Raw genomic sequence first — 46,931 nt, forward strand, 5'->3', positions numbered from 1 at the left:
CACCGGTGAACGATCTCACCACCGGGCTGCCTTTGCTGCAGTTGCCTGCAGGCTTCAGCTACAAGAGCTATGGCTGGACGGGCGATCCGATGGCCAATGGTAAGGCCACGCCCGGCTCGCATGACGGCATGGCTGTCATCACCACGCGCAAAGTGGGCCGCAGCACCGAGATGGTGCTGGTTCGCAACCATGAGCGCAGCACGGGCAGCGATGCCACCTTCTTTGGCGCGCCAGGTGTGTACGACAACGGCGCCAGCGTGGTGGGAGGCAGCAGCTATTCGGCTGGCGGCACGACCAATCTGACCTTCCGAGACGGCCAGTGGATCAAGACAGAACCCAGCTTGGGCGGCACCCGCACCAACTGCGCCGGCGGCCTCACACCCTGGGGTACCTGGCTGACTTGCGAAGAAGTCGGCTCCGACGCGGTCAGTGCGGCGGGCAAGAAGCACGGCTATGTCTTCGAAGTCACGGCCGACCCGCTGCAGACCACCGGCCAGCCCATCATCGGCATGGGCCGCTTTGCCCATGAAGCCGCAGGTGTGGACCCTGTCACCGGCATCGTCTATCTGACCGAGGACTCGGGAGGCAAGTCCGGCTTCTACCGTTACGTGCCGACGAACACCTCGGGCACGCCTGGCTCTCTGGCCTTGGGCGGCACCTTGCAGATGGCCAAGGTCGTGGGGCAGAACAACGTGAGCGTGATCGGCGCCCAACTGGGCGACACCCATGCGCTGGAGTGGGTCACCATCGCCAACCCGGACCAGAACCGTGGCAATGCCACGGGCCTGAATGGCCAGACCATCACCAATGCGGCAGGTCCCTTTGTGCAAGGCTGGCAACAAGGTGCCTTGCGCATGAACCGTGGGGAGGGTGTGTGGTATTTCGAGGGCAAGCTGTACGTGATGGACACCTCGGGTGGTCCCGTGTCGCAGGGCACCATCTGGGAGCTGGATCTGGCCACCCAGGTCATGGTCTGCATCTACTCGTCACCCAGCATGAGCGTGGGCACCATGGGTGACAACATCACGGTGAGCCCCCGTGGCGGCCTGCTGATCTGCGAAGACGGCGGCAGCATCACCGACGAGTTCGGCAAGGGCCTGCGCCTGATGTCGCTGCATGACGACGGCAAGGTGTCCATCTTCGCCAAGAACAACATCAACACCACCTCGGCCCAGATGAGTGCCGCCGGCAAGCTGAGCTCGCTGGCAGGCGATCACCGCGACAACGAGTTCTGCGGTGCCTGTTTCGACCCGACGGGCCGTTACCTGTTCGTCAACATCCAGACCCCGGGTGTGACCTTTGCCATCACCGGCCCCTGGGCCAACGGCTCCCTGTAATCCTGTTTCCTGAAAGATGTTCATCATGAAAATCAAGCACATTGCTGGCGCCATGGCCCTGGGCATCGTCCTGGCCGGGCAGGCCTCGGCGGCCACGTTCGAAGGCGCCGCGGGCGCGGCGTCCAACCTCGTGACCAACTACTCGGCGGCGGATCTGCTGTCCTTTGACATCGATCTGGCGCAACTGTCGTCGGTGACCTTGAACTTCCGTGTGGAAGCCTCCGATCTGGTGAGCTCTCAGTTGAGCTTCAGCAGCCTGGTGCGCAATCTGAGTGGCCAGGGCCTGGGCAGCATCCATGTGCTGCTCCATGGCGCCACGTTTGCCTCGCCGCCCAGCAGCATCACCACGGATGGCTTCGTGGCGGTGTCCGGCTCGGGTGCCAGCAGCACCGCAGCCTGGGCCAGCTTCAGCCCGGCATGGACGTCGGAGCTCTACATCGGCAACCCCTTGCAGACGCCCGGCGCCACTGACTGGACCTTGAGTCTGGCGGGCCGCCAGGTGGGCGATGCCTTCTCGGTGACCGTGGCCGTGCCCGAGCCGGAGACCTATGCCATGGTGCTCGGTGGCCTGGGCGTGCTGGGCCTGATGGCGCGTCGCCGTCGTCAAGGCTCCTGATCAAGCGCCTGGACAACGCTTCATCGGTGATGGATTGAGCGGGGGCCCTGCGAAGGGACCCCCGCAGCCGTTCGATCTACGGACCGACACGGAACTGTCGCGGCTTGGCAAACTGCCTGACACATGGCGTCGATAAGGTGATTGGGCTGTTGTCCGCAGCGCATCCCATCACCCGGAGTCAATCCATGAAGCTGTCCCTCATCGCCGTTGCCGTTCTGGCAACCACCTCGTCGGCCTTTGCCGCGTCAACCCAGTTTGATCAATTCACCCCGCTGGCATCCAGCGTGGCTGCAGGGTCTCTGCCCGAGTCTGCTCCCTTCCAGCTGGCCAACCCCAACTGGACCCAGGTGTCCATTGCCGATCGCGCCACCCAACTGGCCAATGGCGAGAGCAATAGCGGCAACTGGGACATGATCACGGCCAACGAATCCGGCCCGGATGCCGGTCGTTACCTGTTTGCCCCTTTTGAAACGGGCACCGGTGGCGTGCAGCGTACCGACCTGCTGACCGGTGTCACCAAGACCATCGTGACCTCGGGCACGCAAGGTTTCGTGTCTGGTGACGCGTCTCGTTGGACCCCCTGGGGCAGCTACCTGACGGCTGAGGAGTCGTGGGGCACGGGCAGCACCAAGGGCCGTCTCTTCGAGGTGACCAACCCGGTGGCCACCACCGATGCCACGACCACGTCCTTCCTGCATCGCAGCATCCTGCCCCGTGTCTCGCATGAGGGGCTGGCTTTCGACAAGAACAACAGCCTGTATTTCATTGATGAACTCAATGGCGGCAGCATCTACAAGTACGTGTCGGCCAACCCCAATGCCAGCAACGGCAATGACTTTTTTGCTGCGGGCCAGACTTTCGTGGCGGCGGTCAATGGTGGTGGCAATGCCAATGCCACCGGTGCCATCACCTGGCGCGCGATTTCGGACGTGAATGGTGGTGCCCTCGCTGGCGTGTCCACCCTGGCGGTGGATGGCTCCATCGACGGCCGCGCCACGGCCAACACCGTGGGTGGCACGGACTACCAGCGCCCCGAAGACCTGGAAGTGCAGGTGCTGGGCAATGGCGATGAGGTGCTCTACATCGCCACCACCACGACCCACGAGGTCTACTCCTTCAACCTGGCCACCAGCGAAGCCAAGCGTTTCCTGAGCCGCAGCACGGTGGACGAGGCCACGGGCCTGGCCGTGGGGGCGGCATTGACCAACCCGGACAACCTGGCCGTCGACGCTGAAGGCAACATCTATGTGATCGAAGATCAGCCCGGTGGTCAGGCCGACATCTGGTTTGCCCGCGATGCCGACAAGGATGGCGTGGCCGAGTCGATGGCTCGTTGGGCCTCCATGTCGACCGTGGGCGCCGAGCCGACGGGTCTGTACTTCGACAAGACCAACCCCAATGTGGCCTATGTGAACGTGCAGCACCCCAACAGTGGTGTGGACCGCCTCATGCGCATCGATGCTGTGGCTGCCGTGCCCGAGCCCGAGAGCTATGCCATGGTCCTGGCCGGGCTGAGCGTGATGGGCTTGTTCGCTCGTCGTCGTCGCCAGGGCTGATTCAGGCCGATCAGCTCAGGACCCGTCCCGGGTTCATCAATCCGGATGGGTCCAGGGCCCGCTTGATGGCGCGCATCATGTGCAGCGCCACTGGAGGCTTGCGCCGGGCCAGTTCGTCCCGGCGCAAGACCCCGATGCCATGTTCGGCCGACAGCGTGCCGCCAAAGTGCGCAACGAGGTCGAAGACGATGTCATTGACCTCGCGCTCGAAGCGGATCAACGCAGTTCCACTGGATGCGTCGGCGGGCGGCTGCACGTTGTAGTGCAGGTTGCCGTCTCCCAGATGACCGAAGCACACGATGCGGGCGTCACGCCAGCGCGCGGCAATCTCTTGTTCGCAGGTCGACACAAACGCCGGGATGGCGGAGGCGGGCAGGCCGATATCGTGTTTGACCATCAGGCCTTCCGCGCGCTCGGACAGCGGAATGGCTTCTCGCAACTGCCACATGGCGCGCTGTTGTGTCTGATTGGATGCCAGTGCGGTGGTGTGGATGAGCCCCTGGGCGAGCGCTTGTTCCAGCAGCGCATGCAGCCGGGTGTGCGCATGCCCGCTCGACTCACTGCTCACGTTCTCGATCAGCACGACCCAGGCAGGCAGACCACGCGCAGATGACTCCGTCAATGCGGCCAGCACCGCCGCGACCTCGGGATGGTGACGCTGCACCAGTTGCAGGGGCAGGGCGGCCATGGCCTCGAAGGCGGTCAGGCCGGCATCGAGTTCCTGACGGGCGAGCTGCAGCAGGGTCACGGCCTCGGCAGCGCTGCCGCAGCCCACGAGGGCCGTGGCCTGGCCACGCGGGCGCGGATACAGGCGCATGGTGGCCGCGGTGATGATGCCCAGCGTGCCTTCGCTGCCGATGAACAGGTCGCGCAGGTCATAACCGGTGTTGTCCTTGCGCAGGCCGGACAGGCCGGACCAGATCTCGCCGTGTGCGGTGACGACTTCCAGGCCCAGGCACAGCTCGCGCGCGGTGCCATAGCGCAGTACCTGGGTGCCCCCGGCATTGCTGGCCAGATTGCCGCCCAGGGTGCAAGTGCCCTGGGAGGCCAGGCTGAGCGGAAAGAGCAGCCCGGCGCTGTCGGCGGCTTGCTGCACCTCATGCAGCGTGCAGCCGGCCTCGGCCGTGAGACTGAGGTTGGCCGCGTCAAGGTGGCGCACCTGGCGCAGGCGCTGCAGGTTCAGTACCAGTTGCTGGCCGCTGTCATCGGGCACCGAGCCACCCACCAGGCTGGTGTTGCCACCCTGCGGCACGATGGGCACGCCCTGAGCTGCACAGGCACGCACGATGTGCGCGACCTGGGCCGTGTCGACTGGCCGTGCAATGGCCAGCGCGCGGCCTTCATAGCGACGGCGCCAATCCTGCAGATGGGGCTGAAGCTGGGCGTCATCGGCCTCGATGCCGGGGCGCCACAGGCCGGCCGGCCCCAGGTCACGCGCCAGAGCGGCGAGCCAGGTGCCGGTGTCGCTCATGCCTCGGGGTCCTGCTTGGGGCGCTGGTCCTTGGGGGGCAGTACTTTCAGGCGCAGGCGCACGTACACGGCGCAGGTCACGAACAGCAGCACGCTCAAGGCCAGCTCCAGCCAGGCCAGTTGCTGCGAGAGTCCCTGGTCGGTGGTGCCGCGCACGATGCCTTCGGTGAAGTACAGCCACACCAGCAGCGACATCCAGCGGTAGGTGTAGAGCTTGTGCTTGAGCAGGCCGGCGATGGCCAGGCTCAGGGGCAGCACCTTGAAGGCCAGGGCACCGGTGCCGCCCTGCAAGGGGGCCAGCTGGAGCTCCCACAGCAGCCCCAGCACGATCAGCGAGACGGTGCACAGCACCGCCACGGCGCGCCAGCGGTGGATCAAGGTCAGGCGCTCGGGCGGGTGGGTGGCCGGGTTGAGCTCGTCGGGCATGGATGGGGCGGCAGTCATGGGATGGCATGATAGCCGCCATGACTTCATACCGGAGATTGATCACGGCCTTGCAGCAGTGGCCCTGGCTGGCCACCTTCAAGACCTTGAGGATGCGTTTTCGCGAGGATCAACTGGGCGTGACGGCGGGCAGCCTGACCTTCACGACCACCATCGCGCTGGTGCCGCTGATGACCGTGATGCTGGCCCTGTTCAGCGCCTTCCCGATGTTCTCGCGCTTTCGCAAGGCGCTGGAGACACAGTTCCTGGCCGGTTTCGTGCCAGATGCCATCGCCAAGCAGGTGATGATCATGCTGACGCGCTTTGCCGACAAGGCCAGTCAGCTCGGGGGGGTGGGCCTGATTGCCCTGGGGGTCACGGCCATGCTGCTGATGCTCACCATCGACCACACGCTCAATGCGATCTGGCGGGTGCGCCGTCGGCGCCCCATCGCCCAGCGGGTGCTGGTGTACTGGGCGGCCCTGACCCTGGGACCCTTGTTGCTGGGCGCGAGCCTGTCGGTGAGTTCCTATCTGGTGTCGGCCTCACGTGGCTGGGTGGGGGCGCTGCCGGGTGGGGTCGGCTTTCTGCTGGGATCGGTCGTCTTCGTGCTGCAAACAGCGGGTTTTGCGGCGCTGTTTCGCTATGTGCCCAATACCCATGTGCGCTGGGAACATGCGCTTTCGGGTGGGCTGTTCGTGTCGGTGGGGCTGGAGCTGGCGCAAAAGGGCCTGGCGGTCTACCTCTCCAAGGTGCCGGTGTACGCCACGATCTACGGCGCCTTTGCGGCCTTGCCGATCTTTCTGGTGTGGATCTACCTGAGCTGGCTGATCGTGCTGCTGGGGGCTGTGGTCGCGGCCTACGCGCCCAGCCTGCTGTCCCAGGTCAAGCGCTGGCCGGACACGCCGGGCTACCAGTTCCAGATGGCACTGGCCATCGTGCGGGCGCTGGCGGGCGTGCAGCACCAGCCTCAGGCGGGCTACACCGCGATGGCCCTGGCCCAGCGGCTGGGCACCGACCCTTTGCAGATCGAGCCCATTGTAGAGACCTTGCAGGAGCTGGACTGGGTGGCCTTGCTTGACGAGCCCGAGGCCGATGAAGGCGGACGCTATGTGCTGCTGTGTGACCCCAATGGCACCAAAGTGGGGCCCCTGGTTCAGCGCTTGTTGCTGCGCAGCGATGCCTGGTCGGCGGGTTTCTGGCGGCATGGCGGGCTCGACCGCATGAGCCTGCAGGAGGCCCTGACCGATGAGGGCGGGGTCGGCAACGGGGACAAATACTGAGGAAACTCGGGCTTGGCGGCCCATTTCCCCATTGGCGAGTCGCCTGATCACGGCTATATTGCAGCAAGGCCATCTTCAACGTGGCTGCGGCTTTGCGGTCGATTGTGTCCGCCGTGTGTCCACCGGGTGGTTTGATCAACCTTTCGCTCAGACCATCGATCCCGACGATAAGGAGACCCGTCCATGAAAGTCAGCGACATCCTGCGTGTCAAAGGCAATACGCTGTTCACCGTCCGACCCGACGACCTGCTCTCCGAGGCAGCCACCACCATGTCGCAACACGATATCGGCTCGCTCGTGGTCATGGAACATGGCGATCTGGTCGGCATGCTGACCTTCCGTGAATTGATCCAGGCCACGGTCAAGAACGGCGGCGCTTTCGGTGACCAGCGGGTCAGCTCCGTGATGGACGACCATCCCCTGACCTGCACCCCTGAAACCGAGATCGATGAAGTGCGCCGCATGATGCTCAGCCGCCATGCGCGCTACATGCCCGCCCTCAACCAGAAGACCCTGGTGGGCGTGATCTCCTTCTACGACGTGGCCAAGGCCGTGGTCGATAGCCAGGACTTCGAGAACCGCATGCTCAAGGCCTACATCCGCGACTGGCCCGTGGACGAGCATCAGGGCGAGCGACAGGCCCTGCTCTGATCACCGGCTTGCCCCTGATGTGAAACCCGGCCGCGTGCCGGGTTTTGCTTTGGGGGACAATACGCCTTTCACGCACGATTGATCCATTCCCATGGCTGGCAGCACCTTCGGACACCTGTTCACCGTCACCAACTTCGGCGAATCGCACGGCCCCGCCATCGGCTGTGTGATCGATGGCTGCCCTCCGGGCATGACCCTGTCCGAGGCCGACATCCAGCCCGATCTGGATCGCCGCCGCCCCGGCACCTCGCGCCACGTCACCCAGCGCAATGAGCCCGATGCTGTCGAAATCCTGTCGGGTGTCTACGAGGGCAAGACCACGGGCGCGCCCATCGCCCTGTTGATCCGCAATACCGACCAGCGCAGCAAGGACTACGGCAACATCCTGCAGACCTTCCGCCCCGGCCATGCCGACTACACCTACTGGCACAAGTACGGCATCCGCGACCCACGGGGTGGTGGGCGCTCGTCCGCGCGCCTCACGGCCCCCATGGTGGCTGCCGGTGCGGTGGCACGGAAGTGGCTGCGCGAGCAGTTCGGCACCGAGGTGCGAGGCTACATGAGCCAGATCGGCGAGGTGGCCATCCAGTTCGAGGGCTGGGAGCATGTGCACCACAACCCCTTCTTTGCCGCCAATGCCAGCCAGATCGAGGCCCTGGAGACCTATATGGACGAGCTGCGCAAGTCGGGCGACTCCTGCGGCGCGCGCCTCTATGTCGAGGCCACAGGCGTGCCGGTGGGCTTGGGCGAGCCCTTGTTCGACAAGCTGGACGCCGACATCGCCTACGCCATGATGGGCATCAATGCGGTCAAGGGTGTGGAGATTGGTGATGGCTTTGCCTGCGTGGCCCAGAAGGGCAGCGAGCATGGCGATGCACTCACTCCGGAGGGCTTTGTCTCCAACCACGCCGGTGGTGTGCTGGGGGGCATCTCCTCCGGGCAGGACATCCGGGTGTCGATGGCCATCAAACCCACCAGCTCGATCCGCCTGCCGCGCCCGTCCATCGATCTGGACGGGCAAGCCGCCACGGTGGAAACCTTTGGCCGGCACGACCCCTGTGTCGGGATCCGCGCGACCCCCATTGCCGAGGCCATGCTGGCGCTGGTGCTGATCGACCACGCCTTGCGCCACCGGGCGCAATGTGGCGACGTGCGTGTGAGCACGCCAGTGATTGCCGCCCTCAAGCCCTGAGGCAAGGCCCTGGCCGGAGTGCGGGGGCCCCTTCAGAGCGTGCCGTGCTGGATCAGTTCGACCTTGTAACCATCGGGGTCGGTGATGAAGGCGATCAGCGTTTTGCCGCCCTTGACGGGGCCGGGCTCGCGCGTGATGCCACCGCCCAGGGCCGCTGCCTTGCTGCGCACGGCCTCGCAGGTGGCGACGATGTCGTCCACGCCGATGGCAATGTGTCCGTAGGCCGTGCCCATCTCGTAGCGCTCGACGCCGTAGTTGTAGGTCAGCTCCAGCTCGGCATGCTCGGGGTTGGCGCCGTAGCCCAGGAACGCCAGGCTGTATTGCTGTTCGGGCCGGTCGGTGGTGCGCAGCAGTTGCATGCCCATCACCTGGGTGTAGAAGTCGATGGAGCGCTGGAGGTTGCCAACGCGCAGCATGGTGTGCAGCAGACGCATGGTGGTCATGAAGTTCATGAAAGCAGGACCGACAGTCTGCCAGGGTTGAGGCGCCGGCGTGAAGCCCGGCCCGCTCAACCCCTCGATGCGCTCAGCTCACTTGAACTGGGGCAGCAGCACGCTGTCGATGATCCACACGGTGCCGTTGGTGGTCTTCACGCCCTTGCAGGCGGCGACAGACTGGTTGACCGAGGCCCCGTCGGCATCAAAACCCACGAACACGCTCTGACCCTGCAGGGTCTTGACCTGGCTGGGCAGCAAGGGGCGGCGTGGATCGACCGTGCCGGGGGTGACGTGATAGGTCAGCACCGAGGTCAGCAGGTCGGTGTTGCTGCCAATCAGGCTGAGCAGGGGGGCAGGGACCTTGGCGAAGGCGTCATTGGTGGGGGCGAACACCGTGAGCGGGCCTTTGCCTGAGAGCGGGCCCACCAGATCAGCGGCCACCACCAGGTTGACAAGGGTGCTCAGTTCGGGCGTGGCGATGGCAGCGTCCACGATGGTGCCGGGGAAGTGGGTGACCGCCGCATTGCGGCACTGGACGTAGGCCGACAGCGAGGCGCCAGATGCGTGCGCCGGGGCTGCGGTGACGCTGAACACGGCGGCGATCAGGGCGCTGCCCAGACCCCAGGAGTTCAGGCGGGACGGCTTGGCTGTGACGGAAGTGCGCATGATGGATCTCCGGAGAGTGGCGTTGATGGATTTACTGATCAGTATTTATTGTGACTGATCGGTATTTATTGTGCACTTTTTGCCCAAGGTGTGGATAAATCCACAAAAAAATCGGGGCTTTGGTGAAGTGCTGCGTCCGAAGACGAGCGGACGGTCAGTGTGTCAGTGTCACGTCGATCCAGCCACGCACGCTGTTGATCAGTGCCAGGCCTTGGGCCCGAGATAGGTCGTCGAGCGTGATCACCGCTTCCCGCAGGCGCCCTTCCGACAGCAGCGTTTCACGCATCACGCCGGGCAGCAGGCCACAGCGGACGGGTGGGGTCAGCCATTGACCCTCGAGACACACGGCCACGTTGCCAATGGTGAATTCGGTGATCTCCCCCCGCGTGTTGAAGAGCAGGGTGTCCAGGCAGCCCGATGGGGGCTTGAACGGCGCATAGGCCGCTCGACGGGTGGTCTTGTGCCAGATGAACTCGTCGGGTTCGGGCATGGGCACCTGGGCCAGCACGACGGTGGGCCCAGGGGGGGTGTCTGGCAGAGGTGCGGCCTCGGCCAGCACGCCCCCCTGGGCGTTCACCAGCAGGCGCACTTTGAACGTGCCCTGCGGGTGTTGGTGCGCCACGGTGGACAGGGCCTCGCGGACGCGTGCGGCCAGCTCAGGCCATGAGGCGGGCGTGGCCACATGGAAGTGATGCGCGCCACGCGCCAGTCGCGACAGGTGGCGCTCCAGGCGGGCGCACTCGCCGTTGTGAAGCCGCAGGGATTCCAGCAGATCGAAGGGATGCTCGGCACGCCGCAGAAAGGCCTGTTTGTGCTGCCACTCGCGGATTTCGCCCTCGGGCGTGGCATCCAGGGTGATGCCGCTGCCGATGCCGCATTGCACGCGCCAGGGCGCGGGTGGCGGGGGCGTGGAGACGCTGACCGTGCGGATGGGCACGTTGAAGGTGACGCGGCCTCCCGGTGCCATGAGGCCCACTGCGCCACAGTACACGCCGCGTGGCGTGCGCTCCAGCCTGGCGATGTGGTGCATGGCCTGGCGCTTGGGCGCGCCGGTGACCGACCCACAGGGAAAGAGCGCGGCGAACACCTCGCTCAAACGGGTCTGTGGTGGCGTGCGGGCCGTGATGGTCGAGGTCATCTGCCACACGGTAGGCAGGGCCTGGACATCGAACAAGGAGGGCACCTGTACGGAGCCGACATCGGCCACGCGCGACAGATCGTTGCGCAGCAAGTCCACGATCATCAGGTTCTCGGCGCGCTCCTTGATGCTGTGCTTCAGGTGCTCGGCGGCAGCCTGGTCCGAGGCCTCGTCGGCACCCCGCGCCGCCGTGCCCTTCATGGGGCGTGTGGTGATGTGGGTGCCGTCCCAGTCAAAGAAGAGTTCGGGCGAGACACTCAGCACGGCACCGGGTTGGCGGCTGACCTGGCGGGCATCCAGCATCAGCCCATAGCCTTGAGGCTGGCTGCGCTGCAGGGCCGCAAACAGGGCGTGCAGTGTTCCGGTATGGGCGGGCGCCTCACCGTGGCTGGCGCCTTGCAAAGGTGCCTCCAGGGGCGCCGTCAGATTGACCTGGTAGACCTCGCCTTGGCGGATCAGCTCGCGGATCTGCTCGATCTGGCGTGCCAGGGTGACATCGTCCCATGCCCGCTGCCAGGGGCCGGCATGCCAATCAGCGGAGGGCGGCTCCGGCCAGCCGGGTTCGGCGTGATCGAAGATGGCCCAGGCCGCATAGACGGCCCCCGGTGCGGTGGCCTTGACTGGCAGATGGGGGTCGAAGGCCGGGGCGGCCTCATAGGCCACCCACCCCAGGCACCACCGGCCTGCCTGTGCCTGTGCATGGGCATCGTCCAGCAGGGCGGGCACCTGGGCCGGGTCATGGGCGACCAGCCAGCGGATGGGCTGCCCGAAATGCCAGCGTTGCCGCCCGCCATCCTGCCCGGGAAAATCCAGCAGGGCGGTGGGCAGGCTGGGGTCAAGATCGAGCATGTCCCGGACGGGCCAGGGCGCTCACCAGAGCGAGCACGCCCACCAGCGCAAACAGGGCCAGTGCCCAGAACTCGTAGGGCACGCCCAGCAGGCTCACGGCGGCGTCCGCGCAACTGGCCTTGACCTCGAAGACATCGGGCCAGCGCAGGTCCAGCCCGGTGGCGGTGATGATGCGATCGGCCAGTGTCAGGGCGCAGGAGTTGAGCTTGGCGGCCACGAAGTGCTGATAGAGGGCCGCAGCCACGCCGCTGCCGGCCAGCAGCACGGCCAGGCCCGCCATGGCCCGACGCAGGCCTGACCACGGCAGGGCGGCGGCCAACAGCAGCCACACGGCCAGCAGCATGAAGATCATGCGCTGCAGGATGCACCAGGGGCAAGGCAGCATGCCGAAGTGATGCTGGCTGACCAGGGCGCCGACCACTGCGGCGGCACAGGCCAGGCCCGAGAGGGCCAGGATCAGACGGGGCGACAAGGTGCTCATGGCGGCAGGCGGCGATCAGCGCACTTCGGCGATCAGTTCGATCTCGACACAGGCACCCAGGGGGATCTGGGCCACGCCAAAGGCGCTGCGGGCGTGGCGACCGGCTTCGCCGAAGACCTCGGCCAGCAGTTCGGAACACCCATTGGTGACCAGATGCTGTTCGGTGAACTCGCTGGTGCTGTTGACGAGGCTCATGACCTTGACGATGCGCACCACGTTGTCCAGACCGCCCGCGGCGGCTTGCAGCGTGCCCAGCAGGTCGATGGCCACCGCACGGGCCGCCTGCTGCCCTTCAGCGGTGCCCATGGTCTTGCCCAGTTGACCGGTCCAGACCTGGCCATCTTTCTTGGCGATGTGACCGGACAGGAACACCAACTGGCCCGTGCGCATGTAGGGCAGGTAGGCAGCGGCAGGTGTGGCCACGGGCGGCAGGGTGATGCCCAGAGATTGCAGGCGGTCGGCGATGGACATGGTTTGGTGTGTGGGTGATGAGGTTCGTCAAACGCTCAGGCACAAGTGGCCCGGCATGGCAAGCCCCGCGAGGAGTGCCCACTTCATGGGGTGCTCGGGGCGGGCTGGCATGGACCACCTGATCCTACACTGAGCCGCAGCCCTGCATGGATCGGGGCGGGCAAAAACACACAAGACAGGCAGGGGGAGGGGCGCCGATGGTCATTCATTGGGCCTGGGCGATGCTGTGCTGGCTGGGGGGCGTGGCCCTGCAGTCGCAGCAGGCGCAGGTGGGCGACGGGCCAGAGGGCTGGATGGTGGGGGCGCTGGGCGTGCTGCTTGGCGCGCTTCTCTCATGTCTGGGACATCGGGGCGCGGCGCGAGGGCGTTTCCTGATCCCTGTAGGCTGGTGTCTCATGACCGCTTGCCTGGGCTGGGGTCAGACGCAATGGCGTGCGGCCCAGGGCGTGCAGGAGGTCTGGCCCGATGCGCTGGCCGATCAGGCGCTCATCCTGACCGCGCACATCGATGCGATGCCGCAGCCGCGCCTGTGGGGCACGGGCCTGGAAGTGCAGGTGCAGGAGGTGTTCTGGCAGGGACGACGCTGGCGGGCCGGTCAAGCCTGGGCCTTGCCGGGGGTACCCGCCAGTGCGGTCTGCCCGGGGCGGGTGTCGCTGAGCTGGCAGCCCGAGCCCGGCCAGCGTCTGCTGCCCGGGCAGACCTGGCGCTGGCAGGCCTCACTCCATGAGGTGCGAGGCCTGCGCAACCCGGGGGGATTCGACAGCGAGCTGTGGATGTTCGAGCGGGGGCTGCGAGCCCAGGGCAAGGTGTTGAGCAAAGGGGTGGACGAGTCCCTGCCCCGGGCCGCCTTGCTCCAGGAGGCGCAAGGGCGTCGTGGCCTGATCGACCGCTGGCGCACCCGCCTGCGTGACCGCGTGCTGGCGCATGTGAGCGATGCACGCGTGGCGGGGCTGGTGATCGGTCTGACCGTGGGCGATCAGTCGGCCATCCATGACGACGACTGGCAGGTGCTGCGGGCGAGTGGCACGGCCCACCTGGCCTCGATCAGCGGGCTCCACATCACCATGATGGGCTGGCTGGTGTCGGCAGGGGTGGCCCGCCTGTGGCGCCGCTCGGTGCGCCTGATGCACTGGCTGCCGGCGCCCGCGGCCAGCCGCTGGGCCGGGGTCCTGGGGGCCTGGTTCTATGCCTTGATGGCCGGCTGGGGCATCCCGGCCCAGCGCACGGTGCTCATGCTGGCGATGGTGGCGCTCCTGCACAGCGGTGGGCGCCGTTGGCCCTGGCCTCTGGTGCTGCTGGCGGCGGCCGTGGCTGTCACGTTGCGTGATCCGTGGGCCCTGACGCAAGCGGGCTTCTGGCTTTCCTTTGCCGCCGTGGGCTTGCTCATGCTGGCAGGCGGGGAGTCCGTACTGCTGCCTGCCATGCCGTGGTGGATGAAGCTGCGTCTGGCCGCCAAGGGCCTGTGGCGCACCCAGGCGGTGGCTTCTGCCGGGCTGGCTCCCTTGTCGCTGGTGTTCTTTCAGGCGGTGTCACTGGTGGGGCTGCTGGCCAATCTGGTGTGCATTCCGCTGTTCTCCTTCATCATCACTCCCCTGGCCATGCTGGGCTATGTGCAGCCGCGTCTGTGGGATGCCCTGACGCCGGTGGTGCAAGGCAGCATGGCCGGGCTGCGTGTTCTGGCCGAGAGTCCCTGGGCTGTGGTTCAGGGGCCGGCGGTGGCCTTCTGGGCCGCGGCGTTGGGCCTGATGGCCGGGGCCTGGATGCTGGCACCCGTGCCCTGGCGTTGGCGGGTGCTGGCCTGGCCCGCCCTCTTGCCGCTGCTGTGGCCGACCTCTCTGAGCCAGATCCAGCCGGCGCCGCCCCATGGGGAGGTGCAGGTCACGGTGGTGGACATCGGGCAGGGCACGGCCGTGCTGGTGCGCACGGCCGCTCATGCCTTGCTCTATGACACGGGCCCCCGCTTGTCGCCCGAGAACGATGCCGGGCGACGTGTCCTGGTGGGGCTGCTGCGGGCCGTGAACGTGCGCCAGCTTGACGAGTTGCAGATCAGCCATGGCGATGCCGACCACGTGGGCGGAGCGGTCTCCGTGCTGCGCGCGGTGCCGACACGGCAATTGCGGACCTCTCTGGCCGCTGACCACGAACTGAGGCAGTGGTCCGACCGATCGGGTGAGCGCCCGCCTCATGTCATGTGCGAGGCGGGCCAGCGCTGGTCCTGGGACGGGGTGAATTTCGAGGTCCTGCACCCCTCGGCGTCCGAGTTGGCCAGCCGGGATGAACTGGGCGACAACGCCTTGTCCTGTGTGCTGCGGGTGGAAGCCCATGGTCGACGCATCTTGCTGACCGGCGACATCGAGGCCGAGCAGGAAGCCGCCTTGCTGGCACGCGATCCGCAGGCACTGAAGGCGGAGGTTCTGGTGGTGCCGCACCACGGCAGCAAGACTTCATCGACGGATGCGTTTGTGGAGGCGGTGTCACCCCAGATGGCGGTGATCCAGTCAGGCGTGCGCAACCGGTATGGGCATCCGCATCGCAGCGTGGTGGATCGGTATCGGGTCAAGGGGATCAGCGTGCGCCGCACGACGGAGTGCGGGGCCTGGCTCTGGCGCTCGGACGAGGCGACATCCGGGTATTGCTGGCGCGAACTTCAACGGCGATATTGGCACGCTTCGACGGATGCTGTCGAATCGACCCCAAAACCTCACTGAGGGCTTGGGTTTGGATGCACACCAGCCCGCTTGGATCTACCATTGTTGCACTGCAACATAGGAGGTGTGCCATGGCTCACTCCATCCTTCCCCCGGGGCGCAGGCTCCATCCGTCTGACTCTGAAAGACCGGATTCAGACCCTGAGGAGCGTCATCTCACGCCTGAACGGCTGGGCGTGATCGGTGGCTTCCTGGTGGGCTTGCCGGTGGGCATCAGCTTGGTGGGGGAGCCGCTGTCGTCCTTCGGGGCCCCTCAGTGGCTGGTGGTGGGCATGACCGCTCTGGTGGTCGCGGTGTTCATCCGCATCGGCTTCAGCCTGGGGTTCTCATCCTCTGAGGGCGATGAGCTCTGAGTTCAGCGAGGGCAACTGGTGGGCCGCACGTGCCTTGAGGCATTTGGCGTCCCCTGGGTTCACGTCCTTGCAGGACGATGGGCGCTGCGCATAGATGCCGCAGCTCACCCCCTGGCCGATGGTGCCTTGCAGGGCGGTGCAGCGGGGTGAACGCTCGGACGTGCCCTGCATGCAGCGCAGATGGGGTGTGAGTGGCTGAGTCAGCCCGACGGGCACCGTGCCGCCGGGGGCATCGTCGGCTTCAGCCCAATAGAAGGACACGCGGAAGTAGGCGCAGCAGGCGCCGCATTGCTGGCAGGTCTGGCTGTCTTCTTCAGGCGTGGGCAGTCGCTGGGCGCTCATGCGCGCCATTTTAGTGGCGCAGGCTTGGGTGCGCTCAGCGTGAGCTTTGCGCCAATGCTCCCGTCGTCCGGCTGGGGAAGGAGTAGCGCAGGATGCGCCAGATCACCTGACCGAACTGCCCGGGCATGGAGCCCGTGTTGTAGAACTGGCCATAGCGCTGGCAGATGTCGCGCACCACCGGAGCCATCTCGGCATAGCGGTTGGCCGGCACATCCGGGAACAGGTGGTGCTCGATCTGGTGGCTGAGGTTGCCCGTCATGATGTGCAGCAGTTTGCTGCCCGACAGGTTGGACGAGCCCATGATCTGGCGCTGATACCACTGCGCACGGGTCTCGTTCTTGAGGACGCTCTTGGGGAAGGTCTGCACATGGGTCGTGAAATGACCGCAGAAGATGACGGTGTAGGTCCACACATTGCGGATGCCGTTGGCGATCAGGTTGCCCAGGAACACCATGCCGAAGACTGGCCAGGCCAGCAGAGGGAAGACAATGTAGTCCTTGACCAACTGGCGGCGTGCCTTGCGCAGCGTGGGGGCGGCCTCGCGCAGCAACTGGCGCCAGGTGACGCGGCCAATGAACACGCGGCCCACGCGCAGGTTCTGGATGGCCACGCCCCACTGGAACAGCAGCGCGAAGATCACGGCATACACAGGCTGGAACAAGGTCGCCGGGTGCCACTTCTGCTCGGGGAACAGGCGCAGAACGTCGTAGCCGATGTCATCGTCCATGCCGTGCACATTGGTGTAGGTGTGGTGCTTGAAATTGTGTGTCTTGCGCCAGTTGTCGCTGGTGCCGACGATGTCCCACTCAAAGGTCTTGCCCTGCAGGTGCGGATCGCCCATCCAGTCGAACTGGCCGTGGATCACGTTGTGCCCCAGCTCCATGTTGTCCAGGATCTTGGAGACGGCCAGCAGCGCCACGCCCAGGGCCCACACAGCCCACATCCACACACCCGACAGCAGCAGGCCGGACATCAGCAGCACACGCCCACCCAGTTCGGTGAAACGCACGGCCTTGAGAATGCCTCGGATGTAACGGGCATCACGCTCACCCAGGTCGGCCACCGTGCGGGCGCGCAGGGCGTCGATTTCGGCGCCGAAGCGCTCCAGCTCGTCCCCGCTCAGGGTGCGGCTGCGGGAGCGTGCTGCCGTGGCATGGGCTACAGCCTGGGGCTGGGCTTGCGGCGCGCGGAGGGCAATGCTGTCGTCATCCAGGGCGTGTTCTTGGGAGGTGTTCATGATCACAGGTCCAGGGTCAGATCGGTGCAGGCGCGACTGACGCACAGCCGCAAGGCGGTGCCGGGCTCGGTGCCCAGCTCGCCGGTATTCACGTCCTGCGTGGTGCCCGATTGCTTGGTGCACACACAGGTATGGCAGATGCCCATGCGGCATCCGGATGCGGGGCGCATGCCGGCCGATTCCAGGGCTTGCAGCAGCGAGATATTGGAGGGCAGGTCCAGTTGTCGGCCACTGCGCAGCAGATGCACCTGCACAGTGGCGGCGCTGGCTGCGGCCTCATGCAGATCCGCCTGCGGGGCCGATGGGCTGAAGGCTTCTGCCTGGAAGGCGCTGACCACCGGGCCCAGGACGGCCCGGGCGCGTTCCACAAAGCCTCCGGGGCCGCAGGCCATGACCTGCTGACGCGGCAGCGCCTCGTGACCCACCAGTTCGTTGATCAGCTCGGCCGACAGGCGGCCACGGGCTTCGTCCGCGAGCAGTTCATGTTCACGCGTCAGCACGACCTGCAGACGCAGGCGCGGGAACTTCCGGGCCAGATCCTGCAACTCCTGTGCAAAACACACCTCGGCCCGGGTGCGGGCCCAGTAGATCAGGGTCAGGTCGACCGGCATCTGGCGCTCGGCCAGCGCACGCGTCATGCTCATCAGGGGGGTGATGCCGCTGCCGGCCGCCAGGAACAACCATGCACCCTGGGGCTGGGCCGGCAGGACCATGTCACCGAAGACATCGCCCAGCTCCAGCACATCGCCTTCACGGACATGGCGGCACAGGTGGGTGCTCAGATGGCCCCCTTCAACCCGCTTGACGGTGATGGAGATCAGGCCATCGGCCCGTGGCGTGCCGGTGAGGCTGTAGCTGCGGGTGGTGCGCCGGCCATTGACCTCGGCGCTGAGGTTGATGTGTTGCCCGGGCTGAAATGACGGGCGTCCGGCCTGACGCCCGGCAAAACAATGGCGGTTGGGTTGGAGCACCAGCGTCACGGCATCCTGTGCTTCCACGCGACGTTCCACCACCTGGGCCAGCGGACGGGCCCAGGACCATGCGGGGTGAAGCCGCGAGGCCCAGAAATCAAAGGTGGCCGGGTCGATCAGCGGGGCGATCCACTGGCCCAGTGACACGGAAGGGGATGCAGACAATCTTGACTCCAATCAGCTTTCGAGCGGATTGTACGACCATGAGGACAAATGTCTATACACGTGTGCATTAAATAAGGGATTATGATGAGCGGGTTTCCCTGACATTCAAATCGGTGCCCTGTGACTGCCGACTCCTCGATCCACCTGCCTCCCCCAGCCGGGTCTGCGGCATCGCCGCAGGCGGGCGCTGTGCTGGGGCGCAAACCTGTGATCTCGCGAGAGGACATCGTGGTGGCGGCGCTCAGGCTGGTCGGGCCGCAACGCAGCGTGTCGTCGCTGAGTCTGCGTGAGGTGGCGCGCGAGGCCGGCATTGCGCCGAACAGCTTCTATCGCCAGTTCCGGGACATGGATGAGCTGGCCGTGGCCCTGATTGATCTGGCGGGCAGTTCACTGCGGCAGATCATCGGTGAGGCGCGCCAGAGAGCGGTGCATGGTCGCAGCGTGGTGCGCAGCTCGGTCGAGGCCTTCATGGAGCGCCTGCGGGGAGGCGACAAGCTGCTGCACATCCTGCTGTGCGAGGGGGCCGTGGGCTCAGACGCCTTCAAACAGGCGGTGGACCGGCAGTTGAACTTCTTTGAAGAAGAACTGAGGTTGGACCTGATCCGCCTGGCCGAGACCAATCAGACCGGCTTGTACGAGCCTGCGCTGACAGCCCGGGCCATCACGCGTCTGGTCTTTGCCATGGGCGCGGTGGCCATGGATCAGCCTCCGGAGCGTTATCCGGAGCTGACGGAGCAACTGGAAAAGATGGTCCGCATGATCGTGACGGGCACACAGGTGCTGGGCAACCCACGCTGAGCCCCTTGAAACACTCAAAGGGCCGAAGCCCTTTGAATGCCGATCCTGCGAGAGCGTGTCCGCTGGCTCAGGGGGCCGATGCGGGGGCCGATGCCTGAGGTGCTGCAACTGCCGCACCCTTGCCATGCAGTTGTTCGATCTTCTGGTTCAGCTTGAGGATCTGTGCCTGGGTGGCCACCACCGTCGTGGCGTTGCGGTACAGACCGATCACGCCTACCACCAGGGCCAGCAGGGCAACGATGAACGAGGCGGCGATCCAGGTCGAGTGGTTTTGCGGGTCAATGATGTGTTGTTGATCCATGAGAAGCTCCTTGGAAGTTGACGAGGGGGTGAAAGAAATCGTTGCGAGGGTCAGCCTTGACGGGGGAAGTCCTTGCCGATCAGCAGCCTCACTGTGGTGTTCTTGTCCAGCGAGGCCACGCGCACGAGAGGCACCTGCTTGGGCAGGCTGGCATTGAGTCGACGTGCGGCGGTTTCAGCGCCTGCCACGTACTGGATCCGGGTGGTGCGCACGTCAAAAGGCTTGTGGTTGGTCAACCGTGGGCGCTCAAAACCACGGTAAGCCATCAATTCACGCGACACCTTCAATGCCAGTCCGGTGGTGCCATTGCCGTTGGCGATCTCGATGCGCGAGGGCAGGGTCGTGACATAGGGGTTGCTGGCGATCTGCGTTGCCGTGGGTGGGGTGCTCGGTGCAGGCAAGGTGACCACGGCCTGGGTCTCAGACGGGGCGGGTACTGGTGCCGCAGCGACCGTGTCCTGCGAGGGTCGAGCCCGGGCTTTCAGTTCCCAGACGTTGCTGTCCACGCTGACCAACTGCAAGGAAAGCGTGGGTTCGACCTGGGCCTGGAGCGCCTGAGGTGCGGCAAGCTGGCTGCCGGTGCTGGTGGTGGCTTGGGTCGATGCCACCGAGGCGGATGCGACGGCGGGCACGGTCGTCTCGGGCGCTGTCTCCGCAGCGGCCACCTGTTCGACCTGGGACTGTGCGTCGCGCTCAGCCGCTTGTTGAGCCTCGGCCATGTTGGCTGTGACCGCCTTGTTGCTGCGGTCCAGGACATGCGCACGTCCCAGGGCCTGCAATGCTTCGTTCAGCCGACCATTGCGCATCAGGTGGTAGCCCACATTGTTGTGGACATGGGCCAGATTCGGGTCGATCTGCAGTGCGAGTTGAAACTGCTGTTCTGCCAGTTCGACCTGCTGCTGCTGAGAATAGATCACTCCCAGCGCATTGTGAGCCTCGGCATGACGCGGATTGGCGTCCAGCACCTGGCGATAAGCCTTGATGGCTTCGGCCTGGCGGCCCTCCATCTGGAAGGATCGGGCCATGCGATAAAGCGCTTCGCTGTCCGAGCCATGGCGGACCTGCTGGATGGGCTTGATCAGCGTCTGGACCAGCGAATTCGTCTCGATGGTGGAACAACCAGACAGGCTCAGTGCCCCAATGGCCAGCGAGATGACGGTGCGGATGTTGTTCATGACGAACCTCTTGGACTATTGACCCGACATGCGCGGGATGAGTATTTGCAAGACGCTGATGGCGGCGGGCCCCAGCAACACGGTCAGCAAGGCCGGGAACACGCAGAAGATCAAGGGAATCAGCAGCTTCACGGGCAGCTTGGCGGCGGCTTCTTCGGCGGTCAGGCGGCGCTTGGTGCGCAGGGCCTCGGAGTGCACCTGCAGAGATTCAGCGATGCTGGTGCCGAAGCGATCGGCCTGCACCAGCATGGACACCAGGGCATCGATGTCTTCCAGACCGACGCGCAGTGCCATATTGCGCAGCGCACTGGCGCGGCTGGAGCCAGCGCGCAACTCCAGGCCGACCAGGCGGAACTCGTCTGACAGGGCCCCGCTTTCCAGGGCCATTTCACGCCCGACGCGCTCAATGGCCGCATCCAGGCCCAGACCGGCTTCGACGCAGACCCGCATCAGGTCCAGTGCATCCGGAAAGGCTTCGAACAACTCCCGTTGATGGATGCTCACCAGGCGTGACAGAACCGCGTTGGGCAGGTAGTAGCCAATGGCCGCAAACACCAGGGTGAGTGCCAGCAGCAGTGCCGGCTGAAGCGACGTGTCCGATGCCAGGGCATACAGCAGGAACAGACCGGGCAACACGAATGTCAGCACGGTCTTGGCCGCGAAATAGACGATGGGCGCCGTCAGCGTGCGGTAACCCGCGTTGTAGAAGCGCACGCGGATGGGAGACTGCTCCCAACCACCGCCTTGCTGCATGGCCGGGCGTGCCAGGGGAGCCGCCAGGGACTCGATCCAGTGGGCGGGTTGGGCGTTTTCCTCGGGGTGTCGGGGCACGGGGGTGTCGGCGGTCAACTCCTGCACGCGACGCTCCAGTGCGGAGGGCAGCAGTCGGGACACCACCAAGTAGGTGATTCCCAGGAACACCAGGAACACCACGGTATAGAAGATCAGTTCAGAGCTTGTCATGTGCATATTCCTGAATCAGATCCGGATCTTGACCATGCGCCACATCCACCACACGCCAATGACCATCAAGGTCAGGGCAAAGGCCACGAGGCGCAAGCCCATGGGCTCGGTCCACAGCTTGGAGATGAATTGACGGTTGACGATCGACAGCACGGCGGCCAGCACAAAGGGCAAGCCGGTCAGGATCTGTGCGGAGAGCCGCCCTTCGGCTGTCAGCACGCGGACCTGCCAGACCAGTTTCTGGCGCTCGCGGATCAGTTTGGAGATGGACTTGAGGATGTCGGCCAGATTGCCCCCGGTCTCGCTCTGGATCAGCACGGCCACCACGAAGAAGCGCATGTCGCTGCTGGCCACTCGGGCCGCCAGGTTCTGCAATGCCGTCTCCGTGGACACACCGTAGTTGATCTCATCGAACGCGGTCTTGAACTCCTGGGCGATGGGCTGCGGCCCTTCGGTGCCAACGATGAGCAGTGCGCTGGAAAAGGCATGGCCTGCCAGCATGGCGCGAGCCATCAACTCCAGGGCATCGGGCAGTTGCTGCTCGATCATGAACACGCGCTTGCTGCGCAGGCGATGGATATAACCCACCCACAGCAGCAGCAAGGCAGCCGCGAGGATGAGCGAGATCAACAGGGGCATGCCGAAGATGGTGGGCACCAGCAGACCGCCCAGAAACAGCAGCAGACCGATGCCCAGGAAAGACGCCACATTGACGCTGGTGCCCGATTGCGCCAGGAAGGCATCCAGGGACTGCACCTTGGGCAGGCGCGACAGCATCTCGTCGATGGCCGGCACATCGCTGAGCATGCGCTTCTTGACCAGAGAGGCGGTTTCGATCTGGGTGCGTTCACCCGACATCACGCGCAGGCGGCGGGCGATCAGTCGCGCCTCTTCGCCCATGTAGGCGCTCCAGGCCAGGTACAGGCCTTCAAGGAACATCACCGCGGCAAAGAAGCCGAGGATGACGAAGACAAAGTAGAGCCAATCCATGGGCTAGCCTCGATTCCGTGAGGGGTCGAAAAGATCCTCGCGCAGGGAGATCCCGCGTGTGATCAGTCGTTGTGCAAATTTCGGTCGGATGCCCGTGACGACGAAGCGTCCTTCCACGGTGCCGTCGGCTTTGACGCCGGTCTGGTTGAACAGGAAGATCTCCTGCATGCTGAGCACTTCGCCTTCGATGCCGGTGATCTCCTGCAGGCTGGTGATGCGCCTGCGTCCATCGGACAGGCGGGAGATTTGCACCACCACCGACAGGGCCGCGCCAATCTGCTGGCGCATGTTGCGCGGCGAGACCTGCATGCCCGACATGCCCAGCATGTGCTCCAGCCGGGTGAGGGCATCGCGTGGAGAGTTGGCGTGAATGGTCGTCATGGAGCCTTCGTGCCCGGTGTTCATGGCCTGGAGCATGTCCAGCACTTCCGCACCGCGCACCTCACCCAGAATGATCCGATCAGGCCGCATGCGCAAGCTGTTGCGGACAAGCGCACGCTGATTGACCTCGCCTTTGCCTTCAATGTTGGGAGGACGCGACTCCAGCCGCACCACATGGGGTTGCTGCAGTTGCAGCTCGGCCGCATCTTCGATGGTGATGATGCGCTCGTTGGGCGGGATGGCACCGGAGATCACATTGAGCAGCGTGGTCTTGCCGCTGCCAGTGCCGCCCGAGATCAGCAGGTTGACCTTGGCCTTGACCAGGCCCAGCAGCAGATCGGCCATCTCGGGGGTCAGCGTGTCGAAACTCAGCAGATCCTGCATGGTGTAGGGCACCACGGCGAAGCGGCGGATCGACAGCACCGGCCCATCGAGGGCCAGCGGCGCAATGATGGCGTTGACGCGCGAGCCATCGGGCAGGCGCGCATCGACCATGGGGCTGGACTCATCGATGCGACGGCCCACGCGCGAGACGATCTTGTCGATGATGCGCAGCAGATGGGCATCGTTGTCGAAGCGGATGCCGGTTTCTTCCAGGCGGCCGCGTCGCTCGACATAGACCCTGGACGCACCGTTGACCAGGATGTCGGAGACGGTGGCGTCGGCCAGCAGGGGCTCGATCGGGCCCAGGCCCAGCATCTCGTTCTGGATGGACTGGACGATGTGGCGGCGCTCGGTCTCGTTGAGGGCGATGCCTTCTTCGTCCAGCAGTTTCTCGGCCAGGATCTTGAGCTCGTTGCGCAGGCGATCTGGTGCGAGGTTTTCCATCGTGCGCAGATCGATCAGCGAGAGGATCTTGCGGTGGATGCGTGACTTGACCAGCTCGGTGCCATGGTTGGCCGCAGACGTGGCTTGTCCCAGCAGGCTCGGCTTGACGGCCGAGTCCTCCTGCTGCTCGAACTGATTGCGGATGTTGAACGTCACAATGGCTTCCAGCTGTGTGGCTTCACTTCTTGCCGAACAGACGGTCGAACCAGCCGTGGGGGCGGGGTGCATGGGTGCCGGTGATTTCCTCTGCGATGTCACGCAAGGCGTTCACCACCGGGCTGTTGGGGTTGACCTTGGCCAGCGACACACCCGTGTTGATGGCTTGTGCCACGTCCGCGAAACTGTTGGGGATGGTGCGGAACACGGGCAAGCCCACGGCCTTCTCGATCTGCGCCAGATCGATGGCACCGCCTTTTTCATAGCGATTGACGATCAGGTGCATCTTGTCGTCGGGGTAGCCCAGCGCGCGGCAGACCCGCACGAGGCGTTTGGCGTCCCGCACAAAGGGCATCAGGCTTTCCATCACCAGGAAGACGTGATCGGCCATGTCCAGCGCCTTGATGGCCATGCCATCCAGGAAGCGCTCCAGATCCAGCACGACGAAGTCATAGGAGCCCTGGGCGACTTCCAGCACCCGCTCCAGCTGGCCCGCCGTGACGGTCAGGGCAGTCTCGGGCGCCTCGGGGGCGGGCAGCAGGCTGAACATGGGGGCGATGTGCAGCATGCTGGCCGACAGCAGCTTGGCATCGAGCCGATCGATCTGCTGGGTCAGGGTGGTGAGGTCGGACTTGCCGGGGCCTTCTGCCACATAGAAGGAGGCATCGCCGAACTGCAGGTCCAGATCCAGAAAGGCCGTTTCCTTTTGGTATTCGCTGGCCAGCAGGTGCGCCAGGTTGGTGGCCAGGAAGGTGGCGCCGCTGCCGCCCTTGCAGGTGATGAACGCGATGACGCGCCCTCGCTTGACCGGGGGGGTGGCGCCGTTGGCAGGCCGCTGCGCGAAGCGACGCAAGGTGGCTGCCAGATCGGCCGGCGTGGCCGGTGAGGGCAGCACCTCACGAACGCCTGCACGCATGGCCGCCGTCAGGGTGTCGGCGTCGCGTGTGGGGCTCAGCATGATCACCGTGAGACCGGGGTGGGCGTTGATGCAGGTCTCGATGGACTGCAGGTCCGCATGCAACTGATCGCCGCCCGTGCTGTCCAGGATCAGCAGGTTGGATGCAATGTTGTCCAGCAAGGCTTGCAGCGGCTGATCCGCCTGACGATGCAGTGCGTCGCTGACGGTATAACCTTCGGCTTCAACACTGCTGCGCAGTTGCTCCAGCACCTTGTCGCTGCAGGAAATGAGTGTTGCTTTCATCACGTTGGTATCCGTAGTCAAGTGGAGCCGAGGGCTTCGATCGGGTAGGTCGTCGTGAACGGTGGCATCTGGATCGTCAGGGGCAGAAAGAAGATCACCGGTGTGAAGTTCATGTTCAGACTCACCCGCACAAAGCGACATGTGGCGGCATTGCAGGCGGGGCCCGTGAAAGTGCCGTCACCGGAGTACTCGATCGTGACGTCGTCAATGGTGAGCTGGGGCATGATGACCTGCATCTCGGCCAGCACGGCCGCCGAGTCCCCGTAGTTGACGATGGCAGCGGTGCGGGCACCACGCCGTGTGGCGTCGCTGGCGCTGTTCCACTGAAACAGCGCACGCCCAAAATCGAGGATGCCGAAGATCAGCATGAACAGCAACACCATCACGAGCGCGAACTCGACGGCGGCGGCTCCGGTCTGTGAACGTTTCATGAGCCCCCCTGTCGCATGGTGCATGAAATGGGGCCGAAGATGAAGTCCTGGATCACCCAGGGCACGATCGAGGTGAAGGGGTAGCCGGTGATGGTGACGCGGACCAGATTGACAGAGCCAAGGCCCGTGGGGACCGCGGATTCGTACTCAATGTCGATCATCTCGGTGGTCAGGTCGGGGATCAGGGGCGTGCCGGTGCAGACCGTTTTGCCATACAGCACCAGACAGCGGGCTTCGGTTTCTCCTGCCCCGCTGGACTGCATGGACAGATAGCGGGAGGCATCACGCGTGGTCTTGACCAGTTCGTTGTAGACATAGAAGGCGCGCCCCAACTCCGTCATGCCAAATGTCATGATGACGAGCGGGATCAGCAAGATGGCGAATTCGATGGCTGCCACGCCGCGAAGATGAGGATGTGCTCTCATGGCCGCCTCACTTCACCAGCTTGGGAACAGTGGTTCCCGTGTTGCCGGGGGCGCCGGTGGTGGCGCAGTCGGTGTTCTGACCAAAACCGCGGAACTCCATCTGCACGTCCTGAGCCGGATCCACGATAGGGGTGATCAGGAGCACGCAGGCATAGTCAACCACGGGGATGTTCTTCTTGCCATCGACCAAGTCGGTGCAGTTGATCACCGGGACGAAGACCATGCGACGGTCCTGCCCCTTGGCAAGTTCTGTGGCTGTCAGACTGCTCTGGTAGAACTTCTCCGGCTTGCCCTTGTCGTCCAGCAGTGAATTGGGGTTGTAGGGGTCGTGCGTGTTGTTCTTGCGGGTCACATAGTCGGGGTAGGCGTTCTGAGGGGCCGGTCGGTCCCATGTGCCGGGCCCGACCTGAACCCCGTTCTTGTCCACCTGCTTGGGGGTGTAAGCGTAGCCCGTGCGATCCGGCGGGTAGGCCGCGTTGTCGTCGGCTCGGTAAGGGGCCGAGTACAGGCCAAAGCGCGTGTTCCAGGCGTTGGAGACGCTGGACGTGATGCCAGACTTCATGTCGACCAGCGAGCCCACGGGCACATTGCAGACACCGTCGCCAATGATCTCGTCCGCCAGGTTGGCGGCACCGTGCCCGGCGAAGCTGATCCAGCCATAGTTGCCATGGGAGGCGGATCCGGAAGAATTGCGGCCACCATACCAAGTGCCCACGGTGAACCCTCGGTTGGGCAGGACGCCCGCCGAGTTGGTGCACATTGCCAGCGGAATGGCGCACTGGCTCTGCGAGCCTCCCTGCAAGCCCGCGATGGCATAGGCGCTCAGCTCACGGTCGGTCAGGCCTGCAATGCCCATGAACCACAGCACCACACTCTTGGGGTTGCTCTCATGCGGTGCGCAACGCACATGGGTGGTGGTGGACGACACGGAGCGCGAGTAGGGGCCATTGGGGTTGTCGCTGAAGGTCACGTCCTCGGGCAGGATGTTGACATCCTCGCCCTGCAGATCGCTGCGGTTGCGATTGCCCACCGTGATGCCTGCTGCCGTGATGCGATCGATCGCGCCGGTGCTCAGATCATTCATTTCGCGTGCGGCACTGAGCGCGCAGGCATCGGCGGCGTTCTGCAACTCGCTCTTGGTGACGAACAGGTGGCCCAGGTCGATCACCAGGCCCAGCATCAGAACCAGCGCCACCAGGGTGAAACCCACCAGCACGGCCACAGCACCTCGCTGTTGACGCGCGGGTCGGGTCATGGATGCACGCTTGCTCATGGTCTGGATCCTGATGCGCAACACGGTGTGGTCTTATTTGCCTTCATTGCCACCCAGGCCCAGGCCAAGCACATCCTTGCTCTGCTTGGTCGGTGCGGAGTAGGAGCGCTGATAGTTGTCCACGGTCGCTTTGGCGGCCTGCCCGTCCATGCCGGCGCTGGTGGGCTTGACCAGCGAGGCTTGCGGGTTCACCGTCTGGGCCATGGCGGCGCCGCGAACCGAGTCGCCAAAACGTTCTTCTGCCTGGGGGGAGTAGCCTGTGCAGGCCGTGGTCAGAGTGGCCACGGTCAGGAGGAGTCCGAGTGTGCGCATGATGGTGATCCTTTACTTGACCTGGAAGCCGCCGGCCTGCTGGGGTGCGGCTGTGTCGGACTTGGCGGGGGCGGGCGTCTTGGGGTCGCCTTCCATGCGGCCGTTCAACAGGAACTCGGCACGGCTGGGCGCTGTGAAGTTGTCTGTGGGCAGGCTGTAGTTGGCCGGCAGAGGTTTGGCCAAGCGGGGCGTGACGATGAACAGCAATTCGGAGCGATCCGTCTGGAACTCGCTGCTGCGGAACAGGGCGCCCAGCACGGGCAACTCGCCCAGCACGGGCAGGGCCTTGACGCCTTCGGTCACGTTGTTCTTGATCAGGCCGCCAATGGCGAAGGTCTCGCCGTCGCGCAACTGCACGGTGGTGGATGCGCGCCGTGTGGTGATGGTGGGCAAGCCCGAGGATTCGACCTGGCCCAGTTCGGACACTTCGGGTGTCACGTTCAGGTTGATCAAGCCGTCTTCCAGGACCGTGGGTGTGAAGCGCAGGCCCACGCCAAACTCGCGCTCTTCCAGGGTGGGCAGCCCTCCGACGGTGCCCGAGGGCACAGCGATGAAGATCTTGCCGCCCGCCAGGAAGGAGCCTTCCTGGCCGCTGACGGCCGTGATGGTGGGTTCGGCCAGGATCTTGACCAGGCCCTTTTGAACCTCGGCATCCAGTGTGACCGACGTGCGGCCGTTGGGGCGTGCGGTGCTGATGGATCCGCTGCCACCGCTCAGGAAGTCGCTGAGCATGGTCACGGTGGTGTTGCCGATCGTGCGGGTGGCGCTGAACTGCACGCCCAGCTTGTCCAGCAGCGTCTTGGAGACCTCGGCCACCTTGACTTCCAGCATGACCTGTTGTGATCCGTCGACGCGCAGCAGGTTGACCACCTTCTTGTTGCCGGCATAGACCTCGGCCAGTTGCACCAGCCGGTGGGCCTTGAGGGCATCGCTGACCCGACCAGTCAGCACGACCGAGTCACCCAGCGAGCTGAGCGTGACGCCTGGCTCGGAGGGCACGAACTCGGTCAGCTTGTGCTTGAGCGTGCTGGTGTCCACGCCCACACTGAGGTCCATCACGGTGGCGCGGCCATCGCGGGTCCAGACGAACATGTTGGTGGCGCCAATCTTCTTGCCGAGGATGTAGATCTCACGGGGATTGATCAGCATCACGTCTGCCACATCGGGGTTGCCGACCGACAGGCGGGAGGCCTCGGAGGGCAGGCGCACCAGTGAGGACTTGCCGACGGTCAGCTGCAAGGGCGGGGCCATCTCGGTCTGACCCGAGTACTTGGCGGTCTGCGGCGTCATGGTGGTGCGCTTGGCGGGCTCTGCCTTGGCTTCCGCCTGAGACTTGGTGGCCGGGGTGTTGGCCGCCAGTTGCTCCGTGTCCGCAGCGACTGCGATGTGCGTGACCAGGGTGCTCAGGACCCAGAGGGTCGCCGTGCGCAGCGTGAACGACGCGCGAGAGTGATCGGCAGTTCTTTTCATGGTGTGCTCGCGTAGGTGTGGAGGGTGGGAGACGGGGTCATTCACCGGACTTCTGCAAGCCACGGATCACTTCAACTCGTTCCGCAGCAGGGGAGGGGGCAGGCGCCGAGGCAGGCTTGCGAACCGGGGCGCTCACACGACGGGGGGCCGGGCGTGGTGGTGTCTGGGCTGCCGCGCTGGCCGAACTGGCTGTGGGAGCTGCCACCGTGGTCACTGGCGCGACCGTGGGCTTGCCCAGGAGATCTTCCTTGCGGGCGCCGCTGGTGGCGACACGCCCCTTGTCGACCTGGCTGCGCAGCACCAGGGAGAGCGAGCCCACGCTGCGGGCCAGATCGATCATCTCGGCTTCTTCCGGGGTGACCTCCAGCGTCACGGCATTGACGACGCGGGGCTTGGCGTCCGCACCGGTCGAAGTGTCCTGAGCGACGGCCAGCACCAGGATGCGTTCCAGCACGATCTTGGAGACGGCGTTGTTGGCCTCATCGGGCGTGTTGACCATCACATCGACATAGTTGCCTGGCAGTGCAAAGCCAGCCACGCCAACGATCTCGTTGACCTTGACGGTGACGGCACGCTTGCCATCTTCCAGCACGGCAGAGAGGCCACCCTTTTCTCCCGGAGGGGCCAGCTTGGCCGCCAGCACGGGCTCACCGCGCAGAACCTGTGTGTTGACGACACGATCCGCCAGCTTGTCTGTGCTGCTGAACGCATCCTTGAGGGGGGCTGTGGCGGGCCATTCGACGACCTGCAACATCTTGCTGGTCAGGCGCGTGCCCACCTCGATGTCCTGGGCCGCGACGACGACGCTGGTCGTGGAGACCTTGCCTCGGTTGGAGACCCATTTGGCGGCCAGTGCCACCGCGGCGGCCCCCACGATGATGGAGATCAGGATAACCAGGAGTGGTCGTACGTTTTTCATGTCAGCATTCCATGTGGTTGGAGGCTGGCCAGAGTGGGTGGCCTCCCGTCTCGTCGTGCTGCTGCGCTTCGGGTGTGAGCCGAAAGCGCGACAGCATCAGAATCTCTTGCTCAGCAGGACATACAGAACCATCCCCGCGGCGATGGCGCATGCATAAGGCATCCGGCTTTGACTGACCGGGAAGTTCTGGGCGCTGGGCAGCTTGCCGGCGCTGGCATCCATCACGCCGTGGAGCAGACCGGTGCGCAGGTTGCTCAACACGTTGGCCGACTGCCGGTGCCGGATCATCCAGAGCAGGGACAGCACGCCGCCTGATGCGAAGGTGGCCAAGGTCAGTCCGAAGATGCCGGGCATGCCCGTGAACATGCCCAGGGCCGCGATCAGCTTGACGTCGCCTGCCCCAAGGATTCGAAAGATGTAGAGCGGAAGCAGCAGCGCCAGACCGACTGCACCGCCGATCAAGGCGTCTGCCAAGCCCAGACCGCCCGGCATGCTGGCGATCAGCAGGGCACTGAACGCGCCGCTCAGAACGCACCAGTTGGGGATGCGCATGGTTCTGACATCGGACCAGACTGCCACGATGATCATGGCACCGGATGCGAGCAACCACAGCATGTCATGTGAAATTGGAGGCATGAATAGTCCTTGGCATATGAATATGCCAATAGGAATCCAGAATGTGAACTGAATATGAACCGATGCTGAGCAGGGGGCGGTGATCAATCGATCAAAATGCGATCAAACACCGCCGCCATTTCAGTCAGCCATCAGGCTCAAGCCCCGCCAGGGCAGGTGCCGTTGCCAGGACCACCGCCCAGGCAATCTGCGATTTGCTGGAAAATGGTGTTGAGATTGGTGCCCACCAAGGCCGCCGCAATGATGATCACGACCGAGATGAGTGCAGCCAGCAAGCCATATTCGATGGCGGTGGCGCCATTCTCGTCAGATGCGAAATCGCGGAAGAATTTGATCACGGTGTTCATTTTCAGTGACTCCAAGTGGATGTGAAGTGATAACGCAATAACAATCTACTCTCAATTGCTGCGCTGCGCCATGGGTTTCAGATACTCTCGGCCTCGGGTGATGTGGGGCGAAGGCAACTGTCATCAAACCTGGGTAGCTGAGGGCGCATACAGGTTCCCGCTGTCGCAGTTTTCAATGAAAGTGGAATGCGCTCGCCAAGAGCGCCCAATACCTGTTTCAGGCGCCGCCAGGGCAGGTGCCATTGCCTGGGCCGCCACCCAGGCAGTCAGCCACCTGCTGGAATAAGGTGGTGAGGTTTGTGCCCACCAGCGCTGCAGCCACGATGATCACCACGGAGATGAGTGCCGCGAGCAGACCATATTCAATAGCGGTGGCGCCACTCTCGTCAGAGGCGAAGTCGCGGAAGAATTTGATCAGGGTTTTCATTTGCAGTGGCTCCAAGTGAATGTGAATGGGTTGTCCGTAACTAAATTTACTCCCATTTGCTGCATTGCGCCATTGACATTTCTCAAGGTCGGTTGATGTTGCCATGGGCGCCTGACAACGCTACCATCGAGCGTTTCTGATGGCCCTGATGGTCTATTTGGACAAATTGACTGGGCTGGCGCTGACGCTGGCCGCCAGCGGATGGCCCTGGTCATTGGCGGGATGCCTGGCGCTCACTGGGCCCGTAACTTGCTCACGGATGGAGCTGACCGTTCCATTTCAAGACAAGCGGAGTCCCGAGTGTCCATCCACGTCGCACTGAACCACGTTACCCATTACACCTACGACAGGCTGGTCCAGCTGTCGCCGCAGCTTGTTCGCCTGCGACCGGCGCCCCATTGCCGCACCCGTGTGCTGTCGTATTCACTCAAGATCGAGCCGGCAGCCCATTTCATCAATTGGCAGCAGGATCCGTTTTCGAATCACCTGGCTCGCCTGGTGTTTCCCGAGAAAACCCGGGAGTTCAAGGTCACCGTGGATCTGGTGGCCGAGATGGCGGTCTACAACCCCTTTGATTTCTTTCTGGAGCCCGAGGCGGAGCACTATCCCTTTGCCTACGATGCGGCCTCCTTGCACGATTTGGCGCCCTATCTGGCCAAGGCGGAGCTGACGCCGCGTTTCAAGGCTTTCGTGGACAGCATCGATCGCAGCGAGGTGCGGACCATCGATTTCCTGGTGACGCTCAATCAGCGTTTGCAGCAGGACATTGCCTACACGATCCGCATGGAGCCGGGCGTGCAGACACCCGAGGAGACCTTGACCCTGGGCTCGGGCTCATGTCGTGACACCGGCTGGCTCATGGTGCAGGCCCTGCGGCACCTGGGGCTGGCTGCGCGCTTCGTGTCGGGGTACCTGATCCAGCTCAAGGCTGATGTGGCGGCACTGGATGGTCCCTCAGGCACCGAGGTCGACTTCACCGATCTCCATGCCTGGTGCGAGGTGTTCCTGCCCGGCGCGGGCTGGATCGGCCTGGACCCCACCTCCGGCCTGATGGCCGGTGAGGGCCACATCCCGGTGGCCTGCACTCCCGAGCCCACGGGAGCGGCGCCCGTGAGCGGTGCCGTGGATGAATGCGAGGTGAGCTTTTCTCATCACATGGGCATCACACGCATTTATGAGAGCCCTCGCGTCACCAAGCCCTACACCGACGAGCAATGGCAGGCGATCCAGGCCCTGGGACAGGAGGTCGACGTCCAGTTGCATGAGGGGGATGTGCGCCTGACCATGGGGGGGGAGCCCACCTTCGTGTCGGTCGATGACCGCGATGGTGCGGAATGGAATACCGAGGCCCTGGGGCCCACCAAGCGGGGCCTGGCCACCACTTTGGTGCATCGCCTGCGAGAGCGCTATGGACAGGGCGGTTTCCTGCATTTCGGACAGGGCAAGTGGTATCCAGGTGAGCAGTTGCCGCGCTGGGCCTTGTCCATCTTCTGGCGCGAGGATGGGCAGCCGTGCTGGCATGACCCCAGCTTGTTCGCCGATGAGCGCAGTGAGGTGCGCTACACCAGCGACGATGCGAAGCGTTTCATCGAATCCCTGTCTCAGCGCCTGGGCGTGGGCGCCGATCACATCCTGCCGGGCTATGAGGATGTCTGGTACTACCTCTGGCGTGAGCGCCGCTTGCCGGTCAATGTCGACCCGCTGGATTCGCGTCTGGACGACGAGCTGGAGCGTGTGCGTTTGCGCCGAGTCTTCAGTCAGGGGCTGGATCAGGTCACCGGCTATGTCCTGCCACTCAAGCGGGATGTGGCGCCGGATCTGAGTGGGCCGACCTGGGTCACCGGCCCCTGGTTCTTCCGTGACGAGCGCATGTATCTCTTCCCGGGGGATTCACCCATGGGCTACCGCTTGCCGCTGGACTCGCTGCCCTGGGTCAGCCCGGAGGAGTTCCCCCACATGCTTGCGCATGATCCCTTTGCCGACAAGGGGGCCTTGCCCGCTGCTGCGGCTTTGCGGGCGCAGTACGCAGGCCAGGCCTATGCATCGCATCGCACGGGCGGTGGTTTTGCCGAAGGGGGTGTCGTGGCCGTGCAAGGCCAGGGGCATGAGTCGGGGGGGGCATCGCCGGACCGCTTTGCGTCGGCGAACTGGATCACCCGCACGGCCCTGGTGGTGGAGGTGCGCAACCCCGATCGGGCCAGCGGGCCCAAGGTGGAGGCGCAGGGGCGGGGCGGTGGCGTGCTGTATGTGTTCATGCCGCCCCTCACGCAACTGGATGACTATCTGACCCTGTTGGCGGCGGTCGAAGCCACGGCCGCCGATCTGGGGGTGCAGATCGTGCTGGAGGGCTATCCACCACCGCGGGATCCGCGCCTGAAGATGTTGCAGGTGACGCCCGACCCCGGAGTCATCGAGGTCAACATCCATCCGGCCTCCAGTTGGGACCAACTGGTCGACCACACGGAGTTCCTCTATCAGGCGGCGCACGAGACGCGCCTGTCCACCGAGAAGTTCATGCTCGATGGACGCCATACCGGCACGGGCGGTGGCAATCACTTCGTGCTGGGCGGCGCCACGCCGGTGGACAGCCCCTTCTTGCGCAAGCCCGAGTTGCTGGCCAGCTTGCTGACTTTCTGGCACAACCACCCCTCTCTGTCCTATCTGTTCTCCGGGCTGTTCATCGGGCCCACGAGCCAGGCGCCGCGCATCGACGAGGCGCGCCAGGATCAGGTGTACGAGGTCGAGATTGCCCTCAAGGAAATCGAGCGGCAGATGGGGCTGTGGGGGCAGTGCCCGCCGTGGGTGATCGATCGTGCCTTGCGCAACCTGCTCATTGACGCCTCGGGCAACACGCACCGCAGCGAGTTCTGCATCGACAAGCTCTACTCACCCGATGGGCCCACGGGTCGGCTGGGTTTGCTGGAGTTGCGGGCCTTCGAGATGCCACCCCATGCACGCATGAGCCTGGTGCAGCAGTTGCTGCTGCGAGCGCTGGTGGCCTGGTTCTGGCGTGAGCCTTACCGGGGGCATGGTGCGCAACGCCTGACGCGCTGGGGCACGGGCCTGCATGACCGCTTCATGTTGCCCAGCTTTGTCGAGCAGGATTTTGCCGACGTGCTGGCCGAGTTGTCCGAGGCCGGTTTTGACTTCGACCCGAGCTGGTTCGCGCCGCATCTGGAGTTCCGCTTTCCCTTCGTGGGTGAGGTGGCCGTGGCCGGCGTGCGCCTGACCTTGCGCAGTGCCCTGGAGCCCTGGCATGTGATGGGCGAAGAGGGGGCCGCTGGCGGGACCGTGCGCTTCGTGGATTCGTCCCTGGAGCGGCTGGAGTTGCGCGCCACAGGCCTCAATGGCAACCGCCATGTGGTCACCGTCAATGGGCACACCGTGCCCATGCATCCGACGGGGCGGGTGGGAGAGTTCGTGGCCGGTGTGCGCTACCGGGCCTGGCAGCCACCCTCGTGTCTGCACCCCACCATCGGCTCCGATGCGCCGCTGACCTTTGATCTGGTGGACACCTGGCTCAAGCGCTCACTGGGGGGCTGCCAGTATCACGTGGCCCATCCCGGGGGGCGCAATTACGACAGCTTCCCCATCAACAGTTACGAGGCGGAGAGCCGTCGGCTGGCGCGCTTCTTCCGGCTGGGGCACACCCCGGGCCGCATGGAGATCCAGACCAGCGAGCCGGGTCTGGAGCATCCACTCACGCTGGATCTGCGGCGCGTCAAGCAGGGCTGAGGTAGGCGCGGGTCAGCTTCCACTGCCCGCGGCTCCATTGAAACTCCAACTGCTCGACCCGGAAGGATGTGGGGGTCATCCAGGCTCGGGCGGGCAACTGCTCGGTCCGGGTGATGACCTCGCGCAGGGAGCGCTTGACCGTGGCGCCGCCTTCGCTGCTGAAGATGGGCTGATCCAGCACTTCGTGAAGCATGTGCTTCAGCCGGGCGCGGCCCACGCGTTGCACGGGGTCGTCATCCATCTCGCCTCGCACCAGCAGCGGCAGCTTGACCATGGACTGCAGCGCCGCATCATCGCCTTGTGCGACCGCTTGTCGAAAGGCGCTCCAGAACACCTGGGCCGAGGCTTTGGCCGTGGGTTTGCCGGCGGGCGTGCTGGCGGACGTGCTGGCGGCGGTCACGGCGGTCGCGGTCGTCGCCCAGGCCAGCGACGAGGCGCAGCAGAGGGCCAGCAGCAGGGTCTTGGCAGCGAGCTTCATGGGATGGGCAGGGGGAGTTCAGGTCAGGTGGTGGGCCAGCGCAGGGCTCGCAATTGCCAGCTGCTGCGACGGAACTGGGAGATTTTGACCTGATTGCTCTGGTTGCCTCCCAGCACGGTGTAGTGGCGGTCCGTCTGTTCGACCAGGAAGCCGACGTGGTTGCCGCTGGTGGTCAGGCTGGAGCCCGCGGCTGCTGCGTTGCGGATCACGATGATGGCGCCCTCGCGGGGCGTGGTGGCCTGGCCCCAGTTGATCCAGCTGGCGGCTGCGGCGCTGCGCGTGCCGGTGATGCCGGCTTGCTGCATCACCCAGTTGACGAAAGATGCGCACCAGGCAATCTCGTCGCTGCCCGCGCGCAAGGTGGTGGTGGCGTGGTATTCCAGGATGCGGCGGTTGTGCTGCTGCCCGACCACCTCGGATTGCCCGATCTCGGCTCGCGCGATGTCCATCCAGCTGGCGGCGCTACCTCCTGACGATGCGGGCGAGACGGAGGGGGTGGATGAGGTCGACGAGGTCGGCGCGCTCTGTGGTCGAGGGGTGACGCGCGGGGTGGCGATGGCCGTCACGCCAGGCAAATCACCGGGCACGCTCTGCAAGGCCAGCCAGGTCATGGCGCCAACGATGCCGTCGGCCGTCAGGCCCCGGGAGGTCTGGAAGGCGCGCACGGCCCGGTCGGTGCCCGGCCCGAAATCCCCATCTGTGCGCAGGTGCGGGCTGGGGCGGCTGTTGGCGTTGAGCAAGGTCTGCAGCCGCTGCACGGCGGGGCCTTGGTCGCCGCGGCGCAGGGTGCTGGATGCGGGCGGCACGGCCGACACCACCACGGACCGTGCTGGTGACCGCCAGCCTGACAAGGCGTCAGGCCCCAGATGGATCCACTGCTCCAGTGCGCGCATGGGGTGCCTCCAATTGCTGTGCCGACATGGCAAAACGGCAATTTACACCTTTGGGCGCCCTGCGTCTTGTTCAGGCTGGCGAAAGTCTTGCTTATGCTGCTGCGACATTTGGGACAATGGCGCCATGATGGCAGTCGGCGCCTGCTCCATCGCCATCTTCCGCCCCTGGATGCACAAGAACATGACCTCACTGCCTTTGTTTGATGCCGATGCGCTGCCGCAGGGGCGGCCGGCCGGGGCCGTGGTGGCGGCGGATCTGCTGGCGCGGGCGCGAGCGGCCGAGCCCGGCCATCACGATGAGTTGCGCGACGCGCATGGTCGGCTGCGGCCCGTGTGGCAGCAGTTCGCGGAGCATCTGGGTGGCCCCCTGGACGACCTCAGCCGTCGCCAGTCGGTGCTGGGACAGCAGATCATCGAAGACGGGATCACCTACAACATCTACAGCGCCCCGGGTGGGCGCAGCCGTCCCTGGTCACTGGAAGTGCTGCCCATGATCGTGGGGCCACAGGATTGGGCCCTCATCGAGCGAGGGGTGTCTCAGCGCGCGGCCTTGCTCAACACCATCTTGCAGGATGTCTATGGACCGCAGCGTGTCCTGAAGGATGGGCTCTTGCCGGCGGCCCTGGTCCTGGGACACCCGGGTTATCTGCGTGGGCTGCAGGGCGTGCAGCCACCCGGCGGGATCCATCTGCACGTGCTGGCCTTGGATCTGGTGCGCGGTGACGATGGCCTCTGGTGGGTGGTGTCGCAGCGCACCCAGGCCCCCTCCGGCCTGGGCTATGTGATGCAGAACCGCCTGCTGGTGTCCCGGCAGTTTCCGGAGGCCTACCGGGCGATGAATGTGCAGCACCTGGCCAGCAGCTATCGGCGCATGCTCGATACCCTATCCGCGCTGGCGGAGCCCTGTGCAGCAGGTCAGACACCGCGCCTGGCCCTGTGGACGCCTGGTCCCTACAACGAGACCTATTTCGAGCACGCCTACCTGGCGCGCTATCTGGGCATCCCGTTGGTCGAAGGGGGGGATCTCATCGTGCGCGATGAACGCGTCTACCTCAAGACGGTGCAGGGTCTGGAGCCGCTGCATGGTCTGCTGCGCCGGCTGGACGATGACTTTTGCGATCCCCTGGAGTTGCGTCCCGACTCCACACTGGGGGTGCCGGGCCTCCTGCAGGCGATTCGCGCGGGGAATGTGGTGGTGGCCAATGCCCTGGGAACGGGCTTTCTGGAGTCGCCCGCCATCCACGGCTTTCTGCCGGCGCTGTCGCGCACCCTCCTGAGCGAGGACCTGGTCCTGCCCTCCTTGCCCACCTGGTGGTGCGGCGAGTCGGCAGCCTGGCAGGCCGTGGCGCCTCAACTGGGGCAGCAGGTCATTCGCTCCACCTACCCGCGTCGCGGCTTCGAGCCAGTGATCGGCCCCACGCTCACCCCCGAGGGCCTCAAGCTCTGGCGCGAGCGCATCGAGCGGGAGCCGGGCACCTACACCGCCCAGAGTTTCGTGCCGTATTCGCAGACACCGGTGTGGTCGCAGGGCCATTGCAGTCCACGCGGAGCCTCCTTGCGCGTGTATGCCCTGGCCGATGGCATGGGCGGCTGGCAGGTGCTGCCGGGGGGCATGACACGCATCGCCTCGCGCGAAGCCGGTCCCGTGTCCATGCAACGCGGGGGCTCCAGTCTGGACACCTGGGTGGTGACGCAAGAGCCCGTCGACAGCTTCTCGATGCTGCCCCAGCACATGCGGCTGGAGGATCTGGTGCAGCGCCAGCGGCCCGTGGCCAGCCGCACGGGGGAGAACCTGTTCTGGATGGGGCGCTACACCGAGCGGGCCGAGCAGCAGTTGAGGCTGGTGCAGGGACTGATCCATCTGCTCGGCGACGAAGACCACGCCGAGCCGGTTGTGCTGGAGGCCATGTCCGCGCTGAGCGAGGGGCTGGGCCTGGTGCCCACCGGAACGCCCACCTTGGCGCAGTCGCCCCGGGTGTTTGAGCGCGCAACCCTGGAGGCCCTGACCGATGTCCAGGCCTCCCAGGGGGCCTGCAGCCTGGCCTGGAACCTGAACACCCTGGGCCGCTCGGCCCAGCTTCTGAGGGATCGCCTGTCGCCCGAGCATGACCGGCTCTTGCGCACCTTGTGCCCTGACTTTGTCGCCCGCATGAGGCCGGACGAGGTCGCTCCGGTGGCGCTGGGCGGGGGGCGGGACGCGCTGGAGCATCTGGCCATGCAGCTGGCGGCTGTGACGGGCGCGCAGAGCGACCGCATGACGCGTGACGCCGGCTGGCGTCTGCTGACGGTGGGGCGCCTGGTGGAGCGGCTGTGCGGATATGCAGCCTTCCTGCAGGCTTTTGTGCAGCATGGCGCCTGTCACAGTCCCCTGAGCTTTGATCTGCTGCTGATGCTCTTTGACAGCGCCATCACCTTCCGGGCGCGATTCCAGCGGCGTCTGGAGTGGCCCGCGCTGGTGGCCACCGTGGTGCTCGATGAAACCAACCCCCGTGCCCTGGCCTGCGTGCTCAGGCGCCTGCGGACCGAGCTGGGCAAATTGCCCGTGCGCGCCGGGCAGCAGGGCGACTTGCTGGCCTTGCTGCCCTGGGAAGGGGTGGGCGTGGCGCCCGAGGTGCTGGCGGCACCGGCCAATGGCGAGGCTGCCGTGCTGGCCCTGGCCGAACGTCTGGCGGATGCGGGCTGGCGCCTGTCCGACGAGTTGGGACATCGCTACTTTGCCCATGCCGAGCCGACCGAACAGACCATGAGTGCCTGAGCCATGTCCGCCCATGACCCGACCCGACTGAGCGTCGAACACGTGACGCGCTACGAGTACAGCCATGCGGTCGAGATGGCCCACCATGTCGCCTGCCTGCGCCCCTTGTCGGATGCCGCGCAGACCTTGCGTGTGTTCGACATGTCCGTGAGCCCGCTGCCCACGCAGCACAGCACGCGCCGCGATGCCTTTGGCAACAGCCGGGCCTATTTTGCGATCAATGCGCCCCACACCGAACTGACGGTGCGCGCGCGCAGCGAGGTTGAGGTCAGGGAGCGCTACCTGGGCCTCGATCCCGGCACCACGCTGCACGTCGCGGGCGTGCGTGAGCGTTTGAGCTATCGGGCGCATGCCCCCTTCGAGGCGGCCAGCGAGTTCGCCTACGCGTCGCCCTACGTGCCGCTGCACGAGGCCCTGCGCGATTACGCCACCCCCTCATTGCATCCCTCGCGCCCCCTGGCGGAAGGCGTCATCGAGCTGATGCGACGCATCCATCGCGACTTTCGTTACGCGCCATCCACCACCGACATTTCCACGCCCATCCTGGAGGTGTTCGAGCGTCGTCAGGGCGTGTGCCAGGATTTTGCGCACCTCATGTTGGGGTGTCTGCGCGCCAGCGGTCTGTCGGCCCGTTATGTCAGCGGCTACCTGCTGACCCAGCCGCAACCGGGGCAGGCCAGGCTGGTCGGGGCCGATGCCTCGCATGCCTGGGTGAGCGTCTGGTGCCCGGGCCTGTCGGGTGAACTGGCCGGCGAGTGGCTCGATCTTGACCCCACCAACGATTGCCTGCCCGGCAGGCAGCACATCCGCGTGGCCCATGGCCGTGATTTCGGGGATGTGACGCCCTTGCGCGGCGTGATCCGAGGCGGTGGCGCACACACCTTATTGGTGCATGTCACCACCTTGCCGCTGGAGGGTGTGCCCGCCTGAGCGTACATTCCGTCACATGGCCTGCTCGTTTGCGAGGCTTGGCATAGTCCATGCTTTGCATAGGGTGTCTGCATTTTTCTGGAACTCCCCGCGAGGGAACAAGCGATGCGATTTTTCGACGAAATGCACGCCAACGGCACCCTGGTGCGTGACCACTACCAGACCTACGACCGTTGGTTGGCGCGCCAGCCGCGCGAGGTCATGCAATCCAGGCGCGACGAGGCCGAGATGATCTTCCGCCGGGTCGGCATCACCTTTGCCGTCTATGGCGACAAGGACGAGTCGGGCGCCGGCACCGAGCGCCTGATCCCCTTCGATCTCATTCCGCGCATCATCCCCAGCCACGAGTGGCGCGAGATGGAAAAGGGCTTGCGCCAGCGCGTGATGGCCCTCAATCGCTTCCTGGAGGACATCTACCACGACCAGGAGATCCTCAAGGCCGGCATCATTCCGGCCGAACCGGTGCTCAACAACGCCCAGTTCCGCAAGGAGATGATCGGCCTGGATGTGCCTGGTGGGATCTATTCCATCATCGCGGGCATCGACATGGTCCGGGCCTGCAACCCCGATGGCTCGGGGACCTATTACGTGCTGGAAGACAATCTGCGCGTGCCCAGCGGCGTGAGCTACATGCTGGAAAACCGCAAGATGATGATGCGGCTCTTTCCCGAGCTGTTTGCCGAGCACCGCGTGGCCCCGGTGGCCCACTACCCCGACCTCCTGCTCGACACCCTGCGCGCCATGGCGCCCGCGTCGGTCAACGAACCCACTGCGGTGGTGCTCACCCCGGGCATGTACAACTCGGCCTACTTCGAGCATGCCTTCCTGGCTCAGCAGATGGGCATCGAGCTGGTCGAGGGACAGGATCTTTTCGTCAAGGACGATTTTGTCTACATGCGCACCACGCGTGGACCGCAGCGTGTGGATGTGATCTACCGCCGCCTGGACGACGATTTCATGGACCCCGAGGTCTTCCGCAAGGATTCGAACCTGGGGGTGGCGGGCTTGATGCGGGCGTATCGGGCCGGCAACGTCACCCTGGCCAACGCCTTTGGCACCGGGATCGCCGACGACAAGTCGATCTACCCCTATGTGCCCAAGATGATCGAGTTCTATCTGGGCGAAAAACCCATCTTGCAGAACGTGCCGACCTACATCTGTCGCGAGAAGGACGACCTGCAGTACACCCTGGATCACCTGGCCGAACTGGTGGTCAAGGAAGTACACGGTGCGGGGGGCTACGGCATGCTGGTCGGCCCGGCCGCGACCCAGGCCGAGATCGAGGATTTCCGCCGCGTGCTGGTGGCCAACCCTGGCAACTACATCGCCCAGCCCACACTGTCGCTGTCGACCTGTCCGACCTTTGTGGAGTCGGGCATCGCGCCTCGCCACATTGATCTGCGGCCCTTTGTGCTGTCGGGCAAGACGGTGCAGATGGTGCCGGGCGGGCTGACCCGCGTGGCCCTCAAGGAAGGCTCCCTGGTGGTCAACAGCTCGCAGGGCGGCGGCACCAAGGACACCTGGGTTCTTGAAACTTGATGGAGGACGGATCATGCTGAACGAACGCATCGAAGACCATCTGCCGACCCACCTGATCGAGACCGACACCGGGGCCTTGCGCGTGAGCAATGCCTCGCACCTGGAGACCAAGCCCATGCTCTCGCGTACCGCCGACCACCTCTTCTGGATGGCCCGCTACATGGAGCGAGCAGAAAACACCGCTCGCCTGCTGGATGTGAACTACCAGACGTCCCTGTTGCCGCAGTCCAGCGAGACGGCGGTGCAGGGCTGGGTGGGCTTGCTGAGCATCAGCGAGCTGACGGCCCAATACAAGGCCAAGTACGACTCGGTCAATGCGCGCGATGTCATGACCTTCATGGTCACGGATGCGGGCAACCCATCGAGCATCCTCAGTTGCCTGCGCGCCGCCCGCGAGAACGCCCGGGCCGTGCGCGGCGCACTGACCACCGAAGTGTGGGAAACCATGAACCAGACCTGGCTGGAGTACAACCGCCTGGTCAAGTCCGGTGCTCTTGAGAAGGACCCCGGCGAGCTGTTCGAGTGGGTCAAGTTCCGCTCGCACCTCTCGCGCGGGGTGACCCTGGGTACCATGCTGCAGGATGAGTCCTTCCACTTCCAGCGCATCGGCACCTTCCTGGAGCGGGCCGACAACACCGCGCGCCTGCTGGATGTGAAGTTCCATGCCCGCAACACCGAGTTCTTTGGTTCCGGCCAGGGCAATGAGGGCAAGGAGGTGGATTTCTACCACTGGTCGGCCGTGCTGCGCAGCGTCTCGGCCTTCGAGGTGTATCGCAAGGTCTACCGCGATGTGATCCGCCCGGAAAAGGTGGCCGAACTCTTGATCCTGCGTGCCGAGATGCCCCGCTCCCTGGTCCATTGCATGGACGAGGTGGTCAGCAATCTGCGCGCCGTGGCCAATGACCACAGCCAGGAGACCATCCGCCGGGCCGGGCGCCTGCGCGCCGATCTGCAGTTCAGCCGCATCGACGAGATCCTGGCCACGGGCCTGCACGCCTACCTCACACAGTTCCTGGACCGTGTGGGGGATCTGGGTTACGGCATCAGCCGCGACTTCCTGATGCCCGCATGAACGCGGGGTGGCAATAGTCCCTATTTATCGACCCTCATATCGACGAGACACTGCCTGGGTTGTTTCCCAACCATTCAAACAGGTCGTTCATGGCTCGTCATCTTGTGTCTGATCCTTTCTCCCGTGTGGCGCTGGCCGTGATGGCCAGCCTGCTGTCCGTCGGCGCGCAGCCCCTCATGGCACAGACCCTGCCGCAGCGTTATGCCATCGCACAGGAGTTCGTGGCCCCCGCGTTCACCCCTGGCGGGGCCGCGGTCGCGGGCATCAATCAGGTCGGTCAGGCCGTGGGCAATGGCATGCTCAATCTGGGCACCACCACCAAGTTGGTGTGGATCGGCGGCAAGCTCACGCTGGTGACCGTGCCGATCGAGCGCACGGGCGCCATGCTGTGGACCGGCTCGCAGGCCACCCGCCTCAAACCCTTGCTCACGAACGCGACCGCAACCGTGCGTGACGTCAACGACAGCGGCTGGGCCGTTGGCGATGCGGCCAAGTCCACGGCGACGAACGCCAGCAGCTATGCGGTGCTGTGGCGCAGCGGGACCGTCAAGGACCTGGGGGCGGGGGCTCGCTCCGTGGCGCAGCACATCAATGCGCAGGGCTGGGTGGCGGGTTACCGCTTTGCGAGCACCAGCGCCAGCGCGCCCATGGTGCCCTTCATCTGGCGTGGCAGTTCCGTCCTGACTCTGAGCCCGCCCAGCGGTGTCTCCGGCGTGGGGTGTGTGGGCTTGAGCGATGCCGGTGTCATGCCCTGTCGCAGCCATCAGCTCACGGTCAACCCGGATGGCTCATCGGCCTACACGCGCACCAGCTACCTCTGGAGCAATGGCAGCTACCAGGCCTTGACCCATGCGGGCGCCTCTCAGGTGTACGTGGGGGCGTCCAGTGCCAACGGCACCGTGGCGGGCACCCTGATGCTCAACGGTGACACCCGTGAGCGTATTTTCATCTGGCGCAATGGGCAGTTCACTCCCCTGGCGCCCATGCCCGAAGGTTTTTCGGGCAATGTGCTGTCGGTGAGTGATGCGGGGGTGGTCCGAGTCCAGGTCTGGAGCGAGCAACTGGGCTCGACCGCCAGCCTGCTCTTCACCCCGGACGGGCAGACCGTGGATCCCAGAACCCTGGGTGTCAGCAGTGGTGAGCAGGTGCTCGACGTGGCCGACATCAATGGCCTGGGGCAACTGGCGGCCGCGGTGCGGGCGCCGGGCAGTGCAACGATCCGTCAGGTGCTGCTCTCGCCCTTGGCGCCCTGAGCTGAGCGCTACTCAGGCGCTGGTGGTGGGCGGCACGTAGCCCTGCACCTGCTCGGCACCGGCGCCAAAGAAGAACTGCTCCATCTGACGGGCCAGGTACTGGCGTGCACGGGCATCGGCCAGGTTCAGGCGGTTCTCGTTGACCAGCATGGTCTGGTGCTTGAGCCACATTTGCCAGGCTTCCTTGCTGATCTCGTTGTAGATGCGCTTGCCCAGTTCACCCGGGTAGGGGGCGAAGTCCAGGCCTTCGCCTTCCTTGTGGAGGTGCTTGCATTGGATGGTGCGTGCCATGTCGGAATCTCTTGTTGTTGGCGCTGTTGGAAAAATCACTTGAGGTGCTTGACCAGCACTTGAGAGCGCCGGTCCCACTTGTAGCTGCGTTTGCGCGCCTCGGGCAGCCAGCTCGGGTCCACCGGGGCAAAGCCCCGTTTGTTGAACCAGTGCATGGTACGCGTTGTCAATACAAACAGTGTGGACAGGCCCATTGCCCGAGCACGTTGCTCGATGCGTTTGAGGATGCGCTCGCCGTCGCCCGTGCCCTGCACATTGGGCGACACGGTCAGGGCGGCCATTTCGGCGGTGCCGGCTTCGGGGAAGGGGTAGAGCGCGGCACAGCCGAAGATGACGCCGTCGTGCTCGATCACCGTGTACTGCGCCACATCGCGTTCGATCTCGGTGCGATCGCGCTTGACCAGGGTGCCATCCTTCTCGAAGGGCTCGATCAACTGGAGGATGCCGCCCACATCATCGGGGGTGGCTTCGCGCAGGCTTTCCAGCTTTTCGTCCACGATCATGGTCCCCACGCCATCGTGGGTGAAGACCTCCATGAGCAGGGCACCATCGACCTTGAAAGGGATGATGTGCACGCGCTCCACGCCACCTTCGCTGGCCTTGACAGCGTGTTGCAGGTAGAAGGCTGTGTCGGTGGGCTGCAGCGGGTTGGGCAGGGCGTCGAGCAGGCGCTTGGCATCGGCCAGCGCCAGTTCCTGGTCGATCTCTGCATCGGGGTTGTGCTGGTCGGCCTCCAGGGCGACGGCCTGGTCGGGGGACTGCACGATGCTCTGTAGGATGCCGCGCACCTCGGTCACGAAGATCAGCTTGTCGGCCTGCAGGGCGATGGCGGCGCTGGTGGCCACGTCTTCCATGCTCAGATTGAAGGCCTCGCCGGTGTGCGAGAAACCAAAAGGCGAGAGCATGACCATGGCGCCGGTGTCGATGGCACGGCGCACGGAGGCAGCGTCGATCTTGCGCACCAGGCCGGTGTGCATGAAGTCCACACCGTCGACGATGCCCACGGGGCGAGCCGTGACGAAGTTGCCCGAGATGACGCTGACCGAGGCGCCCGCCATGGGCGTGTTGGGCAGCCCCAGGGAGAAGGCCGCTTCGATCTCGTAGCGCAATTGCCCGGCGGCCTCCTGGGCGCAATCCAGGGCCACGGAATCGGTGATGCGCATGCCGTGGCTGAACTTGGATTCCTGCCCCTTGGCGCGCAACTGCTCCTCCAGCTGAGGCCGGAAGCCGTGGGCCAGCACGATCTTGATGCCCATGGCCTGCATCAGGGCCAGATCCTGCACGAAGCTTTCGAGCTTGCCGGCGGCGATCAGCTCACCCGACAGGCCGACCACGAAGGTCTTGCCCCGATGCGAGTGGATGTGCGGTGCCACAGAGCGAAACCAGGGCACGAAGGTGTGAGGAAAGACCAGGTCCATTGACGGCAGAGTGTGGAGGCGTGGAGGGGCAATGTCGCCCAGGTTGCAATGGTACGGCCTCTTTGCTGCCAGGGCGACATCACAGGGGAGCGTGTCGATCGAACCAGGGGCGAGCCTGCTCCAGTTGCGCACCCAATTGCAGCAGCAGGGCCTCACCGTTCAGCGGGGCGACAAACTGCACCCCCAGTGGCAAGCCCTGGGGTGTCCAGTACAGCGGCACCGACATGGCGGGGCGCCCCGTGAGGTTGGCCAGTTGGGTGTAGGGGGTCCAGGCCAGGTTCTTGAACACCGATTCCTTGAACTGCGGGGTCTTGCGCATCAGGCCCGAGAGACCCAGTCGCCCCACCAGATCGCTCAGCACGCGCAGATGCCCCGGGGTGTCCATGGCACCAATGGCAGGGGGTGGCGCGCTCAGCGTGGGGCTCAACCAGAGGTCGTAGCGCTGATGGTAGGCGCTCAGCGCGCGGTTGTGATCGTTCCAGCGATCCAGGCAGTGCAGCAACTCCACAGCCGATACGCTGCGCCCCACGGCTGCCATGGCCCGGGTGTCCGGCTCGAAGTCCGACAAGGGAATGCCGTAGCGCGATTGCAGATCGCTGGTGATGCTGGCCATCATGCAGAACCAGCTCAGCAGGAAGTCGCTCGACAGAGCCTCCCCGTCCACGGGTTGCCCGGTGGGCTCGACGTCGTGCCCCAGGGAGCTCAGCAGTCGGGCGGCATCCTCCACAGCCGCTACGGCGTGGGGGTCCACGGGCAAGCCGATGGGCGATTCGGTGGTGAAGCCGATGCGCAGGCGACGGGGCGGCTGGGTGATGGCTTGCAGATAGCTGCTGTCGGGTGGGGGCATCCAGTAGGGGGCGTGAGGTTCGGGGCCCTGCAGGATGTCCATCATGGCGGCGGTGTCACGCACACTGCGCGAGACCACCCCTTGAACGGCGGCACCGAACATGCCCTCGGCCATGTTGGGGCCAATCGGGATGCGCCCCCGCCCCGCCTTCAGTCCGAACAGACCGCAGGCGGCAGCCGGGATGCGGATCGAGCCGCCACCATCGTTGGCACCGGCCACGGGCACCACACCGGCGGCGACGAGCGCGGCCGATCCGCCGGACGAGCCGCCCGGCGTGCGGGTGGTGTCCCAGGGGTTGCGTGCGGGGCCGAAGGCGGTGGGCTCGGTCACATTGCGGGCGC

The 46,931-nt window shown here is 65.1% G+C and carries 44 protein-coding genes and 2 pseudogenes; 16 read left to right on the top strand and 30 right to left on the bottom strand.

Annotated elements, in window-relative coordinates:
• The 4 genes and pseudogenes from VFW84_RS06000 to VFW84_RS17505 form a co-directional block, all read left to right on the top strand.
• Positions 1 to 1,337 (top strand): PhoX family protein (locus VFW84_RS06000; protein WP_329679530.1); only part of this gene is annotated, 1,337 nt, incomplete at its 5' end.
• Between the two features lie 25 nt (positions 1,338 to 1,362).
• Positions 1,363 to 1,953, top strand: a complete 591-nt coding sequence (locus VFW84_RS06005; RefSeq protein WP_329679531.1) for a PEP-CTERM sorting domain-containing protein — start codon at positions 1,363 to 1,365, stop codon at positions 1,951 to 1,953.
• Between the two features lie 410 nt (positions 1,954 to 2,363).
• A pseudogene (locus VFW84_RS17500) lies at positions 2,364 to 3,047 on the top strand (alkaline phosphatase PhoX); the annotation flags it as partial.
• Between the two features lie 369 nt (positions 3,048 to 3,416).
• A pseudogene (locus VFW84_RS17505) lies at positions 3,417 to 3,509 on the top strand (PEP-CTERM sorting domain-containing protein); the annotation flags it as partial.
• A gap of 10 nt (positions 3,510 to 3,519) precedes the next feature.
• On the opposite strand, the gene VFW84_RS06015 reads toward VFW84_RS17505, so the two are convergent.
• Positions 3,520 to 4,980, bottom strand: a complete 1,461-nt coding sequence (locus VFW84_RS06015; RefSeq protein ID WP_329679533.1) for an FAD-binding oxidoreductase — start codon at positions 4,978 to 4,980, stop codon at positions 3,520 to 3,522.
• Positions 4,977 to 5,423, bottom strand: a complete 447-nt coding sequence (locus tag VFW84_RS06020; protein WP_329679534.1) for a DUF2069 domain-containing protein — start codon at positions 5,421 to 5,423, stop codon at positions 4,977 to 4,979. The genes VFW84_RS06015 and VFW84_RS06020 overlap by 4 nt, the downstream gene beginning before the upstream one ends.
• A 20-nt stretch (positions 5,424 to 5,443) precedes the next feature.
• Here VFW84_RS06020 and VFW84_RS06025 point away from each other — a divergent pair, with 20 nt between their 5' ends.
• From VFW84_RS06025 to aroC, 3 genes are all read left to right on the top strand, one after another.
• A complete protein-coding gene (locus VFW84_RS06025) occupies positions 5,444 to 6,685 on the top strand; it encodes a YihY family inner membrane protein (RefSeq protein WP_329679535.1) in 1,242 nt (413 codons plus the stop codon).
• A gap of 183 nt (positions 6,686 to 6,868) precedes the next feature.
• On the top strand, positions 6,869 to 7,336 hold the full coding sequence (locus VFW84_RS06030) for a CBS domain-containing protein (protein ID WP_329679536.1): 468 nt from the start codon (positions 6,869 to 6,871) through the stop codon (positions 7,334 to 7,336).
• 91 nt (positions 7,337 to 7,427) lie between these two features.
• The gene (gene aroC, locus VFW84_RS06035) at positions 7,428 to 8,528 is read left to right on the top strand and encodes a chorismate synthase (RefSeq protein ID WP_329679537.1); all 1,101 of its coding nucleotides are present in this window, start codon (positions 7,428 to 7,430) and stop codon (positions 8,526 to 8,528) included.
• 32 nt (positions 8,529 to 8,560) lie between these two features.
• On the opposite strand, the gene gloA is transcribed toward aroC, so the two are convergent.
• The 5 genes from gloA to VFW84_RS06060 form a co-directional block, all read right to left on the bottom strand.
• The gene (gene gloA / locus VFW84_RS06040) at positions 8,561 to 8,962 is read right to left on the bottom strand and encodes a lactoylglutathione lyase (protein ID WP_329679572.1); all 402 of its coding nucleotides are present in this window, start codon (positions 8,960 to 8,962) and stop codon (positions 8,561 to 8,563) included.
• 96 nt (positions 8,963 to 9,058) lie between these two features.
• Positions 9,059 to 9,631, bottom strand: a complete 573-nt coding sequence (locus tag VFW84_RS06045) for a fasciclin domain-containing protein (protein ID WP_329679538.1) — start codon at positions 9,629 to 9,631, stop codon at positions 9,059 to 9,061.
• Between the two features lie 154 nt (positions 9,632 to 9,785).
• Positions 9,786 to 11,618, bottom strand: coding sequence for a chorismate-binding protein (locus VFW84_RS06050; RefSeq protein WP_329679539.1), 1,833 nt, complete (start codon positions 11,616 to 11,618; stop codon positions 9,786 to 9,788).
• The gene (locus VFW84_RS06055; protein WP_329679540.1) at positions 11,605 to 12,099 is read right to left on the bottom strand and encodes a disulfide bond formation protein B; all 495 of its coding nucleotides are present in this window, start codon (positions 12,097 to 12,099) and stop codon (positions 11,605 to 11,607) included. Before VFW84_RS06055 ends, VFW84_RS06050 begins: the two co-directional genes overlap by 14 nt.
• A gap of 15 nt (positions 12,100 to 12,114) precedes the next feature.
• Positions 12,115 to 12,570, bottom strand: coding sequence for a RidA family protein (locus tag VFW84_RS06060; RefSeq protein WP_329679541.1), 456 nt, complete (start codon positions 12,568 to 12,570; stop codon positions 12,115 to 12,117).
• 197 nt (positions 12,571 to 12,767) lie between these two features.
• Between VFW84_RS06060 and VFW84_RS06065 the strand changes: the two genes are divergently transcribed.
• Both VFW84_RS06065 and VFW84_RS06070 read left to right on the top strand, forming a co-directional pair.
• Positions 12,768 to 15,278 carry a DNA internalization-related competence protein ComEC/Rec2 gene (locus VFW84_RS06065; RefSeq protein WP_329679542.1) on the top strand — a complete coding sequence of 837 codons (2,511 nt, stop codon included), beginning with the start codon at positions 12,768 to 12,770 and terminating at the stop codon, positions 15,276 to 15,278.
• A 71-nt stretch (positions 15,279 to 15,349) separates the two neighbouring features.
• Positions 15,350 to 15,631, top strand: coding sequence for a hypothetical protein (locus tag VFW84_RS06070; RefSeq protein WP_329679543.1), 282 nt, complete (start codon positions 15,350 to 15,352; stop codon positions 15,629 to 15,631).
• Here the strand turns inward: VFW84_RS06070 and VFW84_RS06075 are convergent.
• The 3 genes from VFW84_RS06075 to VFW84_RS06085 are packed head-to-tail and all read right to left on the bottom strand — an operon-like array spanning position 15,605 to position 18,346.
• A complete protein-coding gene (locus VFW84_RS06075; RefSeq protein WP_329679544.1) occupies positions 15,605 to 15,973 on the bottom strand; it encodes a YkgJ family cysteine cluster protein in 369 nt (122 codons plus the stop codon). The two genes, VFW84_RS06070 and VFW84_RS06075, sit on opposite strands and share 27 nt — an antisense overlap.
• Before the next feature lie 34 nt (positions 15,974 to 16,007).
• Complete coding sequence (locus tag VFW84_RS06080) at positions 16,008 to 17,210, bottom strand: acyl-CoA desaturase (RefSeq protein ID WP_329679545.1); 1,203 nt, start codon at positions 17,208 to 17,210, stop codon at positions 16,008 to 16,010.
• Positions 17,211 to 17,212: 2 nt separating this feature from the next.
• Entirely contained in the window at positions 17,213 to 18,346 is a 1,134-nt protein-coding gene (locus VFW84_RS06085) for a ferredoxin reductase (RefSeq protein ID WP_329679546.1), read from the bottom strand.
• A 120-nt stretch (positions 18,347 to 18,466) separates the two neighbouring features.
• Between VFW84_RS06085 and fabR the strand changes: the two genes are divergently transcribed.
• A complete protein-coding gene (gene fabR, locus VFW84_RS06090; protein WP_329679547.1) occupies positions 18,467 to 19,144 on the top strand; it encodes an HTH-type transcriptional repressor FabR in 678 nt (225 codons plus the stop codon).
• A gap of 67 nt (positions 19,145 to 19,211) precedes the next feature.
• On the opposite strand, the gene VFW84_RS06095 is transcribed toward fabR, so the two are convergent.
• From VFW84_RS06095 to VFW84_RS06165, 15 genes are all read right to left on the bottom strand, one after another.
• The gene (locus VFW84_RS06095) at positions 19,212 to 19,445 is read right to left on the bottom strand and encodes a hypothetical protein (RefSeq protein ID WP_329679548.1); all 234 of its coding nucleotides are present in this window, start codon (positions 19,443 to 19,445) and stop codon (positions 19,212 to 19,214) included.
• Positions 19,446 to 19,495: 50 nt separating this feature from the next.
• The gene (locus VFW84_RS06100) at positions 19,496 to 20,620 is read right to left on the bottom strand and encodes a LytR C-terminal domain-containing protein (protein WP_329679549.1); all 1,125 of its coding nucleotides are present in this window, start codon (positions 20,618 to 20,620) and stop codon (positions 19,496 to 19,498) included.
• A gap of 15 nt (positions 20,621 to 20,635) precedes the next feature.
• Positions 20,636 to 21,583, bottom strand: coding sequence for a type II secretion system F family protein (locus VFW84_RS06105; protein ID WP_329679550.1), 948 nt, complete (start codon positions 21,581 to 21,583; stop codon positions 20,636 to 20,638).
• Between the two features lie 15 nt (positions 21,584 to 21,598).
• Positions 21,599 to 22,573: a type II secretion system F family protein gene (locus tag VFW84_RS06110; RefSeq protein ID WP_329679551.1), complete on the bottom strand. Its 975-nt coding sequence runs from the start codon at positions 22,571 to 22,573 to the stop codon at positions 21,599 to 21,601.
• Positions 22,574 to 22,576: 3 nt separating this feature from the next.
• On the bottom strand, positions 22,577 to 23,938 hold the full coding sequence (locus VFW84_RS06115) for a CpaF family protein (RefSeq protein ID WP_414638906.1): 1,362 nt from the start codon (positions 23,936 to 23,938) through the stop codon (positions 22,577 to 22,579).
• 22 nt (positions 23,939 to 23,960) lie between these two features.
• Entirely contained in the window at positions 23,961 to 25,139 is a 1,179-nt protein-coding gene (locus VFW84_RS06120) for an AAA family ATPase (RefSeq protein ID WP_329679552.1), read from the bottom strand.
• Between the two features lie 17 nt (positions 25,140 to 25,156).
• Complete coding sequence (locus VFW84_RS06125) at positions 25,157 to 25,570, bottom strand: TadE/TadG family type IV pilus assembly protein (RefSeq protein ID WP_329679553.1); 414 nt, start codon at positions 25,568 to 25,570, stop codon at positions 25,157 to 25,159.
• Entirely contained in the window at positions 25,567 to 25,995 is a 429-nt protein-coding gene (locus VFW84_RS06130) for a TadE family protein (protein WP_329679554.1), read from the bottom strand. Before VFW84_RS06130 ends, VFW84_RS06125 begins: the two co-directional genes overlap by 4 nt.
• Positions 25,996 to 26,002: 7 nt before the next feature.
• Positions 26,003 to 27,268 carry a pilus assembly protein TadG-related protein gene (locus VFW84_RS06135; RefSeq protein WP_329679555.1) on the bottom strand — a complete coding sequence of 422 codons (1,266 nt, stop codon included), beginning with the start codon at positions 27,266 to 27,268 and terminating at the stop codon, positions 26,003 to 26,005.
• A gap of 33 nt (positions 27,269 to 27,301) precedes the next feature.
• Positions 27,302 to 27,580: a hypothetical protein gene (locus VFW84_RS06140; RefSeq protein ID WP_329679556.1), complete on the bottom strand. Its 279-nt coding sequence runs from the start codon at positions 27,578 to 27,580 to the stop codon at positions 27,302 to 27,304.
• A 12-nt stretch (positions 27,581 to 27,592) separates the two neighbouring features.
• A complete protein-coding gene (locus tag VFW84_RS06145; protein ID WP_329679557.1) occupies positions 27,593 to 29,050 on the bottom strand; it encodes a type II and III secretion system protein family protein in 1,458 nt (485 codons plus the stop codon).
• Positions 29,051 to 29,087: 37 nt separating this feature from the next.
• The gene (cpaB, locus tag VFW84_RS06150) at positions 29,088 to 29,969 is read right to left on the bottom strand and encodes a Flp pilus assembly protein CpaB (RefSeq protein WP_329679558.1); all 882 of its coding nucleotides are present in this window, start codon (positions 29,967 to 29,969) and stop codon (positions 29,088 to 29,090) included.
• A 96-nt stretch (positions 29,970 to 30,065) separates the two neighbouring features.
• Positions 30,066 to 30,605, bottom strand: coding sequence for an A24 family peptidase (locus VFW84_RS06155; protein WP_329679559.1), 540 nt, complete (start codon positions 30,603 to 30,605; stop codon positions 30,066 to 30,068).
• 137 nt (positions 30,606 to 30,742) lie between these two features.
• Positions 30,743 to 30,952, bottom strand: a complete 210-nt coding sequence (locus VFW84_RS06160) for a Flp family type IVb pilin (RefSeq protein WP_329679560.1) — start codon at positions 30,950 to 30,952, stop codon at positions 30,743 to 30,745.
• A 217-nt stretch (positions 30,953 to 31,169) separates the two neighbouring features.
• Positions 31,170 to 31,379: a Flp family type IVb pilin gene (locus VFW84_RS06165; protein ID WP_329679561.1), complete on the bottom strand. Its 210-nt coding sequence runs from the start codon at positions 31,377 to 31,379 to the stop codon at positions 31,170 to 31,172.
• A 300-nt stretch (positions 31,380 to 31,679) separates the two neighbouring features.
• On the opposite strand from VFW84_RS06165, the gene VFW84_RS06170 reads away from it, so the two are divergent.
• Positions 31,680 to 35,114 (top strand): transglutaminase family protein, encoded by a 3,435-nt coding sequence (locus VFW84_RS06170; protein ID WP_329679562.1) that lies wholly within the window; start codon positions 31,680 to 31,682, stop codon positions 35,112 to 35,114.
• Here the strand turns inward: VFW84_RS06170 and VFW84_RS06175 are convergent.
• Together VFW84_RS06175 and VFW84_RS06180 are read right to left on the bottom strand one after the other, a co-directional pair.
• Positions 35,101 to 35,592, bottom strand: a complete 492-nt coding sequence (locus VFW84_RS06175; protein WP_329679563.1) for a hypothetical protein — start codon at positions 35,590 to 35,592, stop codon at positions 35,101 to 35,103. The two genes, VFW84_RS06170 and VFW84_RS06175, sit on opposite strands and share 14 nt — an antisense overlap.
• Before the next feature lie 23 nt (positions 35,593 to 35,615).
• Positions 35,616 to 36,485 carry a TIGR02594 family protein gene (locus VFW84_RS06180; RefSeq protein ID WP_329679564.1) on the bottom strand — a complete coding sequence of 290 codons (870 nt, stop codon included), beginning with the start codon at positions 36,483 to 36,485 and terminating at the stop codon, positions 35,616 to 35,618.
• 124 nt (positions 36,486 to 36,609) lie between these two features.
• Here VFW84_RS06180 and VFW84_RS06185 point away from each other — a divergent pair, with 124 nt between their 5' ends.
• From VFW84_RS06185 to VFW84_RS06205, 5 genes are all read left to right on the top strand, one after another.
• Complete coding sequence (locus VFW84_RS06185; protein ID WP_329679565.1) at positions 36,610 to 39,240, top strand: circularly permuted type 2 ATP-grasp protein; 2,631 nt, start codon at positions 36,610 to 36,612, stop codon at positions 39,238 to 39,240.
• Between the two features lie 3 nt (positions 39,241 to 39,243).
• The gene (locus VFW84_RS06190; RefSeq protein WP_329679566.1) at positions 39,244 to 40,170 is read left to right on the top strand and encodes a transglutaminase family protein; all 927 of its coding nucleotides are present in this window, start codon (positions 39,244 to 39,246) and stop codon (positions 40,168 to 40,170) included.
• A 105-nt stretch (positions 40,171 to 40,275) separates the two neighbouring features.
• On the top strand, positions 40,276 to 41,709 hold the full coding sequence (locus tag VFW84_RS06195; protein ID WP_329679567.1) for a circularly permuted type 2 ATP-grasp protein: 1,434 nt from the start codon (positions 40,276 to 40,278) through the stop codon (positions 41,707 to 41,709).
• A gap of 115 nt (positions 41,710 to 41,824) precedes the next feature.
• On the top strand, positions 41,825 to 42,781 hold the full coding sequence (locus VFW84_RS06200) for an alpha-E domain-containing protein (protein WP_329679574.1): 957 nt from the start codon (positions 41,825 to 41,827) through the stop codon (positions 42,779 to 42,781).
• Positions 42,782 to 42,870: 89 nt separating this feature from the next.
• Positions 42,871 to 44,034: a hypothetical protein gene (locus VFW84_RS06205; RefSeq protein ID WP_329679568.1), complete on the top strand. Its 1,164-nt coding sequence runs from the start codon at positions 42,871 to 42,873 to the stop codon at positions 44,032 to 44,034.
• A gap of 12 nt (positions 44,035 to 44,046) precedes the next feature.
• Here the strand turns inward: VFW84_RS06205 and VFW84_RS06210 are convergent, their stop codons facing one another.
• The 3 genes from VFW84_RS06210 to VFW84_RS06220 all read right to left on the bottom strand — a co-directional run.
• Positions 44,047 to 44,325, bottom strand: coding sequence for an oxidative damage protection protein (locus VFW84_RS06210; protein ID WP_329679569.1), 279 nt, complete (start codon positions 44,323 to 44,325; stop codon positions 44,047 to 44,049).
• Positions 44,326 to 44,360: 35 nt separating this feature from the next.
• The gene (gene argA / locus VFW84_RS06215) at positions 44,361 to 45,743 is read right to left on the bottom strand and encodes an amino-acid N-acetyltransferase (protein WP_329679570.1); all 1,383 of its coding nucleotides are present in this window, start codon (positions 45,741 to 45,743) and stop codon (positions 44,361 to 44,363) included.
• Positions 45,744 to 45,822: 79 nt separating this feature from the next.
• Positions 45,823 to 46,931 (bottom strand): amidase (locus VFW84_RS06220; RefSeq protein WP_329679571.1); only part of this gene is annotated, 1,109 nt, incomplete at its 5' end.

The sequence above is a fragment of the Aquabacterium sp. genome, assembly GCF_036279655.1.
GTDB lineage: Bacteria > Pseudomonadota > Gammaproteobacteria > Burkholderiales > Burkholderiaceae_C > Aquabacterium.

Bases quoted from the DNA above. Each gene is read 5' to 3' on its own strand.
- VFW84_RS06155 (WP_329679559.1), bottom strand. From the start codon at position 30,605: ATGCCTCCAATTTCACATGACATGCTGTGGTTGCTCGCATCCGGTGCC.
- VFW84_RS06055 (WP_329679540.1), bottom strand. From the start codon at position 12,099: ATGAGCACCTTGTCGCCCCGTCTGATCCTGGCCCTCTCGGGCCTGGCC.
- VFW84_RS06070 (WP_329679543.1), top strand. From the start codon at position 15,350: ATGGCTCACTCCATCCTTCCCCCGGGGCGCAGGCTCCATCCGTCTGAC.
- VFW84_RS06125 (WP_329679553.1), bottom strand. From the start codon at position 25,570: ATGAAACGTTCACAGACCGGAGCCGCCGCCGTCGAGTTCGCGCTCGTG.
- VFW84_RS06145 (WP_329679557.1), bottom strand. From the start codon at position 29,050: ATGAAAAGAACTGCCGATCACTCTCGCGCGTCGTTCACGCTGCGCACG.
- VFW84_RS06210 (WP_329679569.1), bottom strand. From the start codon at position 44,325: ATGGCACGCACCATCCAATGCAAGCACCTCCACAAGGAAGGCGAAGGC.
- VFW84_RS06120 (WP_329679552.1), bottom strand. From the start codon at position 25,139: ATGAAAGCAACACTCATTTCCTGCAGCGACAAGGTGCTGGAGCAACTG.
- gloA (WP_329679572.1), bottom strand. From the start codon at position 8,962: ATGCGTCTGCTGCACACCATGCTGCGCGTTGGCAACCTCCAGCGCTCC.
- VFW84_RS06050 (WP_329679539.1), bottom strand. From the start codon at position 11,618: ATGCTCGATCTTGACCCCAGCCTGCCCACCGCCCTGCTGGATTTTCCC.
- VFW84_RS06075 (WP_329679544.1), bottom strand. From the start codon at position 15,973: ATGAGCGCCCAGCGACTGCCCACGCCTGAAGAAGACAGCCAGACCTGC.
- VFW84_RS06015 (WP_329679533.1), bottom strand. From the start codon at position 4,980: ATGAGCGACACCGGCACCTGGCTCGCCGCTCTGGCGCGTGACCTGGGG.
- cpaB (WP_329679558.1), bottom strand. From the start codon at position 29,969: ATGAAAAACGTACGACCACTCCTGGTTATCCTGATCTCCATCATCGTG.
- VFW84_RS06060 (WP_329679541.1), bottom strand. From the start codon at position 12,570: ATGTCCATCGCCGACCGCCTGCAATCTCTGGGCATCACCCTGCCGCCC.
- VFW84_RS06135 (WP_329679555.1), bottom strand. From the start codon at position 27,268: ATGAGCAAGCGTGCATCCATGACCCGACCCGCGCGTCAACAGCGAGGT.
- VFW84_RS06160 (WP_329679560.1), bottom strand. From the start codon at position 30,952: ATGAACACCGTGATCAAATTCTTCCGCGATTTCGCATCTGACGAGAAT.
- VFW84_RS06045 (WP_329679538.1), bottom strand. From the start codon at position 9,631: ATGCGCACTTCCGTCACAGCCAAGCCGTCCCGCCTGAACTCCTGGGGT.
- VFW84_RS06165 (WP_329679561.1), bottom strand. From the start codon at position 31,379: ATGAAAACCCTGATCAAATTCTTCCGCGACTTCGCCTCTGACGAGAGT.
- VFW84_RS06105 (WP_329679550.1), bottom strand. From the start codon at position 21,583: ATGACAAGCTCTGAACTGATCTTCTATACCGTGGTGTTCCTGGTGTTC.
- VFW84_RS06110 (WP_329679551.1), bottom strand. From the start codon at position 22,573: ATGGATTGGCTCTACTTTGTCTTCGTCATCCTCGGCTTCTTTGCCGCG.
- VFW84_RS06195 (WP_329679567.1), top strand. From the start codon at position 40,276: ATGCGATTTTTCGACGAAATGCACGCCAACGGCACCCTGGTGCGTGAC.
- VFW84_RS06080 (WP_329679545.1), bottom strand. From the start codon at position 17,210: ATGAACACCTCCCAAGAACACGCCCTGGATGACGACAGCATTGCCCTC.
- VFW84_RS06020 (WP_329679534.1), bottom strand. From the start codon at position 5,423: ATGACTGCCGCCCCATCCATGCCCGACGAGCTCAACCCGGCCACCCAC.
- VFW84_RS06205 (WP_329679568.1), top strand. From the start codon at position 42,871: ATGGCTCGTCATCTTGTGTCTGATCCTTTCTCCCGTGTGGCGCTGGCC.
- VFW84_RS06130 (WP_329679554.1), bottom strand. From the start codon at position 25,995: ATGAGAGCACATCCTCATCTTCGCGGCGTGGCAGCCATCGAATTCGCC.
- VFW84_RS06005 (WP_329679531.1), top strand. From the start codon at position 1,363: ATGAAAATCAAGCACATTGCTGGCGCCATGGCCCTGGGCATCGTCCTG.
- VFW84_RS06180 (WP_329679564.1), bottom strand. From the start codon at position 36,485: ATGCGCGCACTGGAGCAGTGGATCCATCTGGGGCCTGACGCCTTGTCA.
- VFW84_RS06190 (WP_329679566.1), top strand. From the start codon at position 39,244: ATGTCCGCCCATGACCCGACCCGACTGAGCGTCGAACACGTGACGCGC.
- argA (WP_329679570.1), bottom strand. From the start codon at position 45,743: ATGGACCTGGTCTTTCCTCACACCTTCGTGCCCTGGTTTCGCTCTGTG.
- VFW84_RS06175 (WP_329679563.1), bottom strand. From the start codon at position 35,592: ATGAAGCTCGCTGCCAAGACCCTGCTGCTGGCCCTCTGCTGCGCCTCG.
- VFW84_RS06065 (WP_329679542.1), top strand. From the start codon at position 12,768: ATGGTCATTCATTGGGCCTGGGCGATGCTGTGCTGGCTGGGGGGCGTG.
- VFW84_RS06140 (WP_329679556.1), bottom strand. From the start codon at position 27,580: ATGCGCACACTCGGACTCCTCCTGACCGTGGCCACTCTGACCACGGCC.
- aroC (WP_329679537.1), top strand. From the start codon at position 7,428: ATGGCTGGCAGCACCTTCGGACACCTGTTCACCGTCACCAACTTCGGC.
- VFW84_RS06025 (WP_329679535.1), top strand. From the start codon at position 5,444: ATGACTTCATACCGGAGATTGATCACGGCCTTGCAGCAGTGGCCCTGG.
- VFW84_RS06185 (WP_329679565.1), top strand. From the start codon at position 36,610: ATGATGGCAGTCGGCGCCTGCTCCATCGCCATCTTCCGCCCCTGGATG.
- VFW84_RS06030 (WP_329679536.1), top strand. From the start codon at position 6,869: ATGAAAGTCAGCGACATCCTGCGTGTCAAAGGCAATACGCTGTTCACC.
- VFW84_RS06095 (WP_329679548.1), bottom strand. From the start codon at position 19,445: ATGGATCAACAACACATCATTGACCCGCAAAACCACTCGACCTGGATC.
- VFW84_RS06200 (WP_329679574.1), top strand. From the start codon at position 41,825: ATGCTCTCGCGTACCGCCGACCACCTCTTCTGGATGGCCCGCTACATG.
- VFW84_RS06100 (WP_329679549.1), bottom strand. From the start codon at position 20,620: ATGAACAACATCCGCACCGTCATCTCGCTGGCCATTGGGGCACTGAGC.